Annotated in this window: 52 protein-coding genes (2 of these 52 running past the window's edge); 33 read left to right on the top strand and 19 right to left on the bottom strand. The window is 64.1% G+C overall.

Annotated features, from left to right (window positions below; genetic code table 11):
* A protein-coding gene (locus SO180_RS11240; protein WP_449378879.1) for a helix-turn-helix domain-containing protein crosses the window boundary here: on the bottom strand, positions 1-556 show its 5' portion. It extends 392 nt beyond the left edge of the window; only the first 556 of its 948 coding nucleotides appear in the window; its start codon is at positions 554-556; its stop codon lies beyond the left edge, outside the window.
* Between the two features lie 399 nt (positions 557-955).
* Here SO180_RS11240 and SO180_RS11235 point away from each other — a divergent pair, with 399 nt between their 5' ends.
* The gene (locus tag SO180_RS11235) at positions 956-1,957 is read left to right on the top strand and encodes an AraC family transcriptional regulator (protein WP_449378878.1); all 1,002 of its coding nucleotides are present in this window, start codon (positions 956-958) and stop codon (positions 1,955-1,957) included.
* Between the two features lie 190 nt (positions 1,958-2,147).
* A complete protein-coding gene (locus SO180_RS11230) occupies positions 2,148-2,411 on the top strand; it encodes a hypothetical protein (protein WP_449378877.1) in 264 nt (87 codons plus the stop codon).
* Between the two features lie 3 nt (positions 2,412-2,414).
* Here the strand turns inward: SO180_RS11230 and SO180_RS11225 are convergent, their stop codons facing one another.
* Entirely contained in the window at positions 2,415-3,311 is an 897-nt protein-coding gene (locus SO180_RS11225) for an alpha/beta hydrolase family protein (protein WP_449378904.1), read from the bottom strand.
* Between the two features lie 183 nt (positions 3,312-3,494).
* Between SO180_RS11225 and SO180_RS11220 the strand changes: the two genes are divergently transcribed.
* From SO180_RS11220 to SO180_RS11210, 3 genes are read left to right on the top strand one after another with little or no spacing between them, the layout of a single operon-like run.
* On the top strand, positions 3,495-4,883 hold the full coding sequence (locus SO180_RS11220) for a class II 3-deoxy-7-phosphoheptulonate synthase (RefSeq protein ID WP_449378876.1): 1,389 nt from the start codon (positions 3,495-3,497) through the stop codon (positions 4,881-4,883).
* 4 nt (positions 4,884-4,887) lie between these two features.
* Positions 4,888-5,241 carry a diacylglycerol kinase gene (locus SO180_RS11215; RefSeq protein ID WP_449378875.1) on the top strand — a complete coding sequence of 118 codons (354 nt, stop codon included), beginning with the start codon at positions 4,888-4,890 and terminating at the stop codon, positions 5,239-5,241.
* 25 nt (positions 5,242-5,266) lie between these two features.
* Entirely contained in the window at positions 5,267-7,024 is a 1,758-nt protein-coding gene (locus tag SO180_RS11210; protein ID WP_449378874.1) for an NAD+ synthase, read from the top strand.
* A gap of 254 nt (positions 7,025-7,278) precedes the next feature.
* Here the strand turns inward: SO180_RS11210 and SO180_RS11205 are convergent, their stop codons facing one another.
* Both SO180_RS11205 and SO180_RS11200 read right to left on the bottom strand, forming a co-directional pair.
* The gene (locus SO180_RS11205) at positions 7,279-8,466 is read right to left on the bottom strand and encodes a DUF2865 domain-containing protein (RefSeq protein ID WP_449378873.1); all 1,188 of its coding nucleotides are present in this window, start codon (positions 8,464-8,466) and stop codon (positions 7,279-7,281) included.
* 124 nt (positions 8,467-8,590) lie between these two features.
* The gene (locus SO180_RS11200; RefSeq protein ID WP_449378872.1) at positions 8,591-8,896 is read right to left on the bottom strand and encodes a hypothetical protein; all 306 of its coding nucleotides are present in this window, start codon (positions 8,894-8,896) and stop codon (positions 8,591-8,593) included.
* A 291-nt stretch (positions 8,897-9,187) separates the two neighbouring features.
* Between SO180_RS11200 and cysS the strand changes: the two genes are divergently transcribed.
* The 4 genes from cysS to SO180_RS11180 all read left to right on the top strand — a co-directional run bounded on the left by cysS (position 9,188) and on the right by SO180_RS11180 (position 13,166).
* A complete protein-coding gene (gene cysS, locus SO180_RS11195) occupies positions 9,188-10,585 on the top strand; it encodes a cysteine--tRNA ligase (protein WP_449378871.1) in 1,398 nt (465 codons plus the stop codon).
* Positions 10,585-11,076: a GNAT family N-acetyltransferase gene (locus SO180_RS11190; protein ID WP_449378870.1), complete on the top strand. Its 492-nt coding sequence runs from the start codon at positions 10,585-10,587 to the stop codon at positions 11,074-11,076. The genes cysS and SO180_RS11190 overlap by 1 nt, the downstream gene beginning before the upstream one ends.
* A complete protein-coding gene (gene cimA, locus SO180_RS11185) occupies positions 11,073-12,671 on the top strand; it encodes a citramalate synthase (RefSeq protein WP_449378869.1) in 1,599 nt (532 codons plus the stop codon). The genes SO180_RS11190 and cimA overlap by 4 nt, the downstream gene beginning before the upstream one ends.
* 117 nt (positions 12,672-12,788) lie before the next feature.
* Positions 12,789-13,166 carry a VOC family protein gene (locus tag SO180_RS11180; RefSeq protein ID WP_449378868.1) on the top strand — a complete coding sequence of 126 codons (378 nt, stop codon included), beginning with the start codon at positions 12,789-12,791 and terminating at the stop codon, positions 13,164-13,166.
* Between the two features lie 7 nt (positions 13,167-13,173).
* Here SO180_RS11180 and SO180_RS11175 read toward each other — a convergent pair whose 3' ends face one another.
* Positions 13,174-13,779: an LOG family protein gene (locus tag SO180_RS11175; protein WP_449378867.1), complete on the bottom strand. Its 606-nt coding sequence runs from the start codon at positions 13,777-13,779 to the stop codon at positions 13,174-13,176.
* Positions 13,780-13,980: 201 nt separating this feature from the next.
* Between SO180_RS11175 and SO180_RS11170 the strand changes: the two genes are divergently transcribed.
* The 12 genes from SO180_RS11170 to SO180_RS11115 all read left to right on the top strand — a co-directional run bounded on the left by SO180_RS11170 (position 13,981) and on the right by SO180_RS11115 (position 28,176).
* Complete coding sequence (locus SO180_RS11170) at positions 13,981-15,939, top strand: ABCB family ABC transporter ATP-binding protein/permease (protein ID WP_449378866.1); 1,959 nt, start codon at positions 13,981-13,983, stop codon at positions 15,937-15,939.
* A gap of 78 nt (positions 15,940-16,017) precedes the next feature.
* The gene (locus SO180_RS11165) at positions 16,018-16,722 is read left to right on the top strand and encodes a phosphatidylserine decarboxylase (protein WP_449378903.1); all 705 of its coding nucleotides are present in this window, start codon (positions 16,018-16,020) and stop codon (positions 16,720-16,722) included.
* 238 nt (positions 16,723-16,960) lie between these two features.
* Complete coding sequence (locus tag SO180_RS11160) at positions 16,961-17,842, top strand: CDP-alcohol phosphatidyltransferase family protein (protein ID WP_449378865.1); 882 nt, start codon at positions 16,961-16,963, stop codon at positions 17,840-17,842.
* A gap of 252 nt (positions 17,843-18,094) precedes the next feature.
* On the top strand, positions 18,095-18,814 hold the full coding sequence (locus SO180_RS11155; protein ID WP_449378864.1) for an RraA family protein: 720 nt from the start codon (positions 18,095-18,097) through the stop codon (positions 18,812-18,814).
* A 42-nt stretch (positions 18,815-18,856) separates the two neighbouring features.
* Positions 18,857-19,150 carry a DUF1330 domain-containing protein gene (locus SO180_RS11150; RefSeq protein ID WP_449378863.1) on the top strand — a complete coding sequence of 98 codons (294 nt, stop codon included), beginning with the start codon at positions 18,857-18,859 and terminating at the stop codon, positions 19,148-19,150.
* A gap of 282 nt (positions 19,151-19,432) precedes the next feature.
* Positions 19,433-20,206, top strand: coding sequence for a motility protein A (locus SO180_RS11145; RefSeq protein WP_449378862.1), 774 nt, complete (start codon positions 19,433-19,435; stop codon positions 20,204-20,206).
* Positions 20,207-20,228: 22 nt separating this feature from the next.
* The gene (locus SO180_RS11140; protein WP_449378861.1) at positions 20,229-21,059 is read left to right on the top strand and encodes a flagellar motor protein MotB; all 831 of its coding nucleotides are present in this window, start codon (positions 20,229-20,231) and stop codon (positions 21,057-21,059) included.
* 169 nt (positions 21,060-21,228) lie between these two features.
* Positions 21,229-23,127 carry a potassium transporter Kup gene (locus SO180_RS11135; RefSeq protein ID WP_449378860.1) on the top strand — a complete coding sequence of 633 codons (1,899 nt, stop codon included), beginning with the start codon at positions 21,229-21,231 and terminating at the stop codon, positions 23,125-23,127.
* A 143-nt stretch (positions 23,128-23,270) separates the two neighbouring features.
* A complete protein-coding gene (locus SO180_RS11130) occupies positions 23,271-25,199 on the top strand; it encodes a potassium transporter Kup (RefSeq protein ID WP_449378859.1) in 1,929 nt (642 codons plus the stop codon).
* Positions 25,200-25,539: 340 nt separating this feature from the next.
* The gene (locus tag SO180_RS11125) at positions 25,540-25,866 is read left to right on the top strand and encodes a rhodanese-like domain-containing protein (RefSeq protein WP_449378858.1); all 327 of its coding nucleotides are present in this window, start codon (positions 25,540-25,542) and stop codon (positions 25,864-25,866) included.
* A gap of 8 nt (positions 25,867-25,874) precedes the next feature.
* The gene (locus SO180_RS11120) at positions 25,875-27,056 is read left to right on the top strand and encodes an aminotransferase (protein WP_449378857.1); all 1,182 of its coding nucleotides are present in this window, start codon (positions 25,875-25,877) and stop codon (positions 27,054-27,056) included.
* A 7-nt stretch (positions 27,057-27,063) separates the two neighbouring features.
* A complete protein-coding gene (locus SO180_RS11115) occupies positions 27,064-28,176 on the top strand; it encodes a polyamine ABC transporter substrate-binding protein (protein ID WP_449378856.1) in 1,113 nt (370 codons plus the stop codon).
* 391 nt (positions 28,177-28,567) lie between these two features.
* On the opposite strand, the gene SO180_RS11110 is transcribed toward SO180_RS11115, so the two are convergent.
* Positions 28,568-32,263, bottom strand: coding sequence for an autotransporter outer membrane beta-barrel domain-containing protein (locus tag SO180_RS11110; RefSeq protein ID WP_449378855.1), 3,696 nt, complete (start codon positions 32,261-32,263; stop codon positions 28,568-28,570).
* A gap of 190 nt (positions 32,264-32,453) precedes the next feature.
* Here SO180_RS11110 and SO180_RS11105 point away from each other — a divergent pair, with 190 nt between their 5' ends.
* The gene (locus tag SO180_RS11105) at positions 32,454-34,190 is read left to right on the top strand and encodes a winged helix-turn-helix domain-containing protein (RefSeq protein ID WP_449378854.1); all 1,737 of its coding nucleotides are present in this window, start codon (positions 32,454-32,456) and stop codon (positions 34,188-34,190) included.
* 131 nt (positions 34,191-34,321) lie between these two features.
* Here the strand turns inward: SO180_RS11105 and SO180_RS11100 are convergent, their stop codons facing one another.
* From SO180_RS11100 to SO180_RS11075, 6 genes are all read right to left on the bottom strand, one after another.
* Positions 34,322-35,254, bottom strand: coding sequence for a lipid A biosynthesis lauroyl acyltransferase (locus SO180_RS11100; RefSeq protein ID WP_449378853.1), 933 nt, complete (start codon positions 35,252-35,254; stop codon positions 34,322-34,324).
* An 8-nt stretch (positions 35,255-35,262) separates the two neighbouring features.
* Positions 35,263-36,540: a beta-ketoacyl-ACP synthase gene (locus SO180_RS11095; protein WP_449378852.1), complete on the bottom strand. Its 1,278-nt coding sequence runs from the start codon at positions 36,538-36,540 to the stop codon at positions 35,263-35,265.
* 48 nt (positions 36,541-36,588) lie between these two features.
* A complete protein-coding gene (locus tag SO180_RS11090) occupies positions 36,589-37,797 on the bottom strand; it encodes a beta-ketoacyl-ACP synthase (protein WP_449378851.1) in 1,209 nt (402 codons plus the stop codon).
* Positions 37,794-38,264, bottom strand: a complete 471-nt coding sequence (locus tag SO180_RS11085; protein ID WP_027523670.1) for a 3-hydroxyacyl-ACP dehydratase FabZ family protein — start codon at positions 38,262-38,264, stop codon at positions 37,794-37,796. Before SO180_RS11085 ends, SO180_RS11090 begins: the two co-directional genes overlap by 4 nt.
* Positions 38,265-38,274: 10 nt before the next feature.
* The gene (locus SO180_RS11080) at positions 38,275-38,562 is read right to left on the bottom strand and encodes an acyl carrier protein (protein WP_254094404.1); all 288 of its coding nucleotides are present in this window, start codon (positions 38,560-38,562) and stop codon (positions 38,275-38,277) included.
* Positions 38,563-38,783: 221 nt separating this feature from the next.
* Positions 38,784-39,131, bottom strand: a complete 348-nt coding sequence (locus SO180_RS11075; protein ID WP_449378850.1) for a hypothetical protein — start codon at positions 39,129-39,131, stop codon at positions 38,784-38,786.
* A 230-nt stretch (positions 39,132-39,361) separates the two neighbouring features.
* Here SO180_RS11075 and SO180_RS11070 point away from each other — a divergent pair, with 230 nt between their 5' ends.
* The gene (locus SO180_RS11070) at positions 39,362-39,985 is read left to right on the top strand and encodes a ParB-like protein (protein ID WP_449378849.1); all 624 of its coding nucleotides are present in this window, start codon (positions 39,362-39,364) and stop codon (positions 39,983-39,985) included.
* 15 nt (positions 39,986-40,000) lie between these two features.
* Here the strand turns inward: SO180_RS11070 and SO180_RS11065 are convergent, their stop codons facing one another.
* Positions 40,001-40,156: a hypothetical protein gene (locus SO180_RS11065; protein ID WP_449378848.1), complete on the bottom strand. Its 156-nt coding sequence runs from the start codon at positions 40,154-40,156 to the stop codon at positions 40,001-40,003.
* Positions 40,157-40,570: 414 nt separating this feature from the next.
* Between SO180_RS11065 and SO180_RS11060 the strand changes: the two genes are divergently transcribed.
* Positions 40,571-40,726 carry a hypothetical protein gene (locus tag SO180_RS11060; RefSeq protein ID WP_449378847.1) on the top strand — a complete coding sequence of 52 codons (156 nt, stop codon included), beginning with the start codon at positions 40,571-40,573 and terminating at the stop codon, positions 40,724-40,726.
* 24 nt (positions 40,727-40,750) lie between these two features.
* Here SO180_RS11060 and SO180_RS11055 read toward each other — a convergent pair whose 3' ends face one another.
* The 3 genes from SO180_RS11055 to SO180_RS11045 are packed head-to-tail and all read right to left on the bottom strand — an operon-like array spanning position 40,751 to position 42,763.
* A complete protein-coding gene (locus SO180_RS11055) occupies positions 40,751-41,638 on the bottom strand; it encodes an alpha/beta fold hydrolase (RefSeq protein ID WP_449378846.1) in 888 nt (295 codons plus the stop codon).
* Positions 41,639-41,681: 43 nt separating this feature from the next.
* Positions 41,682-42,182 (bottom strand): MgtC/SapB family protein, encoded by a 501-nt coding sequence (locus SO180_RS11050; protein ID WP_449378902.1) that lies wholly within the window; start codon positions 42,180-42,182, stop codon positions 41,682-41,684.
* A complete protein-coding gene (locus tag SO180_RS11045) occupies positions 42,182-42,763 on the bottom strand; it encodes a peroxidase-related enzyme (RefSeq protein WP_449378845.1) in 582 nt (193 codons plus the stop codon). The genes SO180_RS11050 and SO180_RS11045 overlap by 1 nt, the downstream gene beginning before the upstream one ends.
* Before the next feature lie 366 nt (positions 42,764-43,129).
* On the opposite strand from SO180_RS11045, the gene SO180_RS11040 reads away from it, so the two are divergent.
* Genes SO180_RS11040 through SO180_RS11015 form a run of 6 tightly spaced genes read left to right on the top strand, consistent with a single transcriptional unit; the run spans position 43,130 to position 48,515 of the window.
* On the top strand, positions 43,130-43,990 hold the full coding sequence (locus SO180_RS11040) for a transporter substrate-binding domain-containing protein (protein ID WP_449378844.1): 861 nt from the start codon (positions 43,130-43,132) through the stop codon (positions 43,988-43,990).
* A gap of 56 nt (positions 43,991-44,046) precedes the next feature.
* A complete protein-coding gene (locus tag SO180_RS11035; RefSeq protein WP_449378843.1) occupies positions 44,047-44,715 on the top strand; it encodes an amino acid ABC transporter permease in 669 nt (222 codons plus the stop codon).
* Position 44,716: 1 nt separating this feature from the next.
* On the top strand, positions 44,717-45,385 hold the full coding sequence (locus tag SO180_RS11030) for an amino acid ABC transporter permease (protein ID WP_449378842.1): 669 nt from the start codon (positions 44,717-44,719) through the stop codon (positions 45,383-45,385).
* Between the two features lie 4 nt (positions 45,386-45,389).
* Complete coding sequence (locus SO180_RS11025) at positions 45,390-46,172, top strand: amino acid ABC transporter ATP-binding protein (protein ID WP_449378841.1); 783 nt, start codon at positions 45,390-45,392, stop codon at positions 46,170-46,172.
* Between the two features lie 10 nt (positions 46,173-46,182).
* A complete protein-coding gene (locus tag SO180_RS11020; protein ID WP_449378840.1) occupies positions 46,183-47,100 on the top strand; it encodes an aminotransferase class IV in 918 nt (305 codons plus the stop codon).
* The gene (locus SO180_RS11015; protein ID WP_449378839.1) at positions 47,097-48,515 is read left to right on the top strand and encodes an MmgE/PrpD family protein; all 1,419 of its coding nucleotides are present in this window, start codon (positions 47,097-47,099) and stop codon (positions 48,513-48,515) included. Before SO180_RS11020 ends, SO180_RS11015 begins: the two co-directional genes overlap by 4 nt.
* An 81-nt stretch (positions 48,516-48,596) precedes the next feature.
* Here the strand turns inward: SO180_RS11015 and SO180_RS11010 are convergent, their stop codons facing one another.
* Entirely contained in the window at positions 48,597-50,336 is a 1,740-nt protein-coding gene (locus tag SO180_RS11010; RefSeq protein WP_449378838.1) for an ATP-binding protein, read from the bottom strand.
* A gap of 438 nt (positions 50,337-50,774) precedes the next feature.
* Between SO180_RS11010 and SO180_RS11005 the strand changes: the two genes are divergently transcribed.
* Positions 50,775-51,743, top strand: coding sequence for a catechol 2,3-dioxygenase (locus tag SO180_RS11005; RefSeq protein ID WP_449378837.1), 969 nt, complete (start codon positions 50,775-50,777; stop codon positions 51,741-51,743).
* Here SO180_RS11005 and SO180_RS11000 read toward each other — a convergent pair.
* Positions 51,740-55,264, bottom strand: coding sequence for a molybdopterin cofactor-binding domain-containing protein (locus SO180_RS11000; RefSeq protein ID WP_449378836.1), 3,525 nt, complete (start codon positions 55,262-55,264; stop codon positions 51,740-51,742). The two genes, SO180_RS11005 and SO180_RS11000, sit on opposite strands and share 4 nt — an antisense overlap.
* Positions 55,264-55,746 (bottom strand): (2Fe-2S)-binding protein, encoded by a 483-nt coding sequence (locus tag SO180_RS10995; RefSeq protein WP_449378835.1) that lies wholly within the window; start codon positions 55,744-55,746, stop codon positions 55,264-55,266. Before SO180_RS10995 ends, SO180_RS11000 begins: the two co-directional genes overlap by 1 nt.
* A 247-nt stretch (positions 55,747-55,993) precedes the next feature.
* Here SO180_RS10995 and SO180_RS10990 point away from each other — a divergent pair, with 247 nt between their 5' ends.
* Both SO180_RS10990 and SO180_RS10985 read left to right on the top strand, forming a co-directional pair.
* Complete coding sequence (locus tag SO180_RS10990; protein WP_449378834.1) at positions 55,994-57,451, top strand: 6-hydroxynicotinate reductase; 1,458 nt, start codon at positions 55,994-55,996, stop codon at positions 57,449-57,451.
* On the top strand, positions 57,448-57,671 hold the 5' portion of the coding sequence (locus SO180_RS10985) for a UPF0280 family protein (protein ID WP_449378833.1). Its footprint extends 676 nt past the window's final position; the window shows 224 of its 900 coding nt (coding positions 1-224); the start codon lies at positions 57,448-57,450; the stop codon falls past the right edge of the window. Before SO180_RS10990 ends, SO180_RS10985 begins: the two co-directional genes overlap by 4 nt.

The following is a 57,671-nucleotide window of genomic DNA, read 5'->3' as shown; positions in this document are numbered from 1 at the left end:
GCGCGCCCAGCAGCGTTTCCTGGATCGGACGGTTGATGGCCTCGAATTGTCCGGGATCGTTGCAGCCCGACGCCAGGCAGAACATGTCGAGGATCGCAGCCCGCAAGCACTGCCTCGGCTCGTCGGCAAGCCGGTAGAACTCGAGCCCGGCGTTGAAATCGGCCCAACCGCGATGGCGCATGTCGGAGTTGAAGCGCAGCATCAGATAGGTGTTGGCGTAGCGCTCGATGGCGCGCATCGGGACCTTGCCGCGCACGAGGCCAATCATGGAGTTGTCGATCTCGCGGCCATTTACGACGGAATGCGCGGCGAGCGGTACGATGAGGCCGACGCCGCGATCGATGCCGATGTCCGCCTCCAGATGACGCGCGAAGGAGCGCTGCATGACCATGAGGCTGTCTGGGAGTGGCAGGCTGGCGCGGAACACCGAGAAGTGTCGCGGTTCGAGCGGAATGCTGGTGCCGCCGCCGAGCACCTCGGTGGGACGGAACTGATCGAAATCGGTGAAGTGCTCGATGATCAGGTTTCGCGACGGCTTCAGCCAACGGACGGGCATCTTCGTTTCTCAACTCGAGCGTCGTCCAAGAGCCGTGGTCCTCCTTGTCTCGGGCATCGGATGGGACCGGCGCGCGGATGAAGGCGATGGAACTCCCGCGCGCCGGATTGAGCAAAGCGCGTGACGCGGCAAGCGCTTCATGGATGGTTCAATGCGCTCGACCGTGCAGGGGCGAACGACTGAGCAGTCTTTTTGGTGTTTGAGGCAGCCGCTGAGGGCAGCTGCGGTTCGAGGCGTTTCCTCACAGGGGCGGCATTAAAATACCTTCCGGCAATGCCGTCCCATGAACCATAGATAACCGCCTGGAACTTAAGCCGATATGGCGAATGCGCGGCGGTTTGGTATTTTGCGCGGGATGAGCCTCGGTTTCGCGTCAAACCGAGGGCTTGGGATGTCGTCATGCCCAATCGACTGGACGACCTGTCCGCACGGGGATTTTCGAAGACACTGACGCTGGATGCAGCGAACGAGCTCGCCCACGCGATGTACGGCGGCGATGCCCGCGTCGAGCGGCTCGGGCAGACGCGGCGCGTAACGATCGATTTCAAGGCGATCCATTTCGGCGCGGCGCAACTGATGCGGGTCGATCTGGCCGGCTTGAGCGTCGAGCGCAGCACTGACGATTCCCTGCACGTCTCGATCCCCGTCACGGGCGGCTTCCGCCGCGGTCGCGGCGACAATCTGCAGGACTATCACCCGATGCGCCAGGCCAGCATCGGCCGGCCATTCGAGCGGTCGAAGCTCGAGGTCACGGACGCCTCCGTGCTGGTGTTCTATGTGCCTGGGAACGTCGCGGTCGAACGCGCCGAGCGGCTGACCGGCCGCACGCAGGATGCGGACGTGCTGTTGTCCGAGTTGAGCGAAGGTCTCGATCTCGGCGCGCCGGTCGCCGCTGCGCTCGCCCGGCACTTGAACGCAGCGATGGCCGAGATGACCAGCCTGAACGCTATCGGCATGGGGCCGCTGGCGGCGGCTGCGACCGAGGAGATGCTGGTCAATCTGGTGACGGCCGCAATGTTTCCACGCGTCGCGCAGGCGCTCTCCGTGAGCCATATCGACCGCAGCCCGGCCATCGTCCGCCGCGCGCGCGATTACATCAAGGCGCATGCTGACCAGCCGATCGAGATTTCGAAGCTCGCGGCCGGGCTCGGCGTCAGCCTGCGCTCGCTGCAGGAGAATTTTCAGCGCTATCTCGGCTATTCGCCGCGCGACTGGATACTGACATGCCGGCTTGAACGCGCGCGCGAGCGGCTGCTCGTTGATGATGGTCAGGGGTCAGTGACGACGGCGGCGCTCGATGCCGGGTTCAGCGATCTCGGACATTTTGCCGGAAAATATCGCGACAGGTTCGGTGAGCTGCCGTCGGAGACGTTGCGGCGCGTGAGAGGCGACGCAGTCTAGCGAAAACGTCTTCTTGCTCTCAGGGGACCAGCGAGGAGGCGTGCCGCGCGTTGCGCCGACGCTAACGCATTCGTTCAAATTGTCTGCAATTCGCCGACCCGCGAGCAACTCTCCCGACAAATGCCGCGCAGTCTTAAACCCGGCCTTTGGAACCCACCTGCATCCTCCCGGAAAAGGGTGGGGCCTCAACATGTCTGTTTTCAAGGAGATCGTCGCTGCGGTTGCGGGAGTGTGCGCACTCCTGTTCGTCTGCGACGCATTGTTCGGCATCAGCGAGACGCGTTTCGACGATGCCTATTACAGCCGCGACTTCTATGCGCCGCGGCCGAAAGAGTTTCGCTTCGCGAGCGACACGCCGCCGGCGGTCCGCGTTAGCGACGCCTTCGCGCAGTTCTCGCCGACCGAAGCAAAGCTGAACAAGCGCTACTCGTCGCTGACGACCGTCATTCGCTAGCCGTCACTCCCCCTGGATCCATTCGGCCATGCCGCGCCAGAGCGCGTCGCGGTGGGCGGGGCGGAAGAAGCCGAAATGGCCGATTGTCTTGACGCCAATGTCGGACGGCTTGACCGTGACCACCTCCGGCTTGATCGCGGTGAAGCCGGCGCAGAGCAGCTCGACTGCGGACCGCGTCGCCCAGGGATCGTCTGAAAAGGTGAGGGCGCGCAGCGCGCCCTTGTAGCTTGCGAAGTTTGCCAGCGCCGGCAACCTGGAATCAAAGAGGTGGCGCGGGCTGCTCACCCATTTGGTGCCTTGCAGGAACACGCCCTTGGGTAAATCTTCGCCGATGCCGAGCCAGCCCGGCGCGTAGCCGAGCAGATGAGCCACGGGCACGCCGATGAAATTCATGAACGCGAACACGCGGTAGTTTTCCGGTGGCGGGATCAGTTTCCACGTTGCGGCTTGCGACGCCACGAACAGCGCCCGGGAAATCTCGCCGTTGTTCGCGATCAGCCCGAGCGCCTGGCCGCCGAAGGAATGGCCGACATAGTTGAGGGGCAGTGTGTGATAGCGCTCGCGCATCCAGGCGACGGCGGCGGTGACGTCGAGCGCGGCCCAGTCGGACATCGAGGCCTTGAAGCCGACCAGCGATTTCGGCTGGTTGTGGCCGACCAGCGCCGGCAGGCGGGAGTCGCCGATGCCGCGATAGTCGTAGGTCAGGACCGCACAGCCGCGATGGGCGAGGTAGGAGGCAAAGCCGCGATAGATCTTTCGCGGGACACCGGTGGCAGAATTGATCAGGACGGCGTGACGCCTGGCGCCACGCGGCAGGAACAGGGTGCCGCCTAGCGAATACCCGTCGACGGCCGGGAAAGTGATGTCGTCGATAAAGACGTCGTCGAGTGCCGCGTCCATGAGCAGCGTACGCCCCAAAGTTTCTCCCGCAGTCCCCAGCAAATGTGAATTCGGCTTTGCCCGCAAGGGCTTGCATGCGTAAATGGATTTACAACTGGCGAGGCGATGCTAGCCTGTGTATAAGGCGGCTCGCGCAACCCACAGATCAGGTTGCAGTTTTTGCTTTGAGAAAGAGGATTTGCGATGTCCGAGCGGTGGACACCCGAGAGCTGGCGCAGCAAGCCCGTGCTGCAGGTCCCCGACTATCCCGATGCGAAGGCGTTGGCCGATGTCGAGGCGCAGCTTGCGAGCTTTCCGCCGCTGGTGTTCGCCGGCGAAGCGCGCAACCTGAAGAAGGCGCTGGCCCGCGTCGCGGCCGGCGAGGCCTTCCTGCTCCAGGGCGGTGACTGCGCCGAGAGCTTTGCCGAGCACGGCGCCAACAACATCCGCGACTTCTTCCGCGTGCTGCTCCAGATGGCGGTCGTGCTCACCTATGCGGGCGCCGTCCCCGTGGTGAAGGTCGGTCGCGTCGCCGGCCAGTTCGCAAAACCGCGCTCCTCGCCGACAGAGAAGGTTGAAGGTATCGAGCTGCCGAGCTATCGCGGCGATATCGTCAACGACATCGCGTTCACCAGGGAAGCGCGTGTGCCGGATCCGCAGCGGCAGCTGATGGCCTACCGCCAGTCGGCGGCGACGCTGAACCTGCTCCGCGCGTTCGCGACCGGCGGCTTCGCCAATCTCGGCAGCGTGCACCAGTGGATGCTCGGCTTCCTGAAGGATTCTCCACAGTCCCGCCGCTACAAGGAGCTGGCCGACCGCATCTCGGACGCGCTCAACTTCATGCGCGCCTGCGGCCTCGATCTCGAGAGCCATCCCGAGCTGCGCGCGACCGATTTCTACACCAGCCACGAGGCGCTGCTGCTCGGCTACGAGCAGGCGATGACCCGCGTCGATTCCACCACCGGCGACTGGTACGCCACGTCAGGCCACATGATCTGGATCGGCGACCGCACCCGTCAGCTCGACCATGGCCATGTCGAATATTTCCGCGGCATCAAGAATCCGATCGGGCTGAAGTGCGGCCCGTCGCTGAAGGCCGACGAGCTGCTCAAGCTGATCGACGTGCTCAACCCCGACAACGAGCCCGGACGGCTGACCCTGATCGGCCGCTTCGGCTCCGACAAGGTCGGCGAGCATCTGCCGAACATGATCCGCGCGGTGCAGCGCGAGGGGCGTGTGGTGGTCTGGTCCTGCGATCCCATGCACGGCAATACCATCACCTCCACCACGGGCTACAAGACCCGGCCATTCGACCGCATCCTCTCGGAGGTGAAGTCGTTCTTCGCGATCCACGCGGCGGAAGGAACGCATGCCGGCGGTGTGCATCTGGAGATGACCGGCAAGGACGTCACTGAATGCCTCGGCGGCGCGCGCGCGATCACGGACGAGGACCTCAACGACCGCTACCATACGGTCTGCGATCCCCGCCTCAACGCCGAGCAATCGATCGACATGGCTTTCCTGGTCGCGGAGCTCCTCAAGCAGGAACGCGTCGGCAAGGCCAAGCCGATGCCGTTCGCAGCGGGGCTCTAAGACCTTGCTGCGGATTTGGAAGGCCACGATCAACTCCCGTAACGGTCTGGCCTTTGCGTTTCGCTCGGAGCAGGCCGTCCGTGAGGAGATCTTTGCGCTCCTGCTGTCGCTTCCGCTGGCCTGGTTCATCGCCGTGACCGCGATGCGCGCGGTCGAACTGGTGTGTGCTGTCGCATTCGTGCTCGTGGTCGAACTGCTGAACACTGCGATCGAGAAGCTCGCCGACCGTCTCACCATGGACCACGACAAGCAGATCGGGCGGGTCAAGGACATGGGCTCGGCTGCCGTCGGCGTGGCGCTGCTGATGGCCGGCGCCTTCTGGATCTTTGCGCTCGTCGAGCGATTGGGTTTCGTCTAGCCACAGGATTGGACAACAGGCGATCATGACCGAACGTCTCAACGAATTCGCGGTCACGCTCGCCCAGCTCAATCCGACGGTGGGCGATATCGACGGCAATGCCGCGAAGGCGCGCGCGGCACGCGCGCAAGCCGCAAGCGCCGGCGCCGATCTCGTGCTGTTTCCGGAATTGTTCATCGCCGGCTATCCGCCCGAAGACCTCGTGCTGAAACCTGCCTTCCAGTCCGCCTGCCGCGCCGCGATCGAAAGCCTCGCGCGCGAGACCGCCGATGGCGGTCCCGCCATGCTGGTCGGCACGCCCTGGGTCGAGGACGGCAAGCTCTACAATGCCTGCGCGCTGCTCGATGGCGGCCGCATCGCCAGCCTGCGTTTCAAGGCCAACCTGCCGAACTACGGTGTGTTCGACGAGAAGCGGCTGTTTGCGCGCGGGCCTGCAGCCGGCCCAATGACCGTGCGCGGCGTGCGGATCGGCGTGCCGATCTGCGAGGACATCTGGCTGGAGGAATCCGAGGACTACGAGAACGTCGTCGAGACGCTGGCCGAGACCGGCGCCGAAATCATCCTCGTGCCGAACAGCTCGCCTTACGCCCGCGACAAGGGCGACGTGCGCTTGTCGGTAGCGGTCGCGCGCGTGACCGAAAGCGGCCTGCCGCTGGTCTATCTCAACCAGGTCTGCGGGCAGGACGAGTTGGTGTTCGACGGCGCTTCGTTCGCGCTGAACGGCGACCTCTCGCTTGCCGCGCAACTGCCGGCATTCGAGGAGAGCGTCACCACGCTGCACTTCACCAAGGCCGGCGACGATTGGCGCTGCACTGGTCCGATTGCGCAACTGCCCGAAGGTGACCGGGCCGATTATGCGGCCTGCGTGCTCGGCTTGCGCGACTATGTCGGCAAGAACGCTTTTCCCGGCGTGCTGCTCGGCATGTCCGGCGGCATCGATTCAGCCTTGTGCGCGGCGATCGCCGTCGATGCGCTCGGTGCCGATCAGGTGCATGGCGTGATGCTGCCGTACCGCTTCACGGCGCCAAGCTCGATCGCGGATGCCGGCGAGCTCGCAGGTCATCTCGGGATCCGCTACGAGGTGCTGCCGATCGCAGAGGCGGTGAACGGTTTTGAGACCATCCTCTCCGACATCTTCAAAAATCTGCCGCCCGATATCACCGAGGAAAATCTCCAGGCGCGCACCCGCGGCATGCTGCTGATGGCGATTTCCAACAAGACCGGGCTGATGGTGGTGACCACCGGCAACAAGTCGGAGATGTCGGTCGGCTACGCTACGCTCTATGGCGACATGAACGGCGGCTTCAACCCGATCAAGGACATCTACAAGACGCAGGTGTTTCGGCTGGCGGCCCTGCGCAATGCGTGGAAACCGGATGGCGCGCTTGGCCCCTCCGGCGAGGTCATTCCGCCCGACATCATCACACGCCCGCCGACGGCGGAACTGCGCGAGAATCAGCTAGATCAGGATTCGCTGCCGGCCTACGATCTGCTCGACGCGGTGCTCGAGCGCCTGGTCGAGCGCGAGGACCCGCTGGAGGAGATCATCGCCGCAGGCTTCGACCGTGCGGTGGTGACGCGGATCGACCACCTCCTCAACATCGCCGAATACAAACGCCGTCAGGCCGCGCCGGGCGTGAAGGTGACGCGCAAGAATTTTGGTCGCGACCGCCGCTATCCCATCACCAACCGATTCCGCGACAAGGGCGAGCCCTTGCCTGCGCCGGACGAAACGCTGGTCTCGCGCGGCAGCCGCGCCTCGATCGACGCGTTCGAGGGGTAGAGTTAGCGAGTTTGGAGACCGGTGTCGTAAGCCAGGCGGCCTCGCCAGCCGTGACGCTGTCATCATCCGCGACCCGGCTACGCCAAGGCTTCGCCGAGGCTAAGGTCCAGGCGCGCCAAAGCTTTAGCGTAGGCGGCAGGCGGATGATTCAGCACTCCGGGGCGCATGTCGTCGGAAACGGCTCGCGCCGCGGAGTACTGGATGCCCCGCCTTCGCGAGGGCATGACGGCGGAATAGGAGGCTGCGAAGCAGCCTTACTTCTGCTGCTGCGGCAGGAAGGTCGGTCCGACCGAGCGGATCGGCTTGTTCTCGTTCGTCGTGGTCGTGGTGTCCGCAGGCGGTGTTGCGGCCGGTGCAGTCGCTGTCGGCTCCGACGGTGGCGTCGCGCCCTTCTTGCCGCTCGTCGGCGCACCCTTGGTGAGCTGCCGCTGCTGCATCTTCTTGGCGCTTTCCTCGGTAACGATGATGTCACCCTGCTGCTGGACCGCCGCCTTGTCGTCGGCCGATTTCAGCGCATCCGCCCAGCTCTGGCCCGCGGCCTTGCACGAGCAGGATGGGTTGAACTCGCTGCGGAATTTGAAGGCGTTCGGAAGTGCGGTGTAGGGCTGGCCGTTGACCGAGACCGCCGCGTTCATGTCCTCGCCGGGATTGCGATAGGCGTAGAGCGCCGCGTCGGCCGCCGGGCACAGTGCCTTGCAGGTCTTCTCGTCATCGGGGAAACGCGCGGGCACGGTGGCAAACGAAACCGGGAAGTAGGCGCCGTCGCAGGTGCGGACGCACACCGTCCGATACGTGCCGGATTGCGGGCCGAGATCCGCGGGCGGCGCGCCGGGCGGAGGATTATTGGGATTGTTGCCGCCGCCGAACAGGTTGCTGAGGAAATTGCCGGGGCCTTGCGACTGCGCAGCGTTGGCATATTGCGGGCCGCAATTGTTCTGCGCGAGCGAGACCAGCACCGAGCGGCGCTGGTTGTCGCGGTCGGGGCTGTAGCTGCCTGGACCACCTGCACGCAGCCGCTCGAGGTTGGAGGTGATCTGGTCGAGGTTGGCCCGCATCTGCTGGATCTGGGTGTTGACCGGACCGCATTGCGCCGACTGGTTGTTGAACAGCGAGAAGAAGCCGGAACTGTCGCAGCCCATGCGCTTGGCTTGCGCGGTGACGCGGTCGAGCTCGGCCTGCTGGCGGGTTGCCGAATCCTGGTAACGGCGGATCTGATCGTCCTTGGCGGGATCGCCGCTTCCGCCGCGGTCGAGCGCGACAAGCTGGCCTTCCAGCCGCGAGCAGATCGGGTTCGCCCCAGGCGCGGCTTGCGCTGGCGGCGGCCCAGGGGGGCCTGCTTGTGCGAGGGCGTCAGTGCCGAAGGCGAGCGCGCTGATCAGCGCGGCGCCGGCAAGGATCGAACGGGAGCGAAAGAGAGAGAGAAATTCCGGCATATCCGCCATTCTAGCGATGTCACGGCCCCAAACATGGGGGCCGATGCGGCCCTCCAATACCCGCTTCTCGGGGCATCGTCACGTCGTTTCGGGCGCGAAGATCGGGCCTAAAGTCAGCCAGTTCCGAGCGAATTCAGCGCTGGCAGGTGATTGCGACATATTCGTCGCAATGGCCATGGGAGCAGTTTGCGCCGGATTTGGGGACGGAGCCGGTAATTTCGTCGGGATCGACCCGGCGATAGGACGAGGCCTGGGCAAAGTCGCGGGACTGACAATAGGAGCGCGCGACGTGCGCACCGCATTGGTCGCCCTTGGCCAGGCACTGGTCGACGCCGTAGCCGTCCGCCTGATTGGCGATGATGAAGACGCGGGTCTCCGCCGAGGCGCTCGAGGCGGCAACGATGAAGGCACAGCAAAGGAGTGCCGAAAAGGATCGCATGAAATGCACCGTGGCTTGGAAGGAACCGCCACCACATGAATAAACTCAAAAGGTTAAGGATGATTAACCCTGATGGCGGGACGCGGCCGCTTTGGGCAGGGAAAGCGGCTTTTTCGCGGCTCACTTGACGGCAGGCCCGCTTGTGGCCCATATGTTCCGCATGAACGGTCTCCTCGCCATTTGCATCATTTGCCGCGAGATTACGAGCTAGCGATTCGCTGGCTGGAGCCGTCTTTTCTCAAAACACATTGAGAGCACTGGACGCCCGGCCAACAGCCTTTGGGTATCCCTATGGAATTGCGCCTTTACGATACGCTGACGAAGGAAAAGCGCACATTCGTGCCGCTGAACCCTCGGGACGTCCGCATGTATGTCTGCGGACCGACCGTCTATGACTTCGCCCATATCGGCAATGCGCGGCCGGTGATCGTGTTCGACGTGCTGTTTCGGTTGCTCCGTCATCTCTATGGCGAGGCGCACGTCAAATATGTCCGCAACATCACCGACGTCGACGACAAGATCAACGATCGCGCCGCGCGGGATTTTCCGGGGCTTCCGCTCAACGAGGCGATCCGAAAGGTCACCGAGGAGACGGGCCGGCAGTTTCACGCCGACGTCGATGCGCTCGGCGCACTACGCCCGAGTGTCGAGCCGCGCGCGACCGAGCATGTCGGCGAGATGCGCGAGATCATCGAGAAGCTCGTCGCCGGCGGCTTTGCCTATGTTGCCGAGGACCACGTGCTGTTCTCGCCGCAGGCGATGAACGCGGCCAATTCCGAGCTGCCTCGCTATGGTGCGCTGTCCAATCGCTCGCTGGACGAGATGGTCGCCGGTGCCCGTGTCGATGTCGCGCCCTACAAGAGAGGCAATACCGATTTCGTGCTGTGGAAGCCGTCCAAGCCCGGCGAGCCGTCTTGGCCATCGCCGGCCGGCATCAAGGCAGAGGGGCGTCCGGGCTGGCACATCGAGTGCTCGGCCATGGCCTGGAAGCACCTCGGAACGCATTTCGACATTCACGGCGGCGGCATCGATCTCGTGTTTCCGCATCACGAGAACGAGGTCGCGCAGACCTGCTGCGCCTTCCATCAGTCGCGCATGGCGAACTACTGGATGCACAACGGCTTCCTCCAGGTCGAGAGCGAGAAGATGTCGAAGAGCCTCGGCAATTTCATCACCATCCGCGACCTGCTCGCAGATTGGCCGGGTGAGGTGCTGCGTCTGAACATGCTGAAGACGCATTATCGTTCGCCGATCGACTGGACCTTGAAGTCGCTGGAGGAGAGCGGCAAGACGCTCGACGACTGGTATCGTGTCGCAGCGGACGTTCCACCAGGCAAGCCGGCTGCGGCGGTGATCGAGCCGTTGCTGGACGACCTCAATACGCCCCAGACGATCGCGGCGCTGCATGGTCTGCGCAACACGTCCGATGCCGCCGGCTTGGCGGCGTCACTGCGGTTGCTCGGCTTCCTCTCCGAAAGCGCGGCGCAGTGGGAGGGACGGAAGCGGCAGGCAAGTGGCGTCGATGCGAGCGAGATCGACCGCTTGATCTCGGAGCGCACGGCAGCGCGTGCGCGGAAAGACTTCAAGGAATCCGACCGCATCCGTGACGAGCTCGCTGCCAAGGGCGTCGTGCTCAAGGACGGCAAGGATGCCGACGGCAAGCCGGTAACGACCTGGGAGCTCGCGTGATGGCCCGAGCTCTCCCCAAGCCCGCGCTGCGGCCATTCCTGCCCGCCGACGTCCCGGTCCTTGCCGCGATCTTCGCATCTGCCATCGAGGAGCTGACCGGCGACGACTACAGCGAGGCGCAGCAGGAAGCCTGGATGGCGGCGGCGGAGGACGACGAGTTCGGCCGCCAGCTTGCCTCCGATCTGACGCTGGTCGCAACGCTGGACGGCTCGCCCGTCGGTTTTGCCTCCCTGCGCGGTAGCGATCACATCCGCATGCTCTATGTGCATCCGGCTGTCAGCGGGCAGGGCATCGCGACCCTGCTGGTTGATGCGCTGGAGAAGCTTGCCGGCGGCCGTGGCGCCACGAGCCTGACGGTCGATGCCAGCGACACCGCGCAGGGCTTCTTCGCCAAGCACGGCTACACCGCCCAGCAGCGCAACAGCATCACCATCAACGACGAATGGCTCGCCAACACCACCATGAAGAAGACGCTCGGAGCGACCCAATGAGCAAGGAGCGCCTGTATCTGTTCGACACCACGCTGCGCGATGGCGCGCAAACCAATGGCGTCGACTTCACGCTGGCCGACAAGCAGGTCATCGCGCAGATGCTGGACGAGCTCGGCATCGACTATGTCGAGGGCGGCTATCCCGGCGCCAATCCGCAAGATACGGAATTCTTCGCCGAGAAGCCGAAGTTCTCGCACGCTCGCTTCACCGCGTTCGGTATGACGCGGCGGGCGGGGCGGTCGGTCTCCAACGATCCCGGCGTTGCAGCGCTGCTGGAGGCGAAGGCCGATGCGATCTGCTTCGTCGCAAAATCCTCCGCCTACCAGGTGCGCGTCGCGCTCGAGACCACGAAGGAGGAAAACCTCGCCTCGATCCGCGACAGCGTCAGCGCCGCGAAGAAGGCCGGCCGCGAGGTGATGCTCGATTGCGAGCATTTCTTCGACGGTTACAAGGAGGACGCGGACTTCGCGCTCGCCTGCGCGAAGGCAGCCTATGAGGCCGGCGCGCGCTGGGTGGTCTTGTGCGACACCAATGGCGGTACCATGCCGCATGAGGTCGAGACGATCGTCACGGAGGTCATCAAGCACATCCCAGGTGATCACGTCGGCATCCACGCCCATAACGACACCGAGCAGGCGGTGGCGAACTCGCTCGCGGCGGTACGTGCCGGCGCGCGGCAGATCCAGGGTACGCTCAACGGGCTTGGCGAGCGCTGCGGCAACGCCAACCTCTGTTCGCTGATCCCGACGCTGAAGCTGAAAGAAGAATTCTCCGACGTCTTCGAGATCAGCGTGACGGGTGAGAAGCTTGCGAGCCTCGTCAAGGTCTCGCGCACGCTCGACGACATGCTCAACCGCGCGCCGAACCGGCACGCGGCTTACGTCGGCGAGAGCGCCTTCGTCACCAAGACCGGCATCCACGCCTCCGCCGTGCTGAAGGATCCGCAGACTTATGAGCATGTGGCGCCGGAAGCCGTCGGCAACCATCGCAAGGTGCTGGTGTCCGATCAGGCGGGCCGCTCCAACGTCATCGCCGAGCTCGACCGCGCCGGCATCGCTTATGAGAAAAGCGACCCGAAACTGACGCGGCTGGTCGAGGAGCTGAAGGAGCGCGAGGCGCAAGGCTACGCTTATGAATCCGCCAACGCGTCGTTCGAGCTGCTGGCGCGGCGCACGCTCGGCAAGGTGCCGCATTATTTCGAGGTCGAGCAGTTCGACGTCAATGTCGAGCAACGCTACAACGCGCTCGGCGAGCGCGTCACCGTTGCGCTCGCCGTGGTGAAGGTCGACGTCGCCGGCGAGCACCTGATCTCGGCGGCGGAAGGCAACGGCCCCGTCAACGCACTCGACGTCGCCTTGCGCAAGGACCTCGGCAAGTACCAGAAGTACATCGAGGGCCTGAAGCTGATCGACTACCGCGTGCGTATCCTCAATGGCGGTACCGGCGCGGTCACGCGCGTTCTGATCGAGAGCGAGGACGAGAACGGTGACAGCTGGACCACGGTCGGCGTATCGCCCAACATCATCGATGCCTCGTTCCAGGCGCTGATGGATTCGGTGATCTACAAGCTCGTGAAGTCGGGCGCGCCGGCGTAGATCCGCAACGGTTGTCATACCCCGCGAAAGCGGGGTCAGTAGCTCTCGGGCGTCGCGGAATACTGGATCGCCCGGCCAAGCCGGGCGATGACAGCGGAGATGAGGGGGAACGCAGACATGATCGACCACATCTCCGTCGGCGTCAGCGATCTCGGTCGCTCCGCAAAATTCTACGAGGCCACGCTTGGCACACTCGGGCTCACGCGCCTGGTGACGCGGCCGGGGACCGTCGGCTTCGGCAAGGCCTATCCGGAATTCTGGATCAACTATCGCGCCGGCATGTCGCCCGTAGCACCGGGGAGCGGCGTCCACATCTGCCTGCGGGCGAAGACGACTACTGATGTCGACGCCTTTCATGCCGCAGCTCTTGCGGCGGGCGGTGCCTCCGACGGCGCGCCGGGCCTCCGCGCGCACGACCGCGTGCGCTACTACGCGGCCTTCGTTGCCGATCCTGACGGCAACCGCATCGAGGCGGTGACGTTTCCGAGCGAATGAATAGAGGCTAGAGCTTCCGAGCAACCTCGGGCGCGAGGTTCTTCTCCGCCTCGGCGACTTGCGCCGCGGCGGTCTTCAGCATCGGCATGATATCCTCGACGCGATCAGCCTTGAGGATGTCGATGTTGAGACCGGCGCGGATGAATTCCGTCTGGCGCATGTGCGACAAGAGCGAGAACAGCGGCTCCCAGAAATTGTCGATATTGGCGAGCAGCACAGGCTTGGCGTGACGGCCGAGCTGCTTCCAGGTGAGTTGCTCGACCAGCTCTTCGAGTGTGCCGACGCCTCCCGGCATCGCCACGAAGGCATCGGAGCGCTCGAACATCAGCCGCTTGCGCTCGTGCATGTCGGGCGTGACGACCATCTCCTGCACGCGGGTCAGCGCGTTCTCGCGCATCCGCAGGAAGTCAGGGATGATGCCGGTGACGGTGCCGCCGTGGTCGAGCACGGAGGTCGCGACTGCGCCCATCATGCCGACCGAGCCGCCGCCATAGACGAGGCGGACGTTGTTCTCGGCGAGCGCCTTGCCGAGCGCCTTGGCGCCTTCGATGAAACGGGGATTGGTTCCTGGGCCGGAGCCGCAATAGACACAGACGGTTTTGATAGTGCTCATTGAACCCATGATGCATTGCAGCGTAGGGGCGTCAAGTCCAATCGGTGATTCGCAACTCCCGGAAATCTACCGGTAAATCACGACAAACAATCGAGAATAGCCGTCCGGCGGGGTGCGCAGCCGGCTCGAAGCCTCTATATGACAGGCGAAACCGGTTAATCGCAAACGGGCTCGCATCCGGCGGGTCTTCCAAGGCTGTCTATGGCTCACCCTCATTCGTCCCCCGCAGGCGGCGATGTCCCTGATGCCGCCCGCAACTCCGCGGAGCGGGCGACCCTAGCCGGAACGCTGGCGCATCTGTGGCCCTATATCTGGCCGAGCGACCGCTTCGACCTGAAGATGCGCGTGGTCTGGTCGATGGTGCTGCTGCTCATCGCCAAGCTCATCACGCTATCGGTACCGTTCACCTTCAAGTGGGCGACCGACGCGCTGACCGGCGCGAACACGGCGCCCGTGGAAGCCTCCAACTGGCATCTCTGGGTGATCGCTTCGCCGCTGGTCCTCACCGCGAGCTACGGCGCAACCCGTATCCTGATGGCGGTGCTGACGCAGTGGCGCGACGGCATCTTCGCCCGCGTCGCCATGCACGCGGTGCGCAAGCTCGCCACCATCACCTTCATCCACATGCACGAATTGTCGCTGCGCTTTCACCTCGAGCGCAAGACCGGTGGGCTGACGCGCGTGCTGGAGCGCGGCCGCGAGGGCATCGAGGTCATCGTGCGCATGGTGATCCTCCAGCTCATCCCGACGATTGTCGAGGTGTCGCTGCTGATGGCCGTGCTGTTCTGGCAGTTCGACTGGCGCTACGTGGTCGCGACCCTGATCACCGTCGTGATCTACATGTACTACACCTACATCGCCACCGAGTGGCGGATCGGCATCCGCCGCAAGATGAACGATTCCGACACCGAGGCGAACACCAAGGCGATCGACTCACTGCTCAACTACGAGACCGTGAAATATTTCGGCGCCGAGGCGCGCGAGGCGCAGCGCTACGACCGTTCGGTCGAGCGCTACGAGGAGGCGAGCGTCAAGACCTATACCTCGCTCGCGGTGCTCAACACCGGCCAGGCCGTGATCTTCACGCTCGGGCTCACCGCGACCATGCTGATGTGCGCGATCGGCGTACGAAGCGGGCGCAACACGGTCGGCGATTTCGTGCTGGTCAACGCCATGATGATCCAGCTCTACCAGCCCCTGAACTTCATGGGCATGGTCTATCGCGAAATCAAGCAGGCGATCATCGACATTGAAAAGATGTTCAACGTGCTGTCGCGCGAGGCCGAGATCAAGGACGCTCCGGACGCCAAGCCACTGGTGGTGTCCGCAGGCTCGGTGCGCTTCGAGGACGTGCGCTTTGCCTATGAGACGGCGCGGCCGATCCTCAAAGGCATCAGCTTCGAGGTGCCGGCCGGCAAGACCGTCGCCATCGTCGGGCCATCTGGGGCCGGCAAATCGACGATCTCTCGGCTGCTGTTTCGCCTCTACGACGTCTCCGGCGGTAGGATCCTGATCGACGGGCAGGACATCCGCGACGTCACGCAGGGCTCGCTGCGCGCCTCCATCGGCATGGTGCCGCAGGACACCGTGCTGTTCAACGACACCATCCGCTACAACATCCGCTACGGCCGCTGGGACGCGAGCGATGCGGACGTCGAGCAGGCGGCACGCCTGGCGCAGATCGACAATTTCATCCGCATGGCGCCGAAGGGCTATGAGACCCAGGTCGGCGAGCGCGGCCTGAAGCTTTCCGGCGGCGAGAAACAGCGCGTGGCGATCGCGCGCACCGTGCTGAAGGCGCCGCCGATCCTGGTGCTGGACGAGGCGACCTCGGCGCTCGACAGCCACACCGAGCACGAGATCCAGGGCGCGCTCGACCGCGTCTCGAAGAATCGCACCTCGCTAGTGATCGCGCACCGGCTTTCGACCATCGTCGGCGCCGACGAGATCATCGTGCTCGACCAGGGCCGCATCGCGGAGCGGGGGACGCATGCCAGCCTGCTGGCGTTCGGCGGGCTCTATGCCGGCATGTGGAACAGGCAGCGCGAGGCGGAGGCCGCGCGCGAAAAGCTCGCCAAGATCGCCGAGTCCAGCGAGGCGCCGAACCGCGAGCCGCCGCCGGTCGATGACGTCCTCACGACGCCGGCGGCCGCCGAGTGACCTTGTCTACGGTCCCAACTCTGGCCTAAACCTCTCCCGCGCGCGAGGTGACCGCGCGCCATCAACCCCAGGCGGCAGATAGCGATGTCCATTCTCGATTCGATCCAACGGCAGATCCCGCCGATCCACAAGGAGGGCTATCCCTTCATCGGCATCTTCGCGCTGGCGAGCCTCTTCCTGTTCTGGCTCTGGTCGCCCCTGGGGTGGATCGGCACGCTGCTCACGGTGTGGTGCGCGCTGTTCTTCCGCGATCCTGTCAGGGTGACGCCGGTGCGCGAGGGGCTCGTGGTCTCGCCGGCCGACGGGCGGGTCTCGATGATCACGATGGCGCTGCCGCCGGCCGAGCTCGGGCTCGGCGATCGGCCGCTGCCGCGGGTCTCGATCTTCATGAGCGTATTCAACTGCCACGTGAATCGCGCCCCGATAGCGGGCCGGATCGACCGCATCGCCTACCGGCCCGGTCTGTTCATCAATGCCGAGCTCGACAAGGCGAGCGAGGACAATGAGCGCAACTCGCTGGTGATCTCCTCGGCGCAGGGGCGGATCGGCGTCGTCCAGATCGCGGGCCTCATCGCCAAGCGCATCGTCTGCTTCGTCAAGGAGGGCCAGTCGATCGGCGCCGGCGAGCGGTTCGGCCTGATCCGCTTCGGCTCGCGGCTCGACGTCTATCTGCCGCTCGGCACAAGGGCGCTGGTCTCCGAAGGTCAGACCGCGATCGCTGGCGAGACGGTTTTGGCCGATATCGTCGCTGACGACACCGGCCGGTCCTACCGCGCCAGTTAAACTTGCTGCGTGGCTAGACCCTCATGGTGAGGAGCGCGAAGCGCGTCTCGAACCATGAAGGCCCGGATTCAACCCGTGGTCATCCTTCGAGACGCCCGCCTTTGGCGGGCTCCTCAGGATGAGGGCGAGAGTGCTCATTGCGTAGCAGGATTAACTATTACATCGGCGAAAGGTCCCGCGAGCGCATTGGCGGGGGGCGGGGCGGCTTGCTATATCCCGGGGAAGCGAGGTCAAAGCCATGACGCCCTACGACTTCAAGAACCCTGACGTGCGCCGCCGGCGCTTCCGCCCGATCCCGGTGCGGATGCTGGTGCCTAACGTCATCACGCTCCTGGCGATCTGCGCCGGATTGACCTCGATCCGGCTCTCGATCGAAGGGCGGATGACCCTTGCCGTCTATGCGATCGTGTTCGCTGCGGCGCTCGACGGCATCGACGGCCGCATTGCGCGGCTGATCAAGGGCCAGTCGAAATTCGGCGCCGAGCTCGACAGCCTCGCCGACTTCGTCAATTTCGGCGTGGCGCCCGGCCTGATGCTGTATTTCTGGCAGCTGCATGAGCTGCGCAATGCGGGCTGGATCGCGGCCATGGTGTTCGCGATTTCCGGTGGCTTGCGGCTCGCGCGCTTCAACGCCACCATGGACGATCCCAACAAGCCGCCGTTTGCGTCGAACTATTTTACGGGCATCCCGGCGCCCGCCGGTGCGATCACGGTGCTGCTGCCGATCTACGCGGCGTTCCTGGATCTCGGGCGCTGGCCCGCGCCAGTGACGGCCGGCTACACGCTGTTGATCGCCTTCCTGATGGTGTCGCGGTTGCCGGTGTTCTCCGGCAAGACGGTGCGCATGCGCGTGCCGCCGGAGTTGGTGCTGCCGGTGTTCGTCGGCGTGGTCTTCTTCATCGCGCTCCTGATCAGCTATCCCTGGTACATCCTGCTGGCCGGCTCGGTGCTTTATCTCCTCGCCCTGCCGTTGGGCTGGAGGTCCTATCAGAGGCAGGCGCGCGCATTCGCCGCTGCGTCACCGGCGCCGGTCGGCGTCACGCCGCCCGGACCTGCGCCGGCTCTGTCGCCGAACCTGCCGGACCCCCCGCACGACGACCGGCCCGGGCGTCTGCACTGAAGCGCGATCTGATCACGCTTTAGGTTGTTGTTTGAGCATATCTCCGCGCAAACGCGTTCCGCGTTTGTCGCGAGGGAACACCGCTTCACACTTTGCGCTAACGCGGCCCTTCGGGTCCGGATCATGCTCTGAGCCGCAGGCACGGATATCTGCCATGAAGGCGCGCCCGTTGGGTTAACGTCCGATCTCGGCTATATCGCCTTGGGTCTGCGGCGCTTGCGAACAGCCGCGGCCAAAAGGGGAGAGAACGCCGTGACGACATCCGCAACCGGGCCGCTGCCTGCATCCGTCCTCGCAGCGCTTGGCCGCTACGACACGCCGACGATCTGCAACGCCATGGAGATCGTGGCGCCCGAGCGGCGGCTCATCGGCTTCACCACCAAGCCGCTGGTCTGCCCATTTCCCGATCTGCCGCCGATGGTCGGCTACGCGCGCACGGTCGCGATCCGCTCGGTGCTGAAATCCTCGCTTCCTGCAGAAGAGCAGGCCAAGCGCCGCATCGAATACTACGAATATGTCGGCACCGGCCACGGGCCGCGCATCTCCGTGATCCAGGACATCGACGGCCCCGACGTCGGCTACGGGGCGTTCTGGGGCGAGGTGCAGAGCAACGTGCACAAGGCGCTCGGCTGCCTCGGTGTCGTCACCGACGGCTCGATCCGCGACATCCCGCAATGGGCACCTAGCTTCCAGGCGCTCGCCGGCTCGATCGGCCCGTCGCATGCTTGGGTGCATGCCGAAAGCTTCGGCGGCGAGGTGAGGGTCGCCGGCATGACCGTGAAGTCGGATGACCTGATCCACGCCGACAGACACGGCGCAATCGTGATCCCGCTCGACGTCGCCGCAAAACTCCCCGAGGCCGCCGAGCTCTGTGGCCGCCGCGAGACCCCGATCCTCGAGATCGCGCGCAGCCCTGACTTCTCGCTGGAGAAGCTGAAGGCCGCGTTGCAGCGGTCGGCGGAGATCCATTAGCAGTGTGGATCGAAATTTGGGGTATCGGGCGAAGAGGCGATCATGAAAGCGTTCGTTATCGCGACCGAGACTCTCAAAGACGAGGCCATGTTCGCCGAATATCGACGGGCCGTTGCAGAAACGCTAAAGGCTTTCGGAGGTAAATTCGTCGTGCGGGGCGGCAATCTCCAACTGGTGGAAGGGGAATGGCCGCACCCGCGTCTGGTGATTATCGAATTCCCGTCGCGAGAGGCTGCTGAGGGCTGGTACAGATCGCCAGCGTATCAGAAGATCATTGGACTTCGACAAGGAAGCGCGGTCACAAACCTCGTCATTGTCGAGGGGCAGGTAGACTAGATCTCCTGTGAACACGCGAAGACGGGACTGCGCTCAGCCTGGAACTGACCAGCCTGTCGGCTCAACCGGCCGATTATGGTTAGCAGAGTGTTGAGATCGCTATCGTGGCGCGGCAATTCGCCCGCGCGATGAGCCCCGCGATGTAGCCGGATCGAGGCAGGCCACACTTAACCTTTACGCGTCTTTAATGGCAGCTCTTTAGGGTTCCTGCCACGCGGTTCGGGGTTGGGCCGCGCCGCCGGCCAGGACGGCCGGTGTGTGGCGTGCGGGTTGGAGTCTCCCATGGATATCATGACGGGCGTTGGGCTCGTGGCCGGCCTCATCGTCATCTCGGTGATGATGATCATGGGTGGCGATCTCCACATGTTCATCTCCGAACATGCGATGATCATCATCTTCGGCGGCTCGGTCTCCGCGACCATGATCCGCTTTCCGCTCAGTGCGCTGATGCATGGCCTGCCGCTCGGCGCCAAGTTCGCCTTCACCATGAGCCGGCTGTCGGCCCACGATCTCGTCGACGAGCTGGCCCGCATCGCCGAGATCGCTCGCAAGCAGGGCCCGGTGGGCCTGGAAAAGGTCGAGACCGACGAGCCGTTCCTCGCCAAGGGCATCCGCTACGTCGCCGACGGCTACGACCTCGACTTCATCCGCGACAATCTCGAGCGCGATCGCGACAACTTCCTCATGCATCTCGACGAGGGCAGCAAGATCTACCGCGCCATCGGCGACTGCGCCCCGGCCTTCGGCATGATCGGCACCCTGATCGGCATGGTGCAGATGTTCGCCAACATGACCGACCCCTCCAAGCTCGGCCCGTTCATGGCGACCGCGCTGCTTGCGACGCTCTACGGCGCGCTGGTGGCGAACCTGTTCTGTCTGCCGATCGCCGACAAGCTGCACGGCAAGCTGCTCGACGAGGAAACCAACCGCACGCTGATCATCGATGGCATCCTGATGATCCGCGACTCCAAGAGCCCGACCCTGGTGCGCGAAATGCTGCTGGCTTACCTGCCGGAGAAGCATCGCCACGCCGAGGGCGAGCCGGTGCCGGCCTGATCAGCCACGCCGGGTTTAGGACATGGCCAAGAAGAAGCGCGGCGATGCACATGGAGGCGGTCACGGCTGGTTCGTGACTTTCGCCGACCTGATGGGCCTGATGATGAGCTTCTTCGTGATGCTCGTCGCGTTCTCCACCCAGGACGCCAACAAGCTCAAGATCGTCGCAGGCTCCATGCGCGACGCCTTCGGCATCCAGAGCGAGGCGCGCTATGCCGGCATCATCGAATCCGACGGCCTGCCCACGCGCCCCAAGCTGAAGAACGTCGACCACATCCAGCCCGAGGACGCGTCCAACACGCCGACCCCGGATCAGCAGGATCGCGACCGCACTTCGGGCGCGAAGATCAAGGTCGATCGTGACTTCGCGCTTGCCGCGGCCTCGCTCCGCCAGGCGCTTCAGGACCTGCCCGAGCTCACCGAGATGTCCAAGCACATCATGTTCGAGGAGACCAAGCAGGGCCTCAATCTCGAGATCGTCGACCAGGACGGCCGCTCGATGTTTGCGGACGGCTCCAAGGTGCCCTATGACCGCACCCGCCGCCTGATCGAGAAGCTGGCGGTGCCGCTCAAGGCGACGCCGCTGCGCGTTTCCATCGTCGGCCACACCGCTGCGGGCTTCGTGCCGAGCCGCAGCGACTACGGCGCCTTCGACCTCTCGGCTGATCGTGCCAATGCGGTGCGCCAGATCCTCGAGCGTGAAGGGCTGCCGCCCTCGCACATCTTCGCCGTCTCCGGCAAGGCAGACACCCAGCCGCTGTTTCCTGACGATCCGTCCCTGGCCGCCAATCGCCGCGTGACCATCACACTGATGCGCGAAGATCCGCCACTGCCCCCGAATCTGAAGCCCTAAATCCCTTGCGCTACGATTTTACCTGAGGCATGTGGTCGCGCGGCGATGAACGTGGCTGCTCCGTCACAGCATCCGCACGGGCGCCTGCTATGCTGGGGCGATTGACAGGCGCGCAGGAAGCGTCAAAAGGCGCCGGATCAATTCCAGGGAAAAAGCGTTTTCCACCCTCATGACGGCGAGCATCACCACGACCGACGGCCAGGAGGCGACGGCCACGTCAGGCTTTTGGGCCCTGACGCTCGGAAGTATCGGCGTTGTCTTCGGCGATATCGGCACCTCACCGCTCTACGCATTTCACGAGGCGGTCAGGGGGGCGGCCCATGGCGAGCCGGTCTCGCGGGTCATCGTGCTCGGCGTGCTCTCGCTGATCCTGTGGGCGCTCCTGATTGTCGTTACCGCCAAATATGTCCTGCTGTTGCTGCGCGCCGACAACAACGGCGAGGGCGGCACGCTTTCGCTGATGGCGCTCGGCCAGCGCGCGCTCGGGCGGCGAAGCTGGTTCCTGCTCGCGCTCGGCGTCGTCGGCGCCTCCATGTTCATCGGCGATTCCATGATCACGCCGGCGATCTCGGTGTTGTCGGCGGTCGATGGTCTGAAGCTCGCGACGCCTGCGTTCGAGCACTACGTCGTGCCGCTCACCGTCTTCATCCTCGTGGTGCTGTTTGCAGTCCAGAGCAAGGGCACCGCGCTGGTCGCTTCCGCCTTCGGGCCGGTGATGGTGGTATGGTTCACCTGCCTCGCGGTGATGGGCATCGTTCACATCGCCGACGATCCGTCGGTGCTGGCGGCGATCAATCCCTATTACGCGCTGCAATTCCTGCTGACGCACGGCACGATCGGGCTTGTGACCCTCGGCGCGGTATTTCTCGCGGTCACCGGTGGCGAGGCGCTCTACGCCGATCTCGGCCATTTCGGCCGCAAGCCGATCCAGTGGGCCTGGCTATTCTTCGTGCTGCCCGCGCTCCTGATCAACTATTTCGGACAGGGCGCACTGGTGCTGTCGGATCCCAGCGCGATCGAACATTCCTTCTATCGCATGGTGCCCGAGCATCTGGTGCTGCCGCTGGTCGGACTTGCGACCGCGGCGACCGTGATCGCGAGCCAGGCCGTGATCACCGGCGCCTATTCGCTGGTCTATCAGGCGGTACAGCTAGGCCTCTTGCCGCGCTTTGCGGTCCGCTACACCTCCGAGTCTCACGCGGGACAGATCTATCTGCCGCGCGTGAACCGGTTGCTGCTGATCGGTGTGATGCTGCTGGTGCTGTTGTTCCGCACCCCGGGCGGGCTCGCCTCGGCCTACGGCATCGCGGTCTCCACCACCATGGTGGCCGACGGCATCATGGGCTTCGTCGTGATCTGGAAGCTCTGGAACTGGCGCGCCGCAACTGCGGCAGCGGTGATCCTCCCCTTCGTCGTGGTCGACATGACCTTCTTTGGCGCCAATCTGCTCAAGCTGCTGGAAGGCGCCTGGGTGCCGCTGTTGTTCGGCGCCTGCATGGCCGCAACGATTTGGACGTGGCGGCGGGGAACGGGAATTCTGCTTCAGAAAACCCGCCGCATCGAGGTACCGCTGGACGACCTGATCCGGAGCCTGGAGAAGCGGCCGCCACACATCGTCAAGGGCACCGCGGTGTTCCTCACCAGCGATCCCGCCTTCGTGCCGACCGCGCTGCTGCACAATCTCAAGCACAACAAGGTGCTGCACGAGCACAACGTGATCCTGACGATCGAGACCGCGCACACCCCGCGGGTCGACCTTTCGGAGCGGTTCCGGATGGAGAAGATCAGCGACAAGTTCTCCAAGGTGCGACTACGCTTTGGCTTCATGGAACAGCCGAACGTGCCCAAGGCGTTGGCGATTGCGCGTAAGCAGGGCTGGCAGTTCGACATCATGTCGACGTCGTTCTTCGTGTCGCGCCGGTCGCTGAAGGCCTCGGCGCAATCGGGGATGCCGCTGTGGCAGGACCACATGTTCATCGCGCTCAGCCGGTCCGCCAACGACGCCACCGATTACTTCCAGATTCCGACTGGACGGGTGGTTGAAGTCGGTACCCAAGTCACTATCTGAGCGAAATTGGCGGACTTATGCGATTTTTGCATGGCAAAGCCCCAAAATCGCGCTAGGCTATGCCGGTAGCGCAGGACTATAAGCCGCGCGCTCTCTTCCGCCATTGTGCAGTGAAGCATTTCTAGAGGCCAACAGTCTCTCCCATGACCAGTGAAGTCGCAGTTCCCGCCCCGGAAACGGTGGCGGCCAATGGGCATGGCGAAGCCCACACCACGGCAGGTTTCGGCGCCCTGACGCTCGGCAGCATCGGCGTCGTCTATGGCGATATCGGCACCAGCCCGCTCTACGCGTTCCGCGAGGCGGTGACGGCGGCATCCGGGGCGGAGGGCGCGCCGACGATCGCGGCCGTGCTGGGGGTGGTCTCGCTGATCCTGTGGGCGCTCGTCGTCGTGGTGACGCTGAAATACGTCGTGATCCTGCTCCGCGCTGACAACAACGGCGAGGGCGGCACGCTCGCGTTGATGGCGCTGGCCCAGCGTGCGGTCGGCACCGGCGGGGCGACCATCGTCCTGCTCGGCATCATCTCCGGCGCGCTGTTCTACGGCGACGCGGTGATCACACCGGCGGTCTCCGTGCTGTCGGCCATCGAAGGCATGAAGGACGTCACGCTGACGTTCGAGCCTTACATCGTTCCGCTGACCGTGGTGATCCTGCTTTGCCTGTTCGCCGTGCAATCGCGCGGCACGGCGCGCGTCGCGGCATTCTTCGGTCCGGTGATGTGCGTTTGGTTTGCGGTCATCGCCGTGGCGGCGATTGGTCCAATCCTCCGGCAGCCGCAGGTGCTGTTCGCGCTGAACCCGCTCTACGCGGTGTCCTTCATGCTCCACCACGGCATCATCGGCTTCGTCACGTTGGGCGCGGTGTTCCTGGCGGTCACCGGCGCCGAGGCGCTCTATGCTGATCTCGGCCATTTCGGCAAGCGGCCGATCCAGACCGCCTGGCTGTTCATCGTGCTGCCGTCGCTGGCGCTGAATTATTTGGGGCAGGGCGCTCTCGTGCTGGATGATCCCGGCGCGATCGTGAGCCCGTTCTTCCAGTTGTTTCCGCAAGGGTGGCTCCGCGGCAGCATGGTCGTGCTTGCCACAATGGCGACCGTGATCGCGAGCCAGGCCGTCATCACCGGCGCCTACTCTCTGACGCGCCAGGCGATCCAGCTCGGGCTGCTGCCGCGATTTGAAATTCGCCATACATCTGAGGCCCATTCCGGGCAGATCTTCATCCCGCGCATCAACCAACTGCTGCTGGTCGCCGTGATCCTGATGGTGCTCTTGTTCCGTTCGTCCAGCGCGCTGGCGTCGGCCTACGGCATCGCCGTCACCGGTACGATGGTGGTCACCGGATTGATGGGCTTTGTCGTGATCTGGAAGGCCTGGAGGTGGTCGCCGCTTGCCGCCGCCGCGCTCATCGCACCGTTCCTGTGCCTCGACTTGACCTTCCTGGCGGCGAACCTGCTCAAGGTGTTCGAGGGAGGCTGGGTGCCGCTGGCGCTCGGCGCTCTCATGATCCTCCTGATGTACACGTGGCGGCGCGGCAGCCGGCTGCTGTTCGAGAAGTCGCGCAAGCTCGAGTTCCCGCTCGCCGACCTCGTGGCGATGCTGGAGAAGCGGCCGCCGCAGCGGGTGCCCGGAACGGCCGTGTTCCTCACGTCCGATCCGCTAAGCGCCCCGACCGCGCTCATGCATAGTCTGAAGCACTACAAAGTGCTGCATGAGAAGAATGTCATTCTTACCATCGAGACCGCGCAGACCCCGCGCATCGATCCGTCCGAGCGCGTCAAGCTGGAGCAGATCAGCCCGACCTTCTCCAAGGTGACGCTGAAGTTCGGCTTCATGGAATCGCCCAACGTGCCGAAGGCGCTGGCGATTGCCCGCAAGCTCGGCTGGCAGTTCGATATCATGTCGACCTCGTTCTTCCTGTCGCGCAGGGCGCTGAAGCCCGCCGCTCATTCCGGCATGCCGCGCTGGCAGGACCGCCTGTTCATCTCGCTGAGCCGCTCGGCGAACGATGCCACCGACTATTTCCAGATCCCGAGCGGTCGGGTGGTCGAGGTCGGAACGCAGGTGACGATCTAGCGCCGAGATGGCGCTCCGTCCGTGTCCACCGCTGTCATCGCCCGGCTTGCCGGGACCGGGCGATCCAGTATTCCAGAGACGGCGAGAGATACGGAGAGGTCGCGGCGTACTGGATTCCCTGCTTTCGCGCCTTTCGAGGGGAATGACACAGAATGAGTGGTGAGAGGTAAAGCAGGATCTTCGGGCACCCTGAAAGCCGCGCTTCAACGCCCTGCGATTTAGCTTTAACTTGCGCAAGGCAGCTCAAGCCTTTGTAGCGCTTGATTTTCGGTGCCCGAGAGGCGAGGTTGCCGCCCGCCGGGATCGCCCCGGCAAGCTGCTCGCGACGTTGGAGGATGATGTGGCACATCAAGTACAGGACCTGACCCCGGACGAGGTCTCCAAGGGTGTTGCGGAAGGCCGTTATCTGCTCGTCGATGTCCGTGAGCCCAACGAGGTTGCCGCGGAGGCCTATCCCTACGGCGTCGTCGTGCCGCTCTCGACCTTCGATCCAAAAGCGATTCCTGATCCGCAGGGCAAGGACGTCGTGTTCGCCTGCCGCTCCGGCAAGCGCTCGGTGACGGCGTCGCTCGCCGCGCAAACGGCGGGCCTTGCCTACGACAGGCATCTTGCGGGCGGCATACTCGGCTGGAAGGCCGCAGGACTCCCGACCAAGGTCGGTGGCTGATCCAGGCGATGACGTCCAAGAGCTCTTCCCTGAACAAGGTCTTCGCCGACCTGCCCGTCACCATCTTCGAGGCGATGTCGCAGGCCGCGCGCGACAATGCCGCCATCAATCTCGGCCAGGGCTTTCCCGACGATCCCGGCCCTGAGGACATCCGCCGCGCCGCGGCCGATGCCTCTGTGAACGGCTACAATCAGTACCCGTCGATGATGGGCATCCCCGAGTTGCGCCAGGCGATCGCGACGCATTACGGCCACTGGCATGGGCTGAAGCTCGATCCGATGAGCGAGGTGATGGTGACCTCCGGCGGCACCGAGGCGCTGACCTCGGCGATCCTCGCGGTGGTGCGGCCTGGCGACGAAGTGATCTGCTTCCAGCCGGTCTATGATTCCTATCTGCCGATCATCCGCCAGGCCGGCGGCATTCCGCGCCTGGTGCGCCTCGAGCCGCCGCATTGGCGGCTGAATGAGGACATGCTGAAAAGCGTGTTCAATCCAAAGACCAAGGCGGTCCTGTTCAACAACCCCTTGAATCCGTCCGCCGTCGTCTTTCCGCGCGAGGACATCGAGCTGCTGGCACGCTACTGCCAGGAGTTCGATGTGATCGCGATCTGCGACGAGGTCTGGGAGCACGTCACCTTCGACGAGCACAAGCACATCCCGCTGATCACCATTCCCGGCATGCGCGAGCGCACCATCAAGGTCGGCTCGGCCGGCAAGATCTTTTCGCTCACCGGCTGGAAGGTCGGCTTCGTCTGCGCCGCACCGCCGCTCTTGCGGGTCGCGGCCAAGGTGCACCAGTTCCTGACCTTCACCACCGCGCCGAACCTGCAGGCCGCGGTCGCCTATGGCCTCGGCAAGCCGGACGAATATTTCGTCTCGATGCGCAAGGATCTGGCGCGGAGCAGGGACCGTCTGACCAAGGGCCTGGAGAGCCTCGGCTTCCCCGTGCTGAAGTCGCAAGGCACGTATTTCCTCACCGTCGACCTGTCGCCGCTCGGCCTCAACGAGAGCGACACCGAGTTCTGCTGGCGGATCGTGAAAGACTACAAGGTCGCGGCGATCCCGGTGTCGGCGTTCTACGAGCAGGACCCGGTGACCTCGGTGGTGCGCTTCTGCTTTGCCAAGAAGGACCAGACGCTCGACACCGCACTCGAGCGGCTGTCGGACGCGGTGCGCGGGCGCAAGAGGTAGACCTGAGATGACGAACGTCGGCCGTTCCGGCTTTGGCCTTGGTTTCGCGATCGCCGCGGCGCTGACGTTGCTTTGCGCTCCCGCAGGGGCCGAGGAGCGCGTCGTCAACTTCTACAACTGGTCCAACTACATGGCGCCGGATGTCTTGGAGGCCTTCACCAAGGACACCGGCATCAAGGTGGTCTACGACACCTTCGATGCCAACGAGACGCTTGAGACGCGCCTGATGGCTGGCAAGTCCGGCTACGATGTCGTGGTGCCCACGGCGTATTTCCTGCAGCGCCAGATCAAGGCGAACATCTTCCAGAAGCTCGACAAGTCGAAGCTGCCGAACCTTGCCAACGCCTGGCCGATGGTGAACCAGCACCTTGCGACCTACGATCCCGGCAACGTCTTTGCCGCGAACTACATGTGGGGCACGACGGGCATCGGCTACAACGTCAAGAAGGTGAGGGAGATCCTCGGGCCCGACGCCAAGATCGATAGCTGGGACATCGTCTTCAAGCCGGAGAACCTTGCGAAACTCAAAGACTGCGGCGTGCACATGCTCGACTCCGCCGACGACATCTTTCCGGCGGCGCTGAACTATCTCGGGCTCGATCCGAACTCCACCAAGCAGGCGGACCTGGAGAAGGCCGCCGACGTCGTGGCGAAGGTCCGCCCCTCCGTGCGCAAGTTTCACTCGTCCGAATATCTAAGCGCGCTCGCCACCGGCGAGATCTGCTTCGTGGTCGGCTGGTCCGGCGACATCATGCAGGCCCGTGCCCGTGCGGCCGAGGCCAAGAGCGGCGTCGAGATCGGCTACACGATCCCTCGGGAGGGCGCGCAGATGTTCTTCGACAATCTCGCGATCCCTGCGGACGCCAAGAACGTCGCGGAAGCCTACGAGCTGATCAACTATCTCTACCGTCCGGATGTCGCCGCCAAGAATTCGGACTTCCTGTCCTACGCCAACGGCAATCTCGCCAGCCAGAAGCTGGTCGACCCGAAGATCCTGAATGACAGGAACATCTATCCGGACGATGCGACGCTCGCAAAGCTGTTCGTCATCACCGCCCGTGATCCCGCCACGCAGCGGATCATCAACCGGCTCTGGACCAAGGTGAAGACGGGGCGGTAGTCATGCCGCGTTCGGCGAGCCAAGCAATCCGAAAACCTCGATCCTCACCCTGAGGAGCTTGCGTAGCAAGCGTCTCGAAGGGCGAGGCCGCCAGCGGGGCCTTCATCCTTCGAGACGCCGCGCAAGCGCGGCTCCTCAGGATGGGGAGCGGGCAGGCTGGCTCCGCCCGGAACCGGAAGGTAGAGGGGCGGCCGTCATGCCTGATATCAAACCGGCAACCGAAACTCTGGAAAACAACCCCATGCAAAGTAGAACCGCTACCTTCGGGTTACCGGCGGTGGCGGTAGCTAAATCGCTATGAAGTCTGGTTTAATTGACCCGCAGGCGCAAAACCTGAAGCACCTCGCGCCCACTCCGGAATGACCATCGAGAGACCAGGCAGCGACGCTGCCTACCACGCATAACGCACCGTTCCCTTGCCGGCGTAGGAGCGCGTCACGTTGGAGAACTCGCCCTCGAAGCTTGCTGCCGCCGACCAGCCGTTCAGCCATTTCATTTCGGCGGAGGCGGTGGTGAGGGCGGAGTCGCTCGCAGCCCGTGCGCCGTTGACGACGAAGCTTGCGCCGGGGAGCGCCTGGAATGTCGCCGCGACGGAGTGATCCGGATTGAAGTCGTGGGCCCAGGCGGCGCGGCCGCGCAAGATGAGGATGCCGTTACCCATGGCGAAGGATTTGTCGGTGCGCAGGCCGAGCTCGCTGCGCGTATCGGTGACGCTCTTGGCGGCATAGGCCAGTGCGAAGGCATTGCTGCCCGAGACGACCGTCTCGGCATAGGCCGGCAGATTGAACGTCGTGAACTGGCCCGCGGCATAGGGCGTGAGGCCGATGCCACCGATCCACGGTGCGACAAAGCGATAGCCGCCTTCGAGACGGCCGCTCCACGCATTGGCGTTGAACTCGGCGCGCAGATGATCGACACTGGCGAGTGTCACGGTGCGATCGGTGGTGACGTCCTGCCAGCCATAGGCGAGGGCAGCCGAGATGTAGCTCGGACCGTTGTTGTGGCGGACGTATGCGCCGGCCTGGAACAGGTCGGAGCGGCCCGTGCCGCCGCCTTTCACGGAGAAGTTGGTGCCGCCGCCGGCGAGCGCGAAGCCGGCCATCGTCTGCGGCGAGAACCAATGTTCGGCGCCGGCGGCGGTGCCGAACAGGCGGCTGGTTGCGCTGTTCGATCCCTGTGCGGTGTTGCCATCCGTCGTCTGTGATCCGGCGAAGCCGGAAGCCCACACGCTCCAGCGCTGCTCGAAGGTCGTCGCGGAGGGCGCCTTGGCAAACATCGCAAAGGCGTCGCGTGCTGCACCTGCCGGCGCGCTGTCGGCGTAGGCCGGCGGAGCGGAGCCGACGGTGTCGCGCGCCGAGCCGGAGGGATCGGTGAGCAGGCCCATGAACTGGCCCATCGCCTGGAACGTGGTTCCTTGCGAACCCGCCGCGGTCTCGCCCGAGGCCTGCGTCAGGCCGGGCGCCGTCAGCCCGCTATAGACCAGCGAGATGCCGCCATTGGCGTTGAACGCGCTGATGATGGCGTTGCCGACCTTCTGCTGGTTGCCGGAAAGGCCGCTGCCCGGCGGCGCAACGAAGGTCAGGATCAGGTTGAGATAGGCGTGGGTGCCGTCATAGCTCAGCTCGGTGTGGAAGTTCGACGGCAGGTTGGTTTGGACGACTGAACCGAACGTGCCGTCGATGCTGCCGGCGGTCAGGATCGTGTACTGCTTGGCGACGTAGCTGCCATTGGCATAGACCGCTTGGAGCGTCGATCCGCCCAGCGTCGCCGTACCCGAGACGTTGGCGTAGCTCGACGTCGTCGGATTGATCTGCACCATGTAGAAGGCGCCGGATTGCAGCGCGAGGCTGCCCGCCACGGTCAGCGACGAGTTGGCGGTGCCGTTGCCGGCCGCGAGCGTGCCGCCGGCGTTGACGGTTGTCGTGCCAACGGTGCCGCCGCCGCCCAGGGTCGCGCCGCTGCCGACGGTAACGCTGCTCGACGCCGCAATCGATCCGTTCACGACGAGGGCGCCCGCATCGACAATTGTCGCGCCGGTGTAGGTGTTGATACCCGAGAGCGTCAGTGTACCGGTGCCGACCTTGACCAACGATGTCCCGGTGAGGCTCCCGTCGCCGGTGAGCACGCCGGTGACGGTGGTCGACAGATTGTTGCTGCCGACCGTCAGTTCAACGCTATTGAGGTCGAAGCGGCCGTTGCCGGCGATGGAGGCGGCTGTGAGTTTGCCGTCGCTGCCCGGGCCGGGGGTGAAGAAGTCGAACACGGCGGTGGACGCGGTGTTGATGAGCTGCGCGTTGTCGGGCGTCGAATCGCCGTCGAACAGCACATTGCCGCTATTGATGATGATCGCGTTGCCGGCCGTGGAGTTGCCGTAGAATGCCAACTGATTGTTGTTGGTGATGGTGGCGTTGCCGGCCGTCGCGTTGGTTTCGAAGGTTAGCTGGGCGTTGTTGGTGATGGCCGCATTGCCGGCCGTGGCATTGGCGCTGAATGCCAGCGTGCCGGCGGAAACCGTGGCGCCGGAAAAAGTTTCCGCGCCGGTCAGGGTCAGCGTGCCGGCGCCGGACTTGGTCAGGGCGCCGCCGCTGAGATCCTGGCTCAGAACGAAATTGTTGGTTGCGTCCGCAGTGTCGAATGTGCCGCCGCCGGCGCCCAGATTGATGCTGCGTGCGGTGGTGCTGAATGTCGTGCCTGATATTTGGAGGGTGCCGCCGTTGAAGGTCAGGCCGCCCGCGAGGTCGCCGAGATTGGCGTCCGAGGCGACGCTGACCGTTCCGCCGGCAAAGGTGGTGCCGCCGGTATAGGTGTTGGCGCCCGTTAGCGTCAGCGTGCCGGTGCCGATCTTCACCAGAGAGGCACCGCCGCCGCCGTAGTTACCGCCGTCCACGATCGCGCCGCTGACGGTGGTCGACAGATTGTTTCCGCCGACCGTCAGCGCGTTGGCGCCGAGGTAGAAGATGCCGTTGCCGGCGATCGAGCCGGCGCTGAGCTTGTGGTCGCCGTTCGGGCCGGAGCTGCCGGAGAAATCGAACACGGCGTTCGGGTCGTTGTTGATCAACTGCGCATTGCCCGCGGTCGCGTTGTCCGTGAAAGAAGTGTTTCCGACGGAACTGAAAGGCCCGTTGCCGTTGTTGGTGATGACGGCATTGCCGGCCGTGCTGGTGCCATCGAAGGATAGATTATAGGCGTTGTTGATGGTCGCGCTGCCCGCCGTGCTGGCGCCACTGAAAAACATCGCGAAATTATTGGTAATGGTTGCGCTTGCTGCGGTACTCGAGGCGCTGAAGGCCAAGACGAAGTTGTTGGTGATGCCGGCGCTTCCCGCCGTGCTGGTTTGATTGAAGCTGATTATGCCGTTGTTGGTGATGCCAGCATTACCGGCAGTGCTCGAACCGTAGAAGGTGAACTGCCCGCCGTTGTTGATCGTCGCGCTGCCAGCGGTGCTGGTGTCGTAGAAAAACGCGCTGTCGGTGCTGGCGAGGGTGATGGTGGCGCTGCCGGCCGTGCTGGTGCCGTGGAAACTCAACGAGCCGGCATAGCCGTTGAGGTTGATGTTGGCGCTGCCAGCCGTGCTCGAATTGTAGAAGCCAACGGCGGTGTAGTCGCCGCCGGTGATGCTGGCGTTTGCGGCCGTGCTCGAGTCGTTGAAGATGAGCTGGCCACGGGTGTTGTTGGTGATGGCGGCGTTGCCGGCCGTGCTCGTGCCGTAGAATATCAAGCCGCCGTTGTTGGTGATGGTGGCGCTGCCGCCGTTGACGGTGATGCCGGCCCCCCCGAAGCTCAACTGACCGCTGACGTCGAAGGTGTAGCTCGAGGCGCCCGCATTGAAGGTCCAGCCGCCGACCGAGGCACTCGAGATCACCAGGCTGGTGGTGTTTGAGGTGCCGAAGGAGGCCGTGCCCCCCGGCACGACGCCGCCGTCCCAGTTCGAGCCGGTGCCATAATCGTTGCTGCCGGGAGAGGCGAGCCAGGTCGCATCCTGTGCAAGGGCGGGCGCGGCCGGCAGCATCCAGGCCAGGGCCAGCGCCGACGACGTCAGCAGTACGGCCCGCAGCCGGCGGGTCGCTTTGAAACAATCTTTCCTCAACTCGTCCCCCATCACGCGTCAGCGAGTCCGTCTCCGACAAGACTCTTCTCATTGGCTGGGAGTGCTGTCCTGATAAGCGGCCGGCAAGTTTCTGAAAGTTTCTGATATTTCCGTTTCAGACCCGCTTTTCCGGCATTTTCGACAGACTTCCGCTATATGAGCGGTCTGGAGAGACGCCTTGGGGGATGACGTGCTTCGTTTCGCCGGCTTCGAGCTGGACCGGCCGCGCGCTGAGCTGCGCGGGGCCGATGGGGTTGCCATCAAGCTCCGGCCCAAGACCTTCGAGATGCTGCGGCTATTCGCAACCAGCGGCGGCCGGGTGCTCAGCAAGCAGGAGCTGATGGAGGCGGTCTGGCCGAACGTCCATGTCGGCGAGGACAACCTGTTCCAATGCATCCGCGAGCTTCGCACCGCGCTCGGCGACGAGCGGCGGCAGCTGATCAAGCTCGCCTCAGGCGGCGGCTATCTGCTCACGGCAGAGGTTGAGGCCGAGGCCGAGGTTATGGCGGACGCCGAGGCGCTTCCGCTCGCCCAGGCCGAGGCGGCCGGGCCTGCAGCGCCGGCTGAAGGTGCCCCGCTACAGGTGAGCACGCAGCGCTCCATCTCCGGTTTGAGCCGGCGGGCCATGGTCGCAGCTTTGGCCGGGCTCGGTGTGATCGTCATGGGGCTCGCGGTCGCCGCGCCGGTGTTGAAGCCGGACCTGCTGTTCAGGCGAACGGCGCCGCGCATCGCCGTGATGCCGATCGTTGACGCCAGCAACGATTCGCGCGGCGCCGGGATGGCGGAGGAGGTCACCGGGCGCCTCACGGACGGCTTTGCGAAGATCCAGAACATCAGCGTGGTTGCGCCGCGATCGCCGGCGCTCGCGGGCGTCGAAAGCACCAGTGCGCGGGCCGCATCACCCGACTACGAAATCCGCGGCGAGTTGCAGCATAGCGATCAATCCTGGACGCTGCGGGCGCGGATGATCAAGACAGCCACCGGCGAGGTTCAGTCGGTCGTTGCGGCTTCGGTCGCCGCGGACGAGTCGGACGCGCAGCTTGCGCAGTCGCGGCTCGCCGCGGGCGTCGGTTATGTGCTTGCGCGCCGCTTGAATGAAATTCTGGAGCCGAGTGTATCGTCATCCGCGAGCCGCAAATCGTCCGCAGGCGGCGACAAGGTCGCCGTCGAGCAGGCGCTCGCCTCGATCAACCAGACGACGCGCGAGCGCTTTGGCGCGGCGCAGGCGATGCTGCAGAAGGCGCTCACCGACGACCCCGATAACGCCGATCTCGCCGTCGCGCTCGCCTCGCTGCAGATGCGCGGCATCCAGATGGTCTGGTTCAGCCCGGACGAGGCCGTTATGGTAGAGGCGAAGGCCAATGCGACGCTCGAGCAGGCGTTGCGGTCGAAGCCGAATTCGATTCCGGTGCTCGAGGCCACTTGCCGCTTCCTCAGCGCGACCAACCATTTCGTGGAGAGTCTCGTCACCTGCGCCAAGGCACTGAGCTTCGATCCGTGGAACGGCTCTGCGCTCTATCTGATCGGATTAGGCCAAATCTATCTCGGCCGTTTCGACGATGCGCTCGCGACATTCCAGCAAGCCGATCGTTACGACACGCCGCCGGCCTCGCGCTGGACCTGGCTGCTCGGCGTGGGCCTGGCGAATGTCTTGATGGGGCGTGACGAGGAGGCGTTGCCATGGCTGCAACGCTCGATCGCGATTACGCCGGGGACCGGCCGCTCGCACTTTCTGCTCGCCGCCGCCTACCAGAGAATGGGCCGCCTCGAGGAGGCGAGGGCGGCGGTCGCGGAGGGATTGAGGCTGCGGCCCGGCACGACCCGGCTCAACGTCTCGCCGCCGATGAAGAACGCAAGTCCGGTGAATATCGCAGCCTGGGGACGCGTCGTGCAGGCCGTGGTCGAGGCAGGGTTGCCGGAGCAGTGAGGGCGGTTGTGCAGCCGCGTGCTTGGTCGTCATGCCCGGGCTTGTCCCGGGCATCCACGTCTTTGATCCCGTGTTTGGAGGCGCGTGGATGGCCGGGACGAGCCCGGCCATGACGGAGAGAGCTGTGCTGCCTACCGCCATCTCCGGTGCAGCCACAGCCACTGCTCCGGATATTCGCGCACCCAGCCTTCTACCACGTTGCTGATCGCCTGCGTCGTGCCCTGGACGTCGATCTTGCCTTCGGCGTCGCGCACCGGCGGGATCTCCTCGGTCAGCTCGGCGCGGAAGCGATAGCCGGGCAGGCGGATGATGCGCACGCCGTGAATGGGGCATTCGACTTGGCGCAAGAGCCGCGCCAGCATCGGGTTGGCGCGGGTCTTGCGGCCGAAGAAGGTGACCTCGACGCCGCCGGTCAGATACTGGTCGACCAGCATGGCGACGTGCTGCCCGTTCCTGAGTGCTTCGCCAAGCCTAAATGGCGCGTCGCGCCCCGCTGGGATCAGCGTGCCCATGTTGACCTGGCGCATCTCCTGGATGATGCGGTCGGCGGAGGCGATGTTGGGGCGGCGATAGAGGATGGCGGCATCGAGCCCGTGCGCGACGGCGGCGAGCGCCGGTAGTTCCCACATGGCAAGATGTGAGGTGAAGATCAACGCCGGCTTGCCATCATCCCTGATTTGGTCGAACAGCTCGATTGTCCGCGGCGGCAGCTCGATGCGGCTGTTCTCCGGGTGGGCGCGATCATAGTCCCAGACACGATCGATATGGGCGAACTCGGCGCCGTAGCGACCGAGACTGTCCCACACGCCCATCAGGATTTTTTCAATCTCCTCGGGCGATTTCTCGGGGAAAGCTGCCGACAGATTGGCACGCGCGATCTTGTGCTCGCGCAGGCGAGGGCCGATCAGGCGGGTGACGCGGGAAAAGAAATTCGAGGTCTTGAGCGGATCGAAATAGCGCGTTGTGCGCAGCATGCCGACGGTCGCGGCGCCGATCAGGCTCCCGCTGATCGATTTCGCAGCCTCCCGCGCGCGGGCCTTCGTGCTCGCAGTCAGCAGCGCCATGCGTCCGATCAGGCCGGTTCGCGGGTCAGGATCAGCGAGGCGTTCTGGCCGCCGAAGCCGAACGAGTTCGACATTACGGCGGTGACGCGGGCATCGCGCGCGGCGTTGCCGACGACGTCGAACAGGATCGTGGGATCCGGATTGTCGTAGTTGATGGTCGGCGGAATCCGCTGATGCTCGAGCGTGAGCAGCGAGAAGATCGCCTCCACGGCGCCTGCGGCCGAGATGGTGTGGCCGACCATCGACTTGTTGGAGGTGACCGGAATCTTCTGCGCGAGCTCGCCGAACACGGCCGAGGTCGTGTTGAATTCCATTTTGTCGTTTTCCGGCGTCGCGGTGCCGTGGGCGTTGATGTGGTCGATCTGGTCCGGCGTCATGCCGGCATCGGCCAGCGTCTTGTTCATGCAGCCGATGATCGGCTTGCCGTCGGGCGAAGAGCGGGTGCGATGGAAGGAATCGGTGAGTTCGCCGCAGCCGGCGATCACGCCGAGAATCTTTGCACCGCGCGCGGTCGCCGCCTCATAGCTTTCCAGCACGAGGGCGCCTGCGCCTTCGGCCATCACGAAGCCGTCGCGATTCTTCGAGAACGGCCGCGAGGCGGCCTGCGGCGGTTCGTTCTGTGTCGAGAGCGCGGAGAGCAGCGAGAAGCGCACCAGCGCCTCCGGATTCACGGTGCCGTCGGTCGCGACGCACAGCGCAGCATCGGTCTCGCCGCGGCGGATCGCCTCGACGCCGAGCTGGATCGAGGTTGCCCCCGACGCGCAGGCGGTCGATAGCGAGATCGGCGAGCCCTTGGTGCCGAAGGTCTCGGCGAGATAGGCCGCCACCGAGCCGAACATGAAGCGGTGATGATAGGCGTTGTACTTGCCGCCGCCGGAGATGCGCAGGAGATCATCGTAGGTGAAGTCGGGCTTGCCGACGGCGCGGCCGAGCTCGCGGCGTTGCGGCCATTCCACCTCGACCGGCGCGACCGCGAGGAAGAGGGGGCCCGGGAAATCGCCCTTGGCGCCGATGCCGGCCTGATCCAGCGCTTCCTCCGTCACCATCTCGGCCATCCGTTCGGAGAGGCCGGTGGAGGAGAACGGATCGACGCTGACGAAATCGACCGTGCCGGCCATCGTCGTCTTCAGCCCGTCGGTGGGAAAGCGCGTGATGGTGCGGATGCCGGATTGCCCGGAAACGAGCTTAGACCAGTTGTCGGCCTTGCCGGCGCCGAGCGAAGTCATGATGCCCATGCCGGTGACGACGACGACGGGCCGTCCGAATTTGTCGCGTGGTGCTGTCATGATTCCCCCGCTCGTCTCAATCGTCCCAAACAACCAGCCGAACGCGTGTTAGCTGACCGCTTCCACCAGCGCCATGCCTTCGCCGCGCCAGTGTCCGGCTCCCACCACCACAATCTGGGTCGGAGCCGACTGCATTTCAATCTCGAGACCGGTCGAATCGTTCGGCGGGAACAGGGCTCCGCGCGAGAGCGACAGTGCGGCGAGCGCAATTCCGAGCGGGAACTGCGTCTCCATGGTGTGGCCGAACATGGTACCGGTGGCGCGAACCGGGAAATCCGCATGGCTCTCGAGGAAGGTGCGCTCCTCGGCGGTCGCCGGCTCCGCGCCGGTTGCCCCCGTGATGATCGCGCCCTTGCCCTCGCGCCTGGGCAGCTTCGACCACAGCTTCTGAAGCGTCGCGGTCAACTCGCCCGGCTGCTTGCGCCTGGCCAGATCAGCCACCACGCTCGTCAGCTTCGCGAACGGTTTTGCGCCGCGCGCTTCCGCATGGGCCTTCGATTCCAGCACCAGGAACGCTCCGGCCGAGCCGAGCGCGAAGCCGGCGTGGTCCTTGCGCGCCCAGACCGGAGCGAACTTGTCCTTCAGGTTGAAGTCGCCGAACTCGTAGAGGACCATCAGGTCCTTGCGCTCGCCATTATGCGAGCCGCCGACCAGCGCAATGTCGCTCTCGCCCGAGGCGATCCGTGCCAGCGCGATGCGCGTGGCATCCGCGCCTGCCACCTCTTCGCCCATGAACGTGCGCGAGGTGCCGCCGAGACCGTGCACGATGGCGATGTTGCCGGCGAGCAGGTTGGAGAGCTGGGCCAAAAACAGCGTCGGCCGCAGATCGCTCATCAGCCGCTCGTTGAGGAAGCCTGGCGCATTGGCGCCCTTGGCCTCGGCCGTGAGCACGCCGGTATCGACGTTGAGATCGCGCTCGCCGCCGCCGGCCGCGACCACCATGTCGATCTTGGACAGAATGTCCTTGTTGCCTTTGATCCCGGCGGAGTCGAGCGCCAGGCCCGCGGCATAGGTGCCGATGCGCTGCCAGGCTTCCATCTGGCGCTGGTCGCCCTTCTTCGGGATCTGACTGTCGAAACTGACCGGCATCAGGGGATGCACGATGAAAGGGGCAAATCCCTTCTCGTCCACGTTGATACGCCGCTCGCCGAGCGCGACCCAGTTGGCGTCCAGCCCTTCGCCGAGCGAAGTGGCGAGCCCAATACCGGTGATCCAGACTTCCGTCTGGCCGGGCTTCGTAGCAGGGGTGTCAGTCATGGCGATACGGCCTGTTGCGGAAAGCCGATGCGCTTGGCGAACGCGTCCATGTAGCTGCGCATATCCGCATTGGGGAAGGGAATCTGCGTGAAGGTGAGCGTCGAATTCGCGCGCAGCTTGCCGCCGACCCTGATCTTGGCCTCGGTCATGGCATAGCCCGAGCCCTCATGGGCAAGGGTTGCCTCGATGCTCATGAGATCGCCGGGGAAGACCGAGCCGCGGACCTTGGCCTCCTTGACGGCGGCGAGGATCGGCATGCGCTCGAACTTCAACACGCCGAGCTGCAGCCAGCCCGAGGCCTGCGCCATCGATTCGATCAGGAGCACGCCGGGCATCAGGGGATAGCCCGGAAAGTGTCCCTCGAAGATGGTGCTTTCCTTCGGAACGAGCGCCTCGACGACGATCCGCTTCTCGTCGACGTTGAGGTCGACGATGCGATCGATCATGTGGAAGTATTCGAGTTGCATGGTCGCGCGATCAGGTGCTCGCGCCCTTGGCCGCCACCAGCTCGTCGATGCGCGCGCACAGGTTCTTCAGCACGAAATACTGCTCGGTGGTCGCCTTGCCGTCGTTGACCTCCTGGGTCCACTTCTCCAGCGGCAGCTTGATGCCGAACTGCTTGTCGATCGCGAACGCGATGTCCAGGAAATCGAGGCTGTCGATGCCCAGATCGTCGATGGCGTGGCTATCCGGCGTGATCGTGTCGCGCGGGATGTCGCAGGTTTCAGCGATGATCGTGGCGACCTGATCGAATGTAGAGGACATCACTAAGCCTTTGATATATTGTAGCTATTTTTCAGATTTTCCAGAGAGGCACGGTGGGCGGGCATCGCGCCCCGAGTGATGCCCTCAAACGCCCTCTGGCCGGGTCGAGTGCCCGTATATCGGAGGGCAGCTCTGAGTTCAATGGAGCCGGGCGGGGCCTAAGAACAGGGCTGGGGATGCCGGTCGAAGCCCCGCGAACCGGGCCTCTCGGGGCCGGCTGCCTAGATATGCGGCGTCGTGATCTTCACGCAGTCGCGCCGGCCCATCAGCACGCAATCCTGGGTCCGGCGCAGGTCGGCAATGCTGACCGCGAGCCAGATCCCGATCGCGGTCAGCGCGATGGTGAAGGCGAGGGCTGCGATGTTGGCGAGCATGCGGTGGCGAAAGTCGTCCGGCTCGTCGCGGGGCTGCTCATAACGCGAGAGGTCGAGCGGTTCCGGCGCGGGCTGGGCGCGCAACGGCTGAACGGTACCGTTCCCCGGCCGGGGCGCGGCCTGAAGCTGGCTGCGCGGCCTGAACTGGAGCACCCGGTGCTCGCCGTCCGAGGTTATGGGCCGCTGGGTTTTCATGCCAAAGGATCAGTCGCGGATCAGCTTTCAAAGCAGCGAAATTTAGATAGCACAGGGCTGCGAAGCGTTGCAGAAAATCTTCACAACGCTGAGGTGCATTGGCGATTTCGGAATTATTTCTCCGAGGCCGTTTCCTGTGTCTCTTGGAACCTAATTTGCCGTCCCGGCCGTCATGGCATAATCGTACGGACGTCCAGGACGTTTCCAGCAACCTTTGAGGGTCTTTCATCATGACCAACACGCGCGAGCCAAGAGTGCACCCGGTGCAGATCCTGTCGCTGAGGCCGACGCAGATGACGGTCGGCATGCGCGAGGTCAAGGAGAAGCGCAAGCGCTGGCGCGAGCAGGACAAGGAGAAGCAGGCGGACGCGCTGGGCAGGCACATGATCCCAGTGGTCTACGGGCCGGACCAGCGCTACTACGTCATCGACCATCATCACCTTGCCCGCGCGCTACATGACGAGGGCGTCAAGGACGTGCTGGTCACCGTCGTCGGCGACCTCAGGATGGTCGAGCGCGAGGCCTTCTGGGGCGTGATGGACAACAAGCGCTGGGTCTACCCTTACGATGCCAAGGGCGAGCGGCGGCATTTCAAGGACCTGCCGAAATCGGTCGCCGATCTCAAGGACGATCCGTTCCGCAGCCTCGCTGGCGAACTCCGCCGCATGGGTGGCTTCGCCAAGGATACTACGCCGTTCTCCGAATTCCTGTGGGCCGACTATTTGCGCCGCAAGCTGTCACGCAAGGCGGTCGATGCCAATTTCGACAAGGCGCTGGAGAAGGCGATGGCTGCCGCAAAGATCAAGGACGCGATCTATCTGCCCGGCTGGTGCGGACCGGCGGGGGATGACTAGGGCGCGACGCTCACGTCAGTCGCGCTGGAAGACCTTGGCGCCCGGATAGACGCGCCGGGCGTATGTCACGACCAGCTCCCGATCCTGCGTCTCCAGGAAAGGGGTGCGGATCTGGCACGACCCGACGATCAGGTGCCACAGGCCATTAAGCTTCTGAACGAAGACGTTCATTTGAGTGTTCCTCGACAACTTTGCATTCCGGCAAAGGCTGCTTGTCAGCGGCAGCCTTGCCATTCACGATCGTGATCCCGAGCGCAAAATTCCCAACACGACTCGCGCCCAACGTAAAACGACGGTGACTATTGTTGGTCGCGCTATCCGAGAGTGGAGTTCGCGCGGTGCATGCGTCGTTTTGGACTAGTCTGGAGCATAAGAAACTGTCGCCGTCGCTCAATTGTACGAGCCGATGCGGAGGGCATAAGAAGGGATGAGCGGGCTAAACCAAAGTATTCCGTTGTTTGCCGGAGCGTTCCTTGCAGGACCTCATCACGGTCTCTTGAGCGAAATCGTTTTCCTGCCGCACGAAAAGATCCTGAAACAAAGCCGTTCCATGCTTCGGGGATCGAGCCCAAGAAGGAGGAAGGAATGCGCCGTCTGGTCTTCGCCGCCGCCTTGCTCGCGGTCGCCGCAGTAGGGTTTCATAGTTTCATCTCGGCTTCGCTTGCCGTAGCTCGCGAAGCCAAGGCAGCGACGTTCGCCGAACGCTTTGCCCCAGCGAACGAGTTGATGGCGAAGCACTGACTCCGTCGCGCGAGACGCGCGCATCTACGCGGCGGCCCCCATACATCGGGCGGCAAATTCGGCAATGAGGGCTGTGATTTCCGCCGGGCGCTCGAGGCTGGGCAGATGTGCGACACCCGGCATCTGACGACCTTCCGCGCCGGGTACCGTCGCTGCCACGTGACGACAGCGTTCCTGAACATGGGGAAAGTCGAGATCGCCCCAAATCACAAGGGTCGGCACGGCGACGTCATTGAGGCGATGGAAGAAGGGTTGAATGTCGATGTCCGATCCGAATGGCGAGGCGCGGAGCGCGATGCCGTTCATGTCAAGGAACAGGTCGCGAGCGGGGCCCGCTACGCGGCCTTCCGGGGCCAATGGTCCGTCCAACAAGAGACGCGCCTTCATCGCGTTCAACCGGTCCAGATCGCCTGATGCCTCAATCCCCTTTGATTGCGTCGTCAGCTCATCGATTTCGGGAGGATAGATCGGATCAGGTGCGCCTGCGACATTGGGCGCGATCAGAACGAGGGCGCCAACACGCGATGGGTGCCGGAGGGAGGCATCAAGCGCGATGCGTCCCCCGAGGGAGCAACCGACGAGGACTGCGCGCTTGCCGTCTGCGGTAGCATCCAGCACTGCCACGAGGTCTGCGAGGGCGGAGAAGTCCTCCAGCTCGGCGTGAGTTTCGCCGAACCCGCGCCGGTCATAGCCAATCGCCTTATGCGTGGCGCCTAGCCCAATTAACTGGTCGCGCCACATGCGCCGGTCGCACACGTTGGCATGAAGAAAGATGATGGGAGTGCCGCTGCCCACGATCTCCGTTGCGAGCCTGGCACGACCAGACGTGACATAGTGCATAAATTGCAGGTCCAAAAAACGATGACGTCTGCGAGCGAGCTCGATTGAGTCCAGAACACCGGTTGCTTGCATGGGCGTGCTGCAAATGTTTGATTGGTAGAGTGATGCGCAGGGACTAGCGCTCCCGCGTGTCTCGTCTCGCCGTTGTCTCGACATCATGCGGCTCCTTCTCGCCGCCGAGCGCGCGGTGCAGCCAGCGCTCGGTGCGGTTGCCCACCGTGAGGATCAGGAAGGCCAGGGCGAACGCCGTGCCGATGATCAGCCACTCTCCGGCGCCGCAGGCAATCCCGAGGCAGGCCGCGAGGAAAGTGCAGGCGGCGCTGGTGAGGCCGCGCACGCGAAAATGCTCACTTTCGTGGACGATGACGCCGGCGCCGAGAAAGCCGATGCCGGTGAGGATGCCCTGGATGACGCGACTGGTCGCGTCTGAGATCTTCCCGGGCTCGGCGAACTGGACCGCGAGCAACACGACAGTCGCAGTCGACAGACCGACGATGCCGAGCGTCTTCAACCCGATCGGCTTGCCCTGCAGATCGCGGTTCAAGCCGATGGCGCAGCCTGCGAGCGTGGCGGTGCCAAGCCGCAGCATGATCTCGGGCCAGTCGAGCGGCGCGATCATTGTTTCGGCAGGCGCCCCATCAGGTAAAACTCGTCGTTCGGTCGCATGCCCGTGAAGTTCGCGAGCCGGTTCGACATCGCGAAAAACGCTGCGATCGCAGCGATGTCCCAGATGTCGTCGTCGCTGAAACCGTGGGGGCCAAGCGCGGCGAAATCCTCCTCCGAAATCCGCTGTGCGTCGGCCGAGACCTTCATTGCGAAATCGAGCATCGCTTTCTGCCGCGGCGTGATGTCGGCCTTGTGGTAGTTCACCGCGACCTGGTCGGCGATGAGCGGATTCTTGGCGCGGATGCGCAGGATCGCGCCGTGCGCGATCACGCAATACTGGCACTGGTTGGCCGCCGAGGTTGCAACCACGATCATCTCGCGCTCGGCCTTGGTGAGGTCGGAGTCTTTCTCCATCAGCGCGTCGTGATAGGCGAAGAAGGCGCGAAACTCGTCGGGCCGGTAGGCCAGCGTCAGGAACACGTTCGGCACGAAGCCGCTTTTCTCCTGCACGGCAAGGAGGCGCGTGCGGATGTCCTCCGGCAGCGCGTCGAGGGCCGGAGTGGGGAAACGATTTTCGGAGGGTTTGGTCATCGGCATGGTTTTCCGGATTGGGGTCGCAACCATAGTCGAGGCGGGTGCCGTGCTCAACGTCCGGACTATCCCCGACGGGCAAGGAAAGTCCTCAGAACGAAGAATTACGACTATCAGATGCTCTGCACCGATCTCATCGGGGAAAAAATGATTCCGCTGAAGGCGATGATCAAGGCTAGCGAAGTCAGAGATTTCGGCAAGCTCATCACACACGAGGAAGAAGAAGTTCTTCTGGTATTATCGGGTGAAATCGTATTACACACCGAATTCTACGAGCCCACGGTCATGCCTCTCGGAGGGATGCCGGCGCCTGGCAAGGGCCTCCCCAAAATCCGCAATTCAATCGATCCAGAAGAGGGAAAGCGCATGACCCAGCCTTCTACATCCCGCCGCAACCTTTTGAGCCTGGGCGCCGTGGGCGTCGCGGCAGTCACCGTCGCCGCATCAGGCACGGGCGCGCAGGCGCAGTCGTCGACCAACACTCTTCAGCGCATTCGCGACAGCGGAGAACTCAAGATAGGCGTCGCGCAAGGCGAACCGTGGTTCTACAAGGATGCGCGGTCGAATGAATGGTACGGGATCGGCTGGGGCGTTGGCGTCGCTCTTGCGCGCGATCTCGGCGTGAAGCCCGTTCCGGTCGAGACTACATGGGGAAACGCGGTTGCCGGCCTTCAAGCAGGGCAATTCGACGTCATGTTCGTGCTCGACGCCACGCCACAACGGGCACTGGCCATCGACTTCCCGGTCGAGCCGATGTTCTGGTATGCGCAGGGCCTGTTGGTCCGCGACGGCCTCACGGCGAAGTCATGGGCCGAATTCAACAAGCCGGAGGTCAGGATAGGCGTCGTCCTCGGCACCTCGCCCGATCGTGATATCACGACGAGACTTCCCAACGCGCAGATCGAGCGCTTCCCGTCGGGCGATGAAACTGCGGCTGCCTTCCAGGCCGGTCGCGTCGATGCGATTTCGCTCTTTCATCCCGCGCTTGTGATGCTTCAGGCGCGCGTCAAGAAGGGCACAGTCGTCCTGCCTGAGCCCATTCGCGCCTCGAGCACGAGCGCGGGTGTTCGTCGCGATACCGACAAGACCTGGCGCGACTGGCTCGGGCTGTCGCTCGCCTACTACTATGCGACCGGTGAGACCCAGCGGATCTACGAGGACTACCTGAAGTTCCGGAGCATCGACGTTTCGAAAGCTCCCGCGATCGTTCGCGAACTATGGAAATGATAGTCCTGTCGTAACACTGCGTTTTCCCGCTGGCCGCAAGTGCGGAAGTAGCTGTCGTGCGATATACCTGGGACTTCAGCCCCGTCTGGAACAACGCAGGCTTCCTTCTCGGTGGCCTGCTGAATACTCTCTGGCTGTCAGCATGCGCCATTGTTCTCGGCATGGCGATCGGCCTCGTTCTCGGACTCATGCGCCTGGCGAAGTCCCGGGCGCTGTCGCTTGCGGCCACGGCGATCATCGAGTTCTACAGGAACACACCTCCGCTCGTTCATTTCTTCTGGTATTTTTACGGCTTGCCCATCGTCACCGGCGTAAGCCTCAGCCCCTTTTCGGCAGCCCTGCTGGCGCTGTCAGTCCAATCAGGTGCGTTTTTCGCCGAGGTTTTCCGGGGCGGCATCGTTTCAATCGAAAAGGGCCAGTGGGAAGCTGCGCGCGCCCTTGGCATGAACTACACTCAGCTCATGTGGCGGATCATCCTGCCCCAGGCCATGCGCAGGATGGTGCCGCCTCTGATGGAGCGGTCCTTCGAGTTGGTCAAGACGACGGCGCTTGCAGCGACGGTCGCTTACGGAGAGCTGCTCTACCGGGCGATGACGGTCGCCTCCCAGAGTTTCCGGCCGCTAGAAACCTATACGGCGGTGGCGGCCATCTTCTTTACCGTTCTCCTGGCCGCAAGCCTCGTCATGCGTCGGGTCGAAGCCCGCCTGCACGGAAACGGCGACTGACATGAGCTACGAATTCCAGTTCGCCGAAATCTTCGCCAACACCGACCTGCTGTTGCGCGGCATCGGCCTGACCTTCGCACTCTGGGCAATAGCCTTCACGTTCTCACTGATCGTCGGACTATTCCTCGGAATCGCCAGAAGCTCTCAGCGCAAATGGATCAATTGGCCGGCCTCGCTCTACATCGAGGTGTTCCGGAACACGCCCGTCCTGGTCCAACTGGTATGGTTCTACTACGCGTTTCCGGTGCTGACGGGCCTCCAGACCACACCGTTCGTCGCCGCAAGCCTGGGACTCTGCCTGAACACGTCCGCCTATTGTGCAGAGATCTATCGTGGCGGCCTGCAATCGATTTTCCGAGGACAATGGGAAGCGGGACGTGCCCTCGGCATGCCGTATTGGAAAGTCATGCAGCGGATCATTCTCCCGCAGGCGCTGCGGCGGATGATTCCCGCATTCACAAACCGTGGTGTCGAGCTCGCCAAGATGACCTCGATCGCCTCCGTCATCACGGTCAATGAGCTGATGTATCAGGCCCGGTCCCTGAGCACGCAGACATTCCTGCCGCTCGAAACTTTTACGGTCGTGGCGATCATCTACTTCGTCCTGATCTATCCCGGCACGCTTGCAGCATACCTGCTCGAGCGCCGGCTGAATGCCAGGGGAGCCTGATCCTATGGACAACGACATTCTGCGGGTCGAGAACCTCAACAAGAGCTTCGGTGATAATCACGTGCTGCGCGGCATCGACCTGGCGGTGAAGCCCGGCGAACGCATCGCCATTCTTGGCTCGAGCGGGTCCGGTAAGAGCACCTTCCTCCGCTGTATCAATTTCATGGAGACGCCTTCTGATGGCCGCATCTGGCTCGACGGCAAGGCAATCGGACAAGCGACCGGCAAGAACGGATCAGGCGCAATCCGCTATAGCGAAGCCGAACTGTGTCGGCTGCGCACCCGGATCGGAATGATCTTCCAGCAGTTCAACCTGTTCCCGCACAAATCCGCGCTTGAAAACGTGATGGAGGGGCCCCTCTCGGTGCTCGGTAAATCCAAATCGGAGGCGGCCGCCAGAGCGCGCCACTACCTCGCCAGGGTGGGGCTTGCCGAAAAGGCCGACCAGTTTCCGGCTCGGCTCTCGGGTGGGCAGCAGCAGCGCGTCGCCATCGCGCGAGCGCTCGCGATGGATCCCGAGATACTGCTTTTTGACGAACCCACGTCTTCGCTCGATCCGGAGTTGGTCGGCGAGGTGCTGCAAGTCATCCTTGGTCTCTCCAAGGAAGGCCGCACGATGCTGCTCGTCACGCACGAGCTTGGCTTTGCCTATCATTTCGCGACGCGCGTACTCTTCCTTCATGAGGGGCGCATCCACGAGGAAGGGGCGCCCGAGCAGGTGCTCAAGACACCCCAGAAAGAACGCACCAAAGCCTTCCTCAACCGCTTCACCGAATTCAGCTTCTAGGCATGGTCCGATGATCGAGAGCAAGGGCGCTCAGACGCCAGTGGAAGACCCACGCAACGCGCACGTGTTGATCTGGCTCAACGGCAGGCTGGTTCCCAGATCAGAGGCCTTGGTCTCGATTTTCGATGCCGGCTTTGGCCTGGGAGACGGTGTCTGGGAAGGCATTCGCCTCAGTCGCGGCAACCTCGTCCTGGTGGACGAGCATCTGAAGCGGCTCTACCAGGGGGCCCAGACGATCGCGATCGACATCGGCATGACCGTCGCCCAGATGCGAGCCGCTCTGGAGGAGACTGTATCCGCCAATGGAATGGAGGATGGAGCGCATCTCCGCCTGATGGTCACGCGTGGGGAAAAGAGAACCGTCCACCAGGACCCGAGGAACGCTCTCGGCAAGGCGACCGTCGCGATCACGGCCGAGTACAAGCTGCCGGATCCGGAAATCAAGGCTTCCGGAATGAAGATCGCAACCTCCACTTTCCGATGCAGCAGTCCGGATGTCTTCGACCTGCGGCTGAACTCGCACAGCCGCCTGAATCTGATTCAGGCCCTGCTTCAGGCCATCAGCTGCGGTGCCCACGAGGCGCTGATGCTGGATCCGTCGGGCTTCGTGTCGAGCTGCAACTCCACCAACTTCTTCATTGTCCGCGATGGCCGGGTCGAAACATCCACGGGACGCTTTTGCTTCAAGGGAATCACGAGGGCCAAGATCATCGAGAGCTGTGCCGGCCTCGGTCTCGAGTGTCGTGAGCTGGACTTCACCCTGGCAGAGGTCTACGGGGCTGATGAGGCGTTCGTGACCGGCACGTTCGGCGGCGTGACGCCGGTGCGTTCGGTGGATGGACGTCGGATCGGCGATGGGCTGCCGGGTCCCGTGACGCTTGCCCTCGCACGTGCCTACGAGGAACGATTCTACGGCGCCTCGAAATGAACGAGGCGGCGTCAACTCTGACAGCGCAGGTTTGCCGGTTTGCGGCGCAGCTTCGGATCGAAGACATACCCGCCGAGGTTCGCAAGAAGGCCAAACTTCATGTCCTCGACACCCTCGGCTGCGGCCTCGCGGGCGCGGGAACGTCGCTTGCGCGACAGCTCCTGCAATACCTCCGGCTGGAACACGCCCACGGGAGCGTACCTGTCTTCGGGGCGGGTATGCAATTGGGCCCGGCCGCTGCCGCCTTTGGCAACTCAGCATGCATGAATGCTCTTGATTACGATGACGGCTATGAAATTGCCGGAAAGGGCATGGGGCACCCCGGCGCCACGATCATTGCCGCCGCCACGAGCGGATCGTTCGTGAACCGTGTCAGCGGCAGCGAGTTTCTCACGGCGGTCGTCGCCGCTTACGAGATCAACAATCGGCTCATCCGTTCAATTCAGCCGACGATCGAGCGCTTTCGCGAAGTCTACGGCGTCTGCCAGCACCAGACGGTGTCCGCCTGCATCGCATTCGGCAAGCTCTCGCAGCTTGACGCTGACGAAATGAACAACGCCGTGGGGCTCGCCGCCACGCTTTCCAATGTGCCGAGTCTGCGGAAGTACAACTTCGCTGAGCGCCCGCTGATTTCGCTCAAGGACTTCAATGCGCCCGCGGCGGAGGCGGGCGTCCGTGCCGTGCAAATGCATGGATGCGGCATCGTCGGATCGAAAAGCGTGCTGGACGGCCCGACCGGGCTATGGCGGATGCTGGGCTCTGATTGCTTCGAGGAGGAGGCGCTCACGGCCGGCCTGGCCCACGAATGGGCTATCCTCGGCAGTACCTTCAAGACCTATCCGGTGTGCCGGTGGATGCACACCGCCATGGAAGCCTTGGAGCAACTGATCAGGGACAACTCGCTCGGCCCCAGCGATATCGACCATGTTGTCATTCATACATCGATTGGTCTTTGTCGGGATTTCATGGATCCTGCACCGGCGACGATGGTGGATGCGCAGTTCAGCTTCCCTTACGCCTTCGCGGCTCTGCTTCTTGGGATTCATCCCGCTTCCAACTGGTATGCCCGCGAGACCTTGGAGCGAACCGATCTGCTTGAACTGGCCGGGCGAGTTCGCGCGGAAGTCGATCCGGCGATCAATGACTTGATGAGCGGCGAGCGGCGCCGGCCGGCTGGCCGCGTCACGGTCACGAGCGAGGGGAAGTCATATGCGTCGCCCCTCATTGAATTCGCGCTCGGCAGTGTCGAACGGCCGGCCTCCGAGGAGGTCATCCGGAGCAAGTTCATGGACAATGCGACGCCCGTCATTGGACAAAACGCTGCCGAGGAGATTTGGTCCCGTGTCGACATATTGGAAGCCGTATCCGATGTCACGGACGTGCTTCGGCTGGCAGTTCTCCCTGCGACACCGTGAAACGCATATCGTCGCCACGAAAAGACGCAGCGCCGTGCCGGCATCCGGCAAGTTCGGCCGAGACGGGTTGCGGAGTCCAGCTTACCGCAGCGGCTTCTTCAGCAGGGAGAAGCGGTCGGGGTCGAGCCCCATCGACGGCTGGAGCATCGGGGCGTCGATGCTGGAGAGCGTCTTCGCAGGCGGCGCCGAGAACACGGGATCGTTAGGCACGTCGCGCTGAGAGGTGGCCCCGCGCCAGCGCTCGAGCACAGCGCTGACGAAATGCATGTCGTGTCCGGCCGTGACCGAGGGAACGCTGCTGATGGTCGCTTCGCCGCGCGGCAATTGATGCGGCGGCACCTCCTTGAAGCGCAGTCGCGTCGGCAGTGCCACGCCTTCGCCGAACGCCAGGACCTCACGGGTGCCGAGCGAAGGCACGAAAGAGAGCAGGTTCGCGGCCGCATCCGACACCGCGGCGCGGAGCAGCGCCTGGTCGCGGTCGTTGGCCAGGCGCATCGTGAACAGCGTGTTGCACTGAGAGATGATGGTGGCGTCGAGTTCGGCTGGACGTTGGGTGATGAGACCGAGATAGACGCCGTATTTGCGGCCTTCCTTGGCGATGCGCGACACCGCCTTGCGGGTCGGCCCGAAACCGACGTTGCGATCGGCGGACGCATAGCGGTGCGCCTCTTCGCAGACGAACAGCAGCGGCGAGACGCCGTCGCTCCACAGGCCGAAATCGAAGGCCATGCGGCAGAGCACCGAGACGACGGAGTCGATCACCTCGACTGGAAAGCCGGCAAGCTGCATCACCGTCATCGGCTTGCCGTTGGCCGGCAGACGGAATAGGTGGCTGATCACCTCCGCCATGGTGTCACCGCCGACATTGGCATTGTCGAACATGAAGGCGTAGCGCGGATCGTTGCGCACCGCCTCGATGCGCGAGATCAGCTTGTGATAGATGATGCGCGAGGAGCGGTTTTCGAGCTTGCCCATGCGCTCGTCGATCAGCGAGATCAGATCGACCAGCCGGTAGGGCACCGGCGTGTCGACGGTGAAGCCGACCTGCTTGGGATCGATGCGCTTGAGGCCGAGGCGGTCGGAGTTCTGATACTGCGTGTAGACACCCTTGGCGATCGGGATGACTTCGGCGAGGATGTCGAGCTCTTCGGGCACGCCAGGCCGGCCGCCGAACAGCACGTCGACGATTTCCTCGAAATTGAACAGCCAGAACGGCAGCTTCAGGTTCCGCGGGTTGAGCACCAGGGAACGGTCGCCGAAGCAGCGACCATATTCGTTGTGGACGTCGAGCAGGAAGACGCGCAGGTTCGGGCGCGCTTTCAGGATTTCGTTGAGCAGCAGCGACACGCCGGTCGATTTGCCGACGCCGGTCGAGCCGAGCACCGCAAAATGCTTGGAAAGCATTTCCTCGACGTCGACATAAGCGACGACGGAACGGTCCTGTTGCAGGAAACCGACATTGATCTGGTCCGCGCCCGTCGGCGCATAGATCGTGCGCAGCTCCTGGCTGGTGATCAGGTCGACCGCATCGCCGATGGTCGGATAGTTGGTGACGCCGCGCTGGAACTTGGCCTTGTCGCTGGCATTGAGGATCTCGCCGAGCAGGTCGACGGAGGCGATGGCAATGTAAGTGTCCCCGGTCGAGAGGTTCTCGCAGGAAACCTCGGTGATCATGGCCACGATGACCGAGCTGGCGCAGCGGATGCTGACGAAGCGGCCGACAGTGGCACGCACTTCCGAGATCGGCATCCGGCTTTCCGCCAAAAGCCCGACCCGCGCAAGCGATCCGCGTACCGAAATCACGCGTCCAAAAGATGTCACGATGATGAACCTGGCAACAACGAGGATTTGTTCCAACTATGCGCGGCGGTCACTGCACAAACGGTTAAATGCGAGGCGCCGCCGCTTTGTTAAATCTGTGACAATTCGGTTGGGAGATTTGTTCGAAGTGCCTACTTGCCGCGAAAATCGGTAGGACAATGCCGTTTTCTGGGCCGGCCGGCCGTCGGCGCGTAAGGAGAAATTTACCATTCGGAAAACCACCCGGCGTGGTCGGGATCCGAAAGCGACGCGGACCGGCGCAGCCCGGTGCGGGACGAGGGGATTTCTATTTGTTGACGAGACCTAATCATTTGTACATTAGTACAAATGATCCAGGGCCGGCCTGGGCGCATACAGGGTCCGCCGTTGCGCCCGCGAGCGCGCGTCGAAATTCCGGGATCCGTGAAGCCGATCACCCGTCATGCCATGGAGGAAATGATGCAGCCAGAACCGATCCTCGATCTCGCCCATCTCGGCCACATGGAGCTGTTGACGCCGAAGCCGGACGAGAGTCTGAAATTCTTCGTCGACGTCATGGGCATGACGGTCAGCGGGCAGAAGGGTGAGTCCGTTTACTTGCGCGGTTGGGATGACTATGAGCGCTATTCGCTAAAACTCACGGCGTCGAAAACCTCGGGCATGGGCCACATGGCGCTGCGCGCACGCAGTCAGCAGGCGCTGGAGCGGCGCGTCGCAGCGCTCAAGGGGTCCGGCTTCGACATCGGCTGGATCGACGGCGACATGGGGCAGGGGCCGACCTTCCGCTGCCGCGATCCTGACGGCCATATCGTCGAGCTCTACTACGAGACCGAGTGGTATCAGGCTCCGCCCGAGCTGAAGCCCGCTCTGAAGAACCAGGCGCAGCGTTTTCCCGCGCGCGGTGCCAACGTGCGCCGCCTCGACCATCTCAACTGCCTCGCGGCCGATATCAAGGCCAACCGCGAGTTCTTCGAGAACTATCTCGGCTGCCGCCTCACCGAGCAGATCGTGCTCAACGACGGCCGGGAAGCCGCGATGTGGCTGACGATGTCGAACAAGAGCTACGATTTCGCCTATTCGCTCGACCATTCCGGCGTGCCCGGCCGCTTCCACCATGTCACCTACGCGCTCGACAGCCGCGAGGAGATCCTTCGCGCTGCCGACATCTTCCTGGAGAACGGCGTCTACATCGAGACCGGCCCGCACAAGCATGCGATCCAGCAGACCTTCTTTCTCTACGTCTACGAACCCGGCGGCAACCGCGTCGAAGTCGCCAACGCCGGCGCACGGCTAATCCTCGCACCCGACTGGAAGCCGATCGTGTGGACGGAAGAGGAGCGCAAGAAAGGTCAGGCCTGGGGACTGAAGACGATCGAGTCCTTCCACACCCACGGCACGCCGCCGGTGGAGACGAAGAAGCACGGCTAGTTCGCAGAGGCCTTCACGCGCGTAATCGTCTCGCGGATGCCAGTCCACGCCGGCTTGTCCGGCGCAAATTGCTTGCGCAGGAACGCAACGAGCTCCTCGACCTGCGCGTCGCTCATGCTGTGCTTGAACGCGGGCATATAGCCGAGGTCGCTGGACGCTGGCTCGATGATGCCGTGCAGGATCACCTGCACGAGATTGTCCGGTTTCGCGCTGTGGAGATTGCTGTTGAGCGACAGTGACGGCCGGCTGCCGAACAGCGGCAGACCGCCGACCTCGTGGCAGACGGCGCACGCGCCCTGATAGAGCCGCGCGCCGGTCGAGGCGGCGACGGTGACTTGCGTCGCGTTCTCGAGCTTGGCGGCAAGCGCGTCCTGCGCCTGCCGGTCGATCGCGGTGTCGTTGAACGAGCCGAGATAGATCGCCATTGCGCGGATGTCCTGATCGGGCAGGGCGGCGAGATCCCGCACGATGGGCGCCATCGGCCCGGCCGCCACGCCGTGGAAACGCGAATGGCCGGTGCGCAAATAGGCGTAAAGCTCGTCCTCGCTCCAGGGAATCGGTGCCAGCGAGAGCGACGTCAGCGCCGGCGCCTCCCAGCCCTCGGCAAAGCCGCCGGCGAGATAGGCGCTCTGCTGCTCGGCACCGAGCGCATTGCGCGGCGAATGGCAGGCGCTGCAATGGCCGAGGCCTTCGACGAGATAGGCGCCGCGATTCCACTGCTCGGACTTGATCGGGTCGGGCTTGAGCGTGGTGGTTCGATGGAACAACGCATTCCAGCCAGCCAGCAACGGCCGAAGATTGAACGGGAAAGAGAGCGCGTTGTTCGGTGTGGTCGCCCGCACCGCGGGCTGCGCCATCAGGTGCGCGTACAGCGCCTGCATGTCTGCGTCGCTTGTCTTCGCAAAATGCGTGTAGGGGAATGCGGGATAGAGCTGTCGGCCGTCGCGATGCAGTCCCTCGCGCATCGCGCGCTCGAAGGCCGGGTAGGACCAGGCGCCGATACCGGTCGCGGCGTCCGGCGTGATGTTGGTGCTGTAGATGGTGCCAAACCGCGTTTCCAGCGCGCGCCCGCCGGCGTTCAGCGCGCCGCCCGCGGTCGTGTGACACTCCGCGCAATTGCCGAGCGCGGCGAGCTCTGCGCCGCGCGCGATCGTCGCAGCCGAATAGACGGATGCATCGGGCCGCGCGATCGGCGCGATGGCGCGGCCCGGTAGCATGGCGGCGCCGATACCGATGGCGGCCGTGCAGAGCGCGGCCACGCTCGCGAAGATGCCGGTGCGCTTCGCGAACGGGTTTGTCCAGGAGCCGGTCGGGGCGGCTGCCGGCGCAGGTAACGCCTGAGGCTCAGGCGACGTGTCGCCACGCAAGCCTTTGAGGATGCGCTCCGGCGTGAATGGCGGCTCGCGGAAGCGCACGCCTGTGGCATCGAAGATCGCATTGGCGATCGCTGCCGCACTCGGCACCGAGGCGGATTCGCCGACGCCGAGTGGCGGCTGGTCCTGACGCGGCAACATTAGCACGTCGATCTTGGGCACGTCGGGGAAGGGGATGATCGGGTAGGCGCCCCATTCGCGCACCGCCACCGCGCCGCGCTCGAAGGAGACCTCCTCCATCAGCGCGCGGCTGGTCGACTGGATCACGTTGCCCTGGATCTGGTGGCGCACGCCGTCCGGATTGATCATCAATCCGGAATCCTGGCCGGCGACGACGCGGGTGACGCTGACATCGCCGGTCGTCTTGTTGACCGCGACATCGGCGATCCAGGCCGACCACGCCGCGCCGTAGCCGGGGAACTTGCTGTGCACGTAGAGCGCATAAGCAAAGCCGCGCCCATGCACGACATCGCCGCCCTTGTCCTGGCGCACCGGTCGTGGTGTCCAGCCCGCGCGCTCGGCGACCGCATTGACGAGATCGACCGCGCGCTGGTCCTTCAGGTAGCGCAGGCGATATTCGATCGGATCGATACCGGCTTCGGTCGCGAGCTCGTCAATATAGGATTCATGCGCAAAGCTGTTCGGCAGCGCCGAGACGCCGCGCAACCAGGAGGCGCGCACGATTGGGGGCATGTCGTGCGCGACGACACGCATGTGTTCGTAGTCGTAGGGCGGGATCGCGGTGCGGTCGCCCATCTGCAGCACGTCGGGCTCGGGCGATATCCGGCCTGTGAGAAGCAGCGCAAGCGTCGGCGCGGCGTTCGAAGGATAGCGCGTGGCGAGATCGTAACCGGCGACGCCGCCGTCGGCGTCCAACCCGCCATTGACGTCGACGAGCTGCGCGGTGCCCTTGGGCTCCCAGGCGTGTTCCTGTTCCCGCGTCAACTGCACGCGCACGGGCCGACCGACTGCGCGCGAGAGCAGCAGTGCGTCCGCCGTGACGTCATCGGCGCAGTTGCGGCCGTAGCATCCGGCGGCCTCCAGCCGGATCACCTCGATCTCGGTCTCGGGCCGCTCGATCAGCAAGGCAAGGTCGGTGCGCAGGATGTGCGGGTTTTGCGTTCCGGACCAGACCCGGATGCGCCCCTCCTGAAAATCGGCAACGGCGCAGGAAGGCCCGATCGACGCGTGCATCTGGTAGGGCCAGACGTAAGTCCGCCGCATTGGCTTGGCGGCAGCGGCGATGGCCGCGTTCACGTCGCCCTTGTCGATCAGCGTGCGCGGCGTCGACGGGTTGGCGCGCAGGGCGGTCTCGAGGTCGGCGAGATCGGGTAGCGCGGGTGTCGGCTTCCAGCTCACCTTCAGCCGATTTGCGGCCAGAATCGCATTCTCCTCGCGCTCGGCGACGACGCCGACGAAGTCGCCGAGGCGCACGACGCCGACGAGGCCGGGAATATCGCGCACCGAGGACTCGTCCACCGCGATCAGGCTGGTTCCGACGAACGGCCCGGCATCGACGCCGGCATAGGGCGGCCGCACCACGCGGCCGTGCAACATGCCGGGCACACGGACGTCGTGCACGAAGGTCATCTCGCCGGTCGCCTTCGCCGGCAGGTCGACGCGCGGCACGGACTGGCCGACGATAGCGTAGTCGCCGACGGGTTTCACGGCGACATCATCGGCAAGCTCGAGACGGATCACCTCATCGCCGATCAGCTCTCCAAAGCTGATGCTGCGGTTGTGGCCGCGAACCAGCCCGTCCTCAATGCTGAGATCCCCAGCCGAAAGCTCCAGCCGTTCGGCGGCGCGCGCGATCAGAAAATGTCGCGCTTGCGCGGCGGCCTTGCGCAGGGGAACGGCGGTGATCTGAATGGTTTCGCTGGCAATCGTCGCGCCCTGGTTCGGCACGACAGCGGTATCGCCGAGCACCACGACGACGCGCGCAAACGACACGTCGAGCTCTTCGGCAACGATCTGGCCGAGCGCTGTGCGGATGCCGGTGCCGAGATCGACATGGCCGTTATAGGCGCTGACCGAACCATCGGCGGTGATCCGGACAAAGGTCTCGGACGTGCCGTCGGCGAGCGCGCGGGCGACGACCAGCGATCCGGAGCGCCGCTCAGTTTCATTCGAAACGGGGGAGGCCATCAATCACCGGCCTCGGCAAGCTGACCTGATGCGCGCATCACGGCGCGGAGGATTTCGACATGCGTGCCGCAGCGGCAGAGATTGTAGCGCAGCGCGGCCATCGCCTCCTGCGCGGTGGGTTGTGGATTGATCGCAAGCAGCGCCTTGGTGGTCATGATCATGCCGTTGAGGCAGTAGCCGCATTGCGCGGCCTGCTCGTCGATGAAGGCCTGCTGCACGGCGTCGGGATTGTCGCGCGTGCCGAGCCCTTCAAGCGTCACGATGTCGCGCCCCACACAGCCGCCGATCGGAATGACGCAGGAACGCGCCGCGGCGTCGTCGATCAGGACAGTGCAGGTGCCGCATTCGCCGAGGCCGCAACCATATTTGGGACCGTTGAGCGCGAGGTCGTTGCGCAGCACATACAGGAGCGGCGTCTCCGGCGCGGCGGCGACATTATGGATCCGGCCGTTCACGGTGAGGCGGATCAGTGTCTGCGTCATCTCTGGTCCCGGTGCGGCGCGCGCATGTCAAACTGCGAAGCCCGACGATACCGTTTGTACACAAACGTGCAAGCGCCGCATGCCGCAGTGCAGCGCGGTTGCCCGCTTTGTGGACAGGGCAGGCAGGCAGATGAGGTTTTATTCGGCAGCCGCATGGTTTTGCCGGTGGCGCCGCTTGACAGCTTCCGGCATCGCGCGCAACATCGTTCGTATACGAATGATAAGCCCTGGATCAGTTGGCTTTGACATGGTGACTGAAGCGACGAGCGCGGCTTCCGACAAGATCCGCTGCGATGCCTGTCCGGTGATGTGCTACATCAAGCCGGGCGCGGCGGGTGCCTGCGACCGCTACGCCAACCACGACGGCAAGCTCGTCCGCGTCGATCCACATATCATCCTCGAGCGCACGGTGTCGCACGGCGGCAAGCTGGTGCCGTTTAGCCGGTCAGAGGATTGGGACGGCAAGATCGTCCATGAACCCTCGACCTTCGTCACTGCGATCGGTGCGGGCACGACCTATCCCGACTACAAGCCGGCGCCGTTCATCGTCTCATCGGAAGTCGATGGCGTCGACATGGTCACCGTCGTGACCGAAGGCATCTTCTCGTATTGCGGCGTCAAGGTGAAAATCGACACCGACCGCTACCTCGGCCCGGAAAGCGCGGTGGTGCGCGTGCAGGGCGAGGCGGTCGGCCACGTCACGACCAGCGAATACGGCTCGCAGATGCTGTCGCTCGGCGGCGTGCATCATCTGACCGGCGGCTCCAAGAAGGAAGGCCGCGTCACCTGCGACACGCTGATGGATCTCTCCAACTGCAAGCCGGTTGAGTTCACGATTGACGGTGGCGCGACGGTGGTGGTGCAGGCGGGAGAGCCGCCGATCGTCAACGGCGTGAAGGAAGAGCGCATGCGCGTCGGCTGCGGCTCGGCGACGATCGGCATGTTCGCAAAGCAGTGGCACGGCAAGGTCGACGAGGTCGTCGTGGTCGACGATCACATCACCGGGGTGCTCAGCGAGCATCAGGCCGGCAAGCTGCTCGATATTGCCGACACCGGCATCAAGATGAAGGGGCGGCGCTCGACGCCAGGTCGCTATTTCCAGGTCGCCGATCCCGGCACGGGCTGGGGCGGCACCAACATCTCCGATCCGCTGTCGATCCTCGGTCCTTTCGACGCCAAGGAAGCGAAACCCGGCCTGACCATGCTGATGGTCTCCACCACCGGCGAGCACGCGTCCTACTATGTGCTCGACGGTGCCTTGAAGCCGGTCGAGACCGAGATGCCGGCGGACCTGCGATTCTCGGTCGAGCGCATCCAGGAAAATTGTGAGCCGGCCTTGTGCACCGTACTGTTCATGGCGGGCGCCGGGGGTTCCTTGCGCGCCGGCGTTACCGATAATCCGGTGCGTCTGACACGCTCGGTGAAGGATGCTCTGACGCGCGTCACCAGCGGCGGTGCGCCGGTTTATGTCTGGCCCGGCGGCGGCATCACCTACATGGTCGATGTGACGCAGATGCCGGCCGGTGCGTTCGGCTATGTGCCGACGCCGGCTCTTGTCGCGCCGATCGAGTTCACGATGAGGCTGTCCGACTATGCCGCGCTCGGGGGCCACATGGATCATGTGCGACCGCTGTCCGAGGTCCGGGAGAGTGATGATATTCGCCAGGTGCCGTGGCAGAACCCGATCCCGGGACGGCGCGCATGAGGAGGCTTCCGCAAATTGCGTTGCTGTCTGATGGCCGGCGGCTGCATTTGCAGGATGGTCCGATTGATCTGATCGTGGAGGCGAGGGGAGCCGAGCATCAGGTTCGCGCGGCCTACGAGGCGGCAGCACGGCGCTTCACCGGGCTGCTCGACGAGCTCTGTGCCGAGCTGACGGAATTACGCAAAGCGGCGCAGCCGGTGCAATGCGTCCTGAAAGGTGT

The organism is Bradyrhizobium sp. UFLA05-112, from assembly GCF_053572325.1.
The sequence above is the reverse complement of the archived record's forward strand: the minus strand, read 5'-3'. Positions and strand labels throughout refer to the sequence as shown.

Coding starts and splice junctions, on each gene's coding strand:
- SO180_RS11015 (WP_449378839.1), top strand. CDS start 47,097: ATGAACGAGGCGGCGTCAACTCTGACAGCGCAGGTTTGCCGGTTTGCG.
- SO180_RS11170 (WP_449378866.1), top strand. CDS start 13,981: ATGGCTCACCCTCATTCGTCCCCCGCAGGCGGCGATGTCCCTGATGCC.
- SO180_RS11095 (WP_449378852.1), bottom strand. CDS start 36,540: ATGACAGCACCACGCGACAAATTCGGACGGCCCGTCGTCGTCGTCACC.
- cimA (WP_449378869.1), top strand. CDS start 11,073: ATGAGCAAGGAGCGCCTGTATCTGTTCGACACCACGCTGCGCGATGGC.
- SO180_RS11210 (WP_449378874.1), top strand. CDS start 5,267: ATGACCGAACGTCTCAACGAATTCGCGGTCACGCTCGCCCAGCTCAAT.
- SO180_RS11005 (WP_449378837.1), top strand. CDS start 50,775: ATGCAGCCAGAACCGATCCTCGATCTCGCCCATCTCGGCCACATGGAG.
- SO180_RS11075 (WP_449378850.1), bottom strand. CDS start 39,131: ATGAAAACCCAGCGGCCCATAACCTCGGACGGCGAGCACCGGGTGCTC.
- SO180_RS11235 (WP_449378878.1), top strand. CDS start 956: ATGCCCAATCGACTGGACGACCTGTCCGCACGGGGATTTTCGAAGACA.
- SO180_RS11190 (WP_449378870.1), top strand. CDS start 10,585: ATGGCCCGAGCTCTCCCCAAGCCCGCGCTGCGGCCATTCCTGCCCGCC.
- cysS (WP_449378871.1), top strand. CDS start 9,188: ATGGAATTGCGCCTTTACGATACGCTGACGAAGGAAAAGCGCACATTC.
- SO180_RS11115 (WP_449378856.1), top strand. CDS start 27,064: ATGACGAACGTCGGCCGTTCCGGCTTTGGCCTTGGTTTCGCGATCGCC.
- SO180_RS11065 (WP_449378848.1), bottom strand. CDS start 40,156: ATGAACGTCTTCGTTCAGAAGCTTAATGGCCTGTGGCACCTGATCGTC.
- SO180_RS11030 (WP_449378842.1), top strand. CDS start 44,717: ATGAGCTACGAATTCCAGTTCGCCGAAATCTTCGCCAACACCGACCTG.
- SO180_RS11180 (WP_449378868.1), top strand. CDS start 12,789: ATGATCGACCACATCTCCGTCGGCGTCAGCGATCTCGGTCGCTCCGCA.
- SO180_RS11045 (WP_449378845.1), bottom strand. CDS start 42,763: ATGACCAAACCCTCCGAAAATCGTTTCCCCACTCCGGCCCTCGACGCG.
- SO180_RS11080 (WP_254094404.1), bottom strand. CDS start 38,562: ATGTCCTCTACATTCGATCAGGTCGCCACGATCATCGCTGAAACCTGC.
- SO180_RS11150 (WP_449378863.1), top strand. CDS start 18,857: ATGAAAGCGTTCGTTATCGCGACCGAGACTCTCAAAGACGAGGCCATG.
- SO180_RS11090 (WP_449378851.1), bottom strand. CDS start 37,797: ATGACTGACACCCCTGCTACGAAGCCCGGCCAGACGGAAGTCTGGATC.
- SO180_RS11140 (WP_449378861.1), top strand. CDS start 20,229: ATGGCCAAGAAGAAGCGCGGCGATGCACATGGAGGCGGTCACGGCTGG.
- SO180_RS11220 (WP_449378876.1), top strand. CDS start 3,495: ATGTCCGAGCGGTGGACACCCGAGAGCTGGCGCAGCAAGCCCGTGCTG.
- SO180_RS11020 (WP_449378840.1), top strand. CDS start 46,183: ATGATCGAGAGCAAGGGCGCTCAGACGCCAGTGGAAGACCCACGCAAC.
- SO180_RS11135 (WP_449378860.1), top strand. CDS start 21,229: ATGACGGCGAGCATCACCACGACCGACGGCCAGGAGGCGACGGCCACG.
- SO180_RS11100 (WP_449378853.1), bottom strand. CDS start 35,254: ATGGCGCTGCTGACTGCGAGCACGAAGGCCCGCGCGCGGGAGGCTGCG.
- SO180_RS11200 (WP_449378872.1), bottom strand. CDS start 8,896: ATGCGATCCTTTTCGGCACTCCTTTGCTGTGCCTTCATCGTTGCCGCC.
- SO180_RS11085 (WP_027523670.1), bottom strand. CDS start 38,264: ATGCAACTCGAATACTTCCACATGATCGATCGCATCGTCGACCTCAAC.
- SO180_RS11145 (WP_449378862.1), top strand. CDS start 19,433: ATGGATATCATGACGGGCGTTGGGCTCGTGGCCGGCCTCATCGTCATC.
- SO180_RS10990 (WP_449378834.1), top strand. CDS start 55,994: ATGGTGACTGAAGCGACGAGCGCGGCTTCCGACAAGATCCGCTGCGAT.
- SO180_RS11025 (WP_449378841.1), top strand. CDS start 45,390: ATGGACAACGACATTCTGCGGGTCGAGAACCTCAACAAGAGCTTCGGT.
- SO180_RS11055 (WP_449378846.1), bottom strand. CDS start 41,638: ATGCAAGCAACCGGTGTTCTGGACTCAATCGAGCTCGCTCGCAGACGT.
- SO180_RS11120 (WP_449378857.1), top strand. CDS start 25,875: ATGACGTCCAAGAGCTCTTCCCTGAACAAGGTCTTCGCCGACCTGCCC.
- SO180_RS11060 (WP_449378847.1), top strand. CDS start 40,571: ATGCGCCGTCTGGTCTTCGCCGCCGCCTTGCTCGCGGTCGCCGCAGTA.
- SO180_RS11230 (WP_449378877.1), top strand. CDS start 2,148: ATGTCTGTTTTCAAGGAGATCGTCGCTGCGGTTGCGGGAGTGTGCGCA.
- SO180_RS11160 (WP_449378865.1), top strand. CDS start 16,961: ATGACGCCCTACGACTTCAAGAACCCTGACGTGCGCCGCCGGCGCTTC.
- SO180_RS10995 (WP_449378835.1), bottom strand. CDS start 55,746: ATGACGCAGACACTGATCCGCCTCACCGTGAACGGCCGGATCCATAAT.
- SO180_RS11225 (WP_449378904.1), bottom strand. CDS start 3,311: ATGGACGCGGCACTCGACGACGTCTTTATCGACGACATCACTTTCCCG.
- SO180_RS11000 (WP_449378836.1), bottom strand. CDS start 55,264: ATGGCCTCCCCCGTTTCGAATGAAACTGAGCGGCGCTCCGGATCGCTG.
- SO180_RS11205 (WP_449378873.1), bottom strand. CDS start 8,466: ATGGCGGATATGCCGGAATTTCTCTCTCTCTTTCGCTCCCGTTCGATC.
- SO180_RS11040 (WP_449378844.1), top strand. CDS start 43,130: ATGACCCAGCCTTCTACATCCCGCCGCAACCTTTTGAGCCTGGGCGCC.
- SO180_RS11175 (WP_449378867.1), bottom strand. CDS start 13,779: ATGAGCACTATCAAAACCGTCTGTGTCTATTGCGGCTCCGGCCCAGGA.
- SO180_RS11130 (WP_449378859.1), top strand. CDS start 23,271: ATGACCAGTGAAGTCGCAGTTCCCGCCCCGGAAACGGTGGCGGCCAAT.
- SO180_RS11070 (WP_449378849.1), top strand. CDS start 39,362: ATGACCAACACGCGCGAGCCAAGAGTGCACCCGGTGCAGATCCTGTCG.